The organism is Actinomadura hibisca NBRC 15177, assembly GCF_001552635.1.
GTDB classification, from domain to species: Bacteria; Actinomycetota; Actinomycetes; order Streptosporangiales; family Streptosporangiaceae; genus Spirillospora; species Spirillospora hibisca.
The window spans coordinates 1-53,406 of record NZ_BCRO01000043.1; the positions used below are offsets into that span (position 1 = coordinate 1).

A 53,406-nucleotide genomic window follows, 5' to 3' on the forward strand; every position below is an offset into this window, starting at 1 on the left:
CAGATCTGCACCGACTCAATCAGTGGGGGTCTACACGAAACCACCCACCTCAACCCCGAGCCCCGCACCCGACCACCAACCCCAGCCCCGCGCGGGTTTGTGCACCTGCCCACCAAGCTCAGCCCGCACGAAGTCAGATCCACACCACCCCACCCCGAACGCGCCGCCTATCCCTGGCTCGCCCTAGAACTACGCCTGCCTGGGTCGGCCTGGCTCGCTGCGCGAGCCAGGCCGACCCAGGCAGGCGATGCAGAAGGCAGAGCGAGCGACTTAGAAGCCAAGGCAGGCAGCGCAAGAGCCAAGACCAATCACCCAACCACCCGCCCCACGAACTCAGCCAGATTCACCTCAGTCCGCGCAATCAGCTCCTCCAGCGACAACGACTCATGCATCCGTCCCCCAAGCCCCGCGCGCTTCTTCCCCCGCAGATACAGCGAGCACGCCAGGTCCGCGCAGAAGTAAGCCCCCACCGTGTTCCCGTCCTGACCGTTCCGCCCCGCTCGGCGCGCCGTCATCAACGAGACGCCGCCCCCGGTATGCGTGGTCAGGCACAACGAGCACATGCTCTTCCGGAAGTGCCCCGCGTTCGGCACGGCCAGGCGCAGTGCCACGCCCGTCAGCCCCTCCCCGGACTCCAGCACCATGTACGCCCGCTCCGGTGCCGCCGGATCTCGCCAGCCCAGGAAGTCCAGGTCGTCCCATGGCCGTTCGGCCAGGTCCTTCGGGACGGCCATGCGCTTGGCCTCGCCCTTGGTGCAGTTGACGAAGGACGCACGAATGTCGCTTTCCGTAACCGGTCTCATACCGTGTAAGCTAGTCTTCCTAGAGGTATTAGGCAAATGATTATTCGCTCTAGGCAGGGAGGCCCATGGCCCGCGCCGGACTGACCCCCGACCGTCTGACCAGGGCGGCGGCCGAGCTGGCCGACGAGGTCGGCTTCGACAACATCACCGTCTCGGCGCTCGCCCGCCGGTTCGGCGTCAAGGACGCCAGCCTGTACTCGCACGTCAGGAACGCCCACGACCTCAGGACACGCGTCGCCGTGCTCGCCCTCGCCGAGCTGGCCGACCGGGTCGCCGCCGCCATCGCCGGACGTGCGGGCAAGGACGCCCTGGTCGCCTTCGCCAACGCCTACCGCGACTACGCCAAGCAACACCCCGGCCGGTACGCCGCCTCACGCCTCCGGCTCGATCCGGAGACGGCCGCCGCCAGCGCGGCCGGACGGCACTCCGAGATGACGCGCGCGATCCTGCACGGCTACCAGGTGCCCGAGGCCGACCAGATCGACGCCGTCCGCATGCTGGGCAGCCTCTTCCACGGATTCGTCAGCCTGGAAGCGGCCGACGCCTTCATCCACTCACGCGGGATGCGCGAAGTCGACGACTCCTGGTCCCGGACCCTGGACGCCCTCGACGCCACCCTCCGGAACTGGCCATCCAGCTGACGCCGGTCATGAACACCGCCACCGCAGCCTGACCCCCTTTCACGCGCACGCACCAAACCCCTAGTCCACCCAAGCGGCTCCCCCAAGCCTCACCACCCATGGCGCACCAGACGTTCGATCAGCAGCCATGCCCCGATGCCCACCATCGCCGCCCCCGCCACACGCCCGATCAGACGAGCAGCAGCCGGACGGCCGTGCAAGGTCGTGCGCGTCAGCGTCCCCAAGCACAGGTAGAACGCCCCACACGTCACCATGAACGCCACCCCCAGCACGCCGATCTGCCCCGCGACCGGCCAAGCCCCCCGCGGATCGGTGAACTGCGGCAGCAAGGCAATGAAGATCAGCAATCCTTTGGGATTGAGCCCGCTGACCCCGACGCCCCTCCGGAACATTTTCCCATCCGCTTCACCCGCTTCTTCGACCGAAACCCAAAGGACAGCCGACCGCAGAAAAGTCACCCCGCCATGCCACATCAGATACAGACCGCCCACCACCGTCAGCCCAGTCAGCAGCACCGGAGACCCCGCCACCAGCGCCCCCACCCCCGCCGCCACCACGGCCGTAACCAGCGCATACCCCACCACCAGCCCGCTCACCGCAGGAACCACCGATCGTCCCCGAAGCCCAGCGGAGACAGTGAACGCCCAATCCGCACCCGGCACCACGATCAGCAACACCGCAACCACCCAAAAGGCGAGCACGGAATCAACCGCCATGACATTTCCTCCCGCCGATGAGCACCAGCAAATACCGGCGGAAGAAGAATACGATCGATCTGCCGAAAAGTGCTTTCAAAAACCACTCATCAAACGCCCATCCATGGAATCATTTCCTCCATGGACGCGATCGACCGGAAGATCCTTGCCGTGCTCCAGCAGGAAGGCCGCCTCACGATCACCGAGCTGGCCGCGCGGATCGGCCTCAGCGTCTCGCCCTGCCACCGCCGCCTGCGGGAGCTGGAACGCGGCGGCACCATCCGCGGCTACCGCGCGGTCGTCGACCCCAGCGCTCTCGGCCTGACGTTCCAGGCGCTCGTCTTCGTCACCATGCGCCAGGAGGACCGCGAGACCCTGCTCGGCTTCGAGCGCGAGGTGGCCCGGGTGCCAGAGGTCGTGCAGGCCCAGCGGCTGTTCGGCGACCCCGACTACCTGCTCCGCGTCGTCACCGCCGACCTGACCGCCTACCAGGAGCTGGAGGACGACGTGTTGTCCGCGCTCCCGGGCGTGCAGCGGCTGAACTCCACACTCGTCATGAAGCACGTCGTGAACGAACGCCCCCTGCCCACCTGACGCAAGAACCGTCCACCTAACGCAAGAACCGGCCCCCGCCCACCCAGGGCAGAGGCCGGTTATCAAGCCAGCAAAAGCGTCAGCTCAGCCCACCGAAGAACACCCGCACATCCTCCGCCAGCACCCCCGGCTGCTCCATCGCCAGGAAATTGCCGCCGCGCTCGGTCTCCGTCCAGTGCACCACGTTGTGGTCGCGCTCGGCGAAGCGCCGGATCGCCACGTCCGTCGTCCCCGTCGCGATGACGCCCGTCGGCACCGTGCCGCGCGGCTTGGGCGCGTAGGCCGTCGGGTCGTGCGCCATCTCGTAGTAGAGCTGCGCCGACGAGCCCGCCGTCCCGGTGAACCAGTAGAGGCTCACGTTGGTCAGCAGCTGGTCGCGGTCCACGGCGTCCTCCGGCAGGTCGGCCGCCGCGTCCGTCCACTCCTTGAACTTCTCCACGATCCAGGCGAGCTGCCCGGTCGGCGAGTCGTGCAGGCCGTGCGCGAGGGTGTCCGGGCGGGTGGACTGGATGTGGTTGAAGCCCATCTTGTCGTCGCGGAACTCCTGCAACCGCCCCAGCCGCGCCTGCTCGACGTCGGTCAGCCCGGCGAAGTCGGCGGGGTCGTCGGACGGGAAGGTGATCAGGCCGTTGAGGTGCACGCCGATGACGCGGTCGGCGTCCTGGCGGCCCATCTCGGCGGCGATCCACGCGCCGCCGCCGTTGCCCTGCACGCCGTAGCGGTCGTAGCCGAGCCGCGCCATCAGCTCGGCGAACGCGCCCGCGATCTTCCCGGTGTTCCAGCCCGGCGCGGTCAGCGGGCCGGAGAACGCGACGCCGGGGGTGTCGGTGATGACCAGGTGGAAATCGGCGGTCAGCGGCTCGACCACCTTGGCGAACGCGGCGAACGACGCGGGCCAGTCGTGGATCAGCAGCAGCGGCGTGGCCTGCGGGTTGTCCGACGGCACGTGCGCGAAGTGGACCTGCTGCCCGTCGATCTCGGTGACGAACTGCGGCAGCGCGTTCAGCTCGGCCTCGGCCTTGCGCCAGTCGTAGCCGTCGGCCCAGTAGGCGGCCAGCTCCTTGAGGTAGTCGACGGGGACGCCGCGGGTCCAGCCCTGGCCGGGGATCTGGACGCCCCAGCGGGTCCGGCGCAGCCGGTCGCGGAGGTCGGCCAGCTCGGTGTCGGAGATGTCGATGCGGAACGGGCGGATGGTGGTGTTCTCGGTCATGACTGCTCCACATCTGCGCAAGGCGGGGGTGCCTTCCAACTGACTCCAGTATAGCAGAACGGAATGCTCCATTCCACAAAAACTGAAGATCATCCTCATACACTGGCCGCGTACAGCAGGTCCCGCAACCCCGCCCGTTCCTCCTGGTCACCACGCCACACCAGCCGAAGGCTCAACGCCGGCGCCGCGAACCCGACCCGCCCGAGCGTCCCCACCTCCAGCGCCCCCGCCACGGCGAACTCCGGAAGCAGCGCGACGCCCAACCCCTGCTCCGCCCACGCGCGCATCACCTGCACCCCGCCCGCCTGGACACGTTCCGTCCCCGATCCGATAACCCGGTCGGCAGCCATCCGGAACGAGCAGTTCGGCACGTTCACCAGCAGCCGTTCCCCGTCCAGATCCTCCGCGTCCACCTGCGAACGCCCGAGCAGCCGGTGCCCGGGAGCCGCGACCAGGGCCAGCGGCACCGCCTCCACGTCGAGGAAGTCCAGCGGCGCGGCGGGAAAGCCGAGATCCCCCAGCGCCTCCCCCGTGTCCAGCAGCAGCCCCGCATCCAACCGTCCCGCGATGACGTCCGCGAGCATCTCGTCACGGCTCACGGTCGCGCGCACCTCGGCGCGCAGGTCGGGGCGGCGTTCGGCCAGCCGCGCCAGCACGCGCGGGACGTGGGTCGCGGCGATCGTCTCCAGCGCGCCCAGCCGCAACCTCGGGGCCGCGTCCGTCACCTCGCGGCGGGCCTGGTCGGCCTGGTCCAGCAGCCGCCGCGCCCAGCCGAGCAGCCGGTCGCCCGCCTCGGTCAGGCGCATCCCCCGGGCCGTGCGCTCGAACAGCGCCACGCCCAGCGACCGTTCCAGCGCGCGGATCTGCTCGGAGACGCTGGAGGGCGCCATCTCCAGCGCGTTGGCGGCGTCGGTCACCGTCCGGTGCCGCACCACCGCCTCGAAGGTCCGCAACTGCCGCAATTCCATGCCGGGACCAACCGGCGCGGAGCGTTCGGAATTTCCGAATGCGGGGATCGGGTCGGCCGGTGGCTGCGGTGATGCCGCGTCCCGAGAGTTGACCCATGACCAACCCTCCCTCACGCCGGGCGCCGGCGTTGCTCGGCATCTCGCTCGGCTACTTCATGGTGTTGCTGGACATGACGGTGCTATCAGTCGCCGAACCGGATCTCGCCGCCTCCCTGCACACCTCCCTCTCCGGCCTCCAGTGGGCCACGACCGGCTACACAGTGGTGTTCGGCGCGCTGCTGCTGTCGGCCGGAGCCGTCGCCGACCGTTACGGCGCGCACCGGGTGTTCCGCGTCGGCGTCGCGGTGTTCGGGCTCGGCTCGTTGTTGTCGGCGCTCGCGCCCACGCTGGGCGTCCTGGTCGCGTTGCGGGCGGTGCTGGGCGCGGCGGGGGCGGCGTGCGTGCCGTCGTCGATGGCGATGATCGCGCGGCTGTACCCCGTCCCGGCCGAACGTGCCCGCGCGGTCGCGACGTGGGCGGCCATCAGTGGGGCGGCGGTCGCGGCGGGTCCCGTCGTGGGTGGGGCGCTGGTCGATCTGGCGGGCTGGGAGGCGGTGTTCCTGGTGAACGTGCCGGTGGCGCTGCTGGTGCTGGCGTTGACGGCGGGCCGGACGGTGCGCTGCGAGCGCGGCGAACGACGCATCGACTGGACGACGCAGTTGCTGGCGTGCGCTGTTCTGGCGCTGCTGACCGACACGCTCGTGGCGGCAGGAGCGCGTTCGTGGGTGCACGCCGTCGCGGCGGGGGTGGCGACGGTGCTGGTCGCGGCGGTGTTCGTGGTGCTGGAGCGACGCAGCGCCGCCCCCGTCCTCGACCGGACGCTGCTGGGGAGCGGGGGTGTGCGGGCCAGCCTGGCAGCCGGGGCAGCGGTGAATCTGACGCTGAACGGCTACCTGTTCGTGCTGCCGTTGCTGCTCCAGCAGGAGCGGCATCTCAGCGCGGCAGCCACCGGTCTGGCGTTCTTGCCGCTGACGTTGCCGTTCGTGCTCAACCCGCCGGTGACGGGACGGATCGTGGCGCGGTTCGGGCCGCGTCCGCCGGTGCTGGCGGGGTTGGCGTTGCTGGCGGCGGGCGGTGTGGCGCTCGGCGGGGCGGTGTGGGCGCGGGCCGGTTACGGGTGGCTGGCGGTCGGGTTGTTGCTGACGGGGTTCGGGGTGTCGTTCGTGCTGCCCGCGCTGGTGTCGGCCGTCATCAGCGTCGCGCCGCAGGGAGCGGCGGGGTCGGCGGGCGGGTTGCTGAACGCGGTGCGCCAGACGGGGGCGACGTTGGGGGTCGCGGTCATGGGGGCGTTCGTCGGACTGGGGAGGGTGACGGGGACGGGCTGGGCGCTGGTGTTCTCGGCGGTGGTGTGCGCGGCGGCGGGCTTGTGGTTCGCGGTGGCGTCCGCGCCCGCCGCGTCCTCTACCCCCGTCGTCTCCCCCGGGCCTGCCCTCAGCCGCCCGGCCGGGAGATCATGAGGACGACGACGATCGCCCACAGCAGGTTGTAGAAACCGGCGAGCATCGACAACGTGCGCAACTCCCGCTCGCCGCCGGGCTGGCTGAGGGCGGCGCTCTGGCGCGGGTAGATCTGGAGGGCGAGCAGGATGCCCGCGATCCCCGTCAGGACCATGGAGACGGTGATCCAGACCTCGCCCATCCGGCCCTGGACGGTAGCCAGGACGATCCCGGCGAGCGGCACGATGAGCCCGGCGAGGGCGTAGCCGCGGGTGATGCGGTGCAGCGCGACGGCGACCGAACGGCTGCGCTCACCCGCTTCGCTCGCGGTGGCCACGCCCGTCCCGTTCGCAGCGATCTCGCCCGTCCCGCTCGCGGCGGTGTCACCCGCGCCAGCGCCCGCCCCACTTGCGCCGACCAACGACGGCTCTACCGACTCCGACTCCGCGATCGGCGCGTAGCGCGGGAACAGGCTCGTCGCGACGGCCGACCCTCCGATGAACACGATGCTCGCCAGCACGTGGATCGACAGCAGGACAACTTCCATGGGCACCCCTTCCAACCTTCAGGATGCCTGAAGCCTAACTGAAGCTTCAGTCAACCTGAAGGCAGGGGTGCATCTCCCCCACGAATTCCGTCTCACCCCAGCTCAGGAAGGGAAAACACCCTCGAAAGCAGCGCGGATGGCCCCGCCGACCCGCTGGAGAACGGGATCGGCATCTGGGCCGAACATCCGCTCGTCCACCTCCGCCACCGCCCGCTGCGCCTCCTGGAGCAGCCGGGCCCCCTCCGGCGTCAGCTCGATCGCGGAGGCCGAGCCCGCCCGCGCCGTGTGGTCGTGCACCAAACCCGCCTTGACCAGCGCCTTCACCGTCGAGTGCACGGTCTGGACGGTGATCCCCGACATCCGCGCCAGGTCGCTGAACGACGCGCCCGGCACCCCGGCGATGTGACCGAGCAGGCCGAGCCTGCTGACCGTGAGATCGAGCGGCGCGAGCGCGGCGCTCAGCTCGTTCTCGACCTGGCGGGCCAGCGTCAGCACGACGATCGTGGGGCTCAGCGCGGGCGGGCCGGGGCGGTCGTTCTCGGTGGTCACGCGCCCAGTCTTCCCCACCGCGCCGCCCCCGATCCAGCGGACGCGCGCCAGGCGACGCGTCCGCCCACGGCTCACGATCCGGCAGGAAAGCGGGGAACCTTCTCGCCTTCCGACGCGTCTACGATATATCGTTGTCGTATCGCGAGAGATCATAGAGAGATCTCGGAAGGCGGTCACCGATCATGCACGGTTCCTCCCGACCCGATCCCCGCTGGGCCTTCGCCGCGGCCGCGCTCGGCCTCAAGGCCGCCCACGCCGCCGCCCGCCACCAGGGCTGCGGCCCCCGGACCGACGCCGGGCCGTTCCCCGGCTGGATGTTCGGCGGCCCCGGCGGTCCCGGTCCCGGCGGCCCCGGCCCCGGCCCGTTCCCGCCGCCCGGCCCGTGGGGTCCGCCGTGGGCGCGCGGGCGGCGCGGTCCCTGGGGACGCGGCCCCAAGGCGCGCAAGGGCAACGTCCGCGCCGCGATCCTCGCGCTGCTCGCCGAGGAGCCGCGCAACGGCTACCAGATCATCCAGGAGGTCGAGCGGCGCAGCGGCGGGGCCTGGAAGCCCAGCCCCGGCGCGGTCTACCCGGCGCTCCAGCAGCTCGCCGACGAGGGGCTCGTCCGCGGCGAGGAGGAGGCGGGCCGCAAGACCTTCCACCTCACCGACGAGGGCCGCGCCCATGTCGCCGAGCACGCCGACGAGCTGGCCGACCCGTGGGACGAGATGACGCCCGACTTCGGCGAGGGCGTGCCCGAGCTGTTCAAGCAGGCGGCGCAGACCGGCGCGGCCGTGATGCAGATCGTGCACTCGGGCTCCCCCGACCAGGTCGCCCAGGCCAAGGACGTGCTGGGCCGCGCCCGCCGCGACCTGTACCGCATCCTGGCCGACGACGACATCACCACCGACGACGCCGACATCGACGCCCCCGGGGAGCGACCGTGACCCGTCCCGACGACCTGCGCGTGGGCGACATCGAGCGCGACGCCGTCGCCACCGCCCTGCACGACCACTTCGCCGCGGGCCGCCTGACCCGCGAGGAGCTGGAGGAACGCCTCGACACCGCCCTCGCCGCCAAGACCCGCACGGACCTCCGGGAGATCGTCCGCGACCTCCCCGAGCCGCACGGCCTGCCCGAACCACCGCAGGCCCCGACCGCCCAGCCGCCCCGCCCGACCTGGGGCCACCACCAGGCCTGGGGCGGCCACCCCGCGAGAAGGCGGCACCACCTCACCCACCACGGGCACCACGGACGCCCCCACGGTTTCCCGGTGCTGCTGGCGGTGTTCCTGATCGTGGGGTTCTCGGCGGGGTTCGGGGCGGCGGTGCCGACGGTGCTGGCGCTCGCGATGCTCATCTGGGTCGTGCGGGCGGTGGTGTTCGCCACCACGCAACGGCCGCGCCGCCCGATCCGCTGAGCGCCGGACCCGGCCACCGGTGAGGCGTGGACCGGCGGCCGGTCACGTGAAACCGTCTCACCATGCCTGCCCAGCGGCCGCCCGAACGGTTCCTGCACCCGGTCACCCCGGTGGCCCGGCCCGACGAGACCGCGCTGCGCGCCACCGTCGAGCGGCTCGCCGCGATCGAACGGCCGTCCTGCTCGCCCGGCGAGCGGGCGGCCGCCGAGCTGATCGCCGAACGGCTGGGCGAGCTGGGCGCGATCGTGCGCGTCGAGCGGGAGCCCGCCTCCGGCTCCCGTGCCTGGCCGGTCGGCGCGCTGAGCGGGCTGGCGGCCGTCGCCGGACTGGCCGGGCGGCGGGCGGGCGCGCTGGGCGGCGTGCTTGCGGCGCTCGGGATCGCCGGTGAGGTCTCGCGCCGCCACCGGCTCGCCCGCGCCCTGCTGAGCCGCCGCACCACCTGCAACGTGGTGGCGGGCCTTGGCGACGCGGCCGCGCGCCGCACGCTGGTGGTGATGGCCCACCACGACGCCGCGCCGTCGGGCACGGTGTTCGGCCGACGTTCGGCCCTCGTGCGCGCCCGCGCGGAGAGCCCGCCGCTGTGGTGGCCGGTGCTCGTCGGTCCTGTGCTGGTGGCGGCGGACGCGGCGGCGCGGCTGCCGCCGGTGCGGTGGACGGGCATGGCGCTGAGCGCGCTGGCCGCCGTCGCGCTGGCCGACGTCAGGACGCCGCGCGCGGTGCCGGGGGCCAACGACAACCTGTCGGGCGTCGCGGCGCTGACGGCACTCGCCGCGTCGCTGGCGCGACGGCCACCGTCCGGGCTGCGGGTGATCCTGTTCTCGGCGGGGGCCGAGGAGGCGGCGCAGGAAGGCGTGCGGGGCTTCGCGCGGCGGCACTTCCCCTACCTGCCGCGCGACACGACCTGGTTCCTCAACCTCGACACCGTGGGCTCGGGCAACCTCGTCCTGCTGGACGCCGAGGGCGCGCTGCGGCTGGAGCGCTACGACACCGAGTTCGGCGACCTGATCGAGCGCTGCGCGACGGAACAGGGCCTGGGCGTGCAGCGCGGCCTGCGCTCGCGGGCCGGGACCGACGGCGTGGTGCCGCTGCGCCACGGCTACCGGGCCGCGTGCCTGGTGTCGGTGGACGACCAGCACCTCATCCCGCACCACCACCTGCCCAGCGACGTCCCCGAGCACGTGGACTACCGCTGCGTGGCCGACGCCGCTCAGCTCGCCGAAGCCGTCGCCCGCGCCCTCGCCGTCCGCTGAGCAGGCCGCTGAAGCAGACCGGGGAAACAGGTCGTTGAAGACGGGCCGGATTCAGCGGGGGCGGCGCCAGGTGGGCTTGCGAGCGGCGCCGCCGCGTTCCAGCAGGTAGGTGAGGCGCCAGGCCGCCGACCGCACCAGCTCGTCGTAACGGTCGCGCTTGTTGCGGGGCGCGCCCTCGCGCTGGGTCAGCGCCTGCGCGAACTCCTCGGCGACCTCGCCGATGATCCGGTGCCGCTGCCCGAAGTCGTACAGGTCGGCGTGCACGTCGGCGATCAGGTCCTCGTCCACGCGCGCGGCCAGCGGGCGCACCCGGCGCAGCAGGTCGGCGTCGCGGGCCGCGCCCGCGGCGGCGCGGCGGGTGGTGTCCGGCGAGCCGACCAGCGCCCGGATCCGGGAGAAGGCCAGGCTCCGCTCCGCCTCGCCGGTGGCCGGGTGCTCGGCCAGGTCCAGCAACCGGCGCAACGTCTCCTGGGTCTTCTCATCGAACATGGATCGCAGCGTACGGCCCGGTCAGGTGTCCTCGGCCCGGTGGGCGAGGTTTTCCAGGACGCGGCGGTAGACCGACGTCAGCACCTCGTCGGGGATGCTGCGCGCCAGTCCTCCGGCGTCGGTGCCGTGCAGGTCGGCCGCCTCGATGAGCAGGCGGGCGATGTCGTCGATGGCCTCGTCGGTGTGCTGGGTCATGGAGTCCTCCTTCAGTGAGGGGACGTTGCGGGGCGGGTTTTCGTGATGATCAGCGTAGGGCCGCCGCCCGGCGGGCGAGATCTTCGATGCGCTCCCAGTCGCCCGCGCGCACGGCGTCGGCCGGGGTCAGCCAGGAGCCGCCGACGCAGCCGACGTTCGGCAGGGCCAGGTAGCGGGGCGCGTTGTCGAGGGAGATGCCGCCGGTCGGGCAGAACCGGATCTGCGGCAGCGGCCCGCCCAGCGACTTCAGGTAGGGAATGCCCCCGGCGGCCTCGGCGGGGAAGAACTTCATCGCGGTGATGCCGTGCTCCAGCAGCGCCAGCGCCTCCGTCGCGCTGGACACGCCGGGCAGGAACGGCAGGCCGGTGCCGGTCATCGCCTCGCGCAGCGCGGGCGTGCAGCCGGGGCTGACCAGGAAGCGCGCCCCGGCGGCGGCCGACTTCTCGGCGTCGGCGGGCGTGACGACGGTGCCCGCGCCCACGACGGCGTCGGGCACCTCGGCGGCGATGCGCTCGATGGCGGGCAGCGCGGCCGGGGTGCGCAGGGTGACCTCGATGGCGGGGAGGCCGCCCCTGACCAGGGCCTTCGCGAGGGGCACGGCGGCGTCGGCGTCGTCCAGGACGACGACGGGGACGACGGGCGCGAGATCGAGCAGGTCGGTGGCGTTCATGCTGCTTCCAGGGCGGACGGGCTCTGCGCGAGCCGGGCGGCGGCTCCGGCCAGGGCCGGGCACGGGTGGACGATGAGCGAGGTCGGGATGGACCGCAGGTAGTCGCGGACGGGCGGCTTGTCCTCGAAGCGGGCGCGGAAGTCGCTGTCGCGCAGTATGTCGGCTATCCGGGGCAGGATGCCGCCGCCGAGGTAGACGCCGCCGCGCGCGCCCATGGTCAGCGCGACGTTACCGGCGAACGACCCCAGCAGCGCGCAGAACATCCGCAGCGCCTCGGCGCGCACGGGGTCGGTGCGGTCGGCGGCGATCTCGGCGGCGGTGCACGGCACGGCGGGCACGCCGTGGATCATCGACAGCAGCCGGTGCGTGCGGACCAGGCCGTCGCCCGACAGCAGGTACTCGGCGGTGGCCGCGCCGCGCTCGGCGCGCAGCAGCCGCATGACCTCGACCTCGCGCTCGGTCCCGGCGGGGATGTCCACCTGGCCGCCCTCGCCGGGCAGCGGCAACCATCCGGCCGGGGTCGGCACCAGGCCCGCGACGCCGAGGCCGGTGCCGGGGCCGACGACGGCGAGCGCGCCGCCGGGGCCGCCGGGCGCGGCGTCGCCGACGCGGACCGCGTCGTCGGGGCCGAGGGCGGGCAGGGCCAGCGCGAGGGCCTCGAAGTCGTTGAGGATCTCCAGGTGGGCCAGGCCCAGGCGGTCGCGGACGCGGTCGGCGGTGTCGGCGGGCCAGTCCGCGTTGGTGAGCCGGAACCGGCCCTGCGCGACGGGACCGGCGACGGCCAGGCACGCCGCGACCGGGCGTACGTCCGGCGCATGCTCGGCGAGGTAGCGTTCGGCGGCGTCGGCGAGTCCGGCGTGCTCGCGGGTCGGCAGCGACGCGACGCGCGCGGGCGCGCCGCCGGGCTTCTCGATCAGCGCGAAGCGGGCGTTGGTGCCGCCGACGTCGGCGACCAGCCAGGGGCCGTTCACGCCGGAACCGCCGCGTCCCAGCCGTCGGGCGTGCCGAACACGCCCGCGCCCTGCTCGGCGGGGCCCACCGCGTTGCGGAAGGCGTGGAACAGCTCACGTCCGGTGCCCGACCACGCCGCCGCGTCGGGCGCGCCCCCGCTGGGCTCCCGCGCGGCGAACTCGTCGTCGGGCACCAGCACTTCCAGCAGTCCCTTGTCGGCGTCCAGCCGCACGACGTCGCCGTCGCGCACGCGCGCGAGGGGGCCGCCCGCTGCGGCCTCGGGCGACACGTGGATGGCGGCGGGCACCGCGCCCGACGCGCCCGACATGCGGCCGTCGGTGACCAGCGCGACCCGGTGGCCCCGGTCCTGGAGGACCGACAGCGGCGGGGTGAGCCGGTGCAGCTCGGGCATCCCGTTGGCGCGCGGGCCCTGGTAGCGGACGACCGCGACGACGTCCCGGTCCAGCTCCCCGGCGGCGAACGCCTGCTGGAGCGCCTCCTGCGACTCGAACACGCGCGCCGGGGCCTCGATGAGGCGGTGCTCGGGGCGGACCGCCGACACCTTCACCACCGCGCGGCCCAGGTTGCCGCGCACGGTGTGCAGGCCGCCGTGCTCGTCGAACGGCTCGGCGACCGGCCGCAGCACGGACGGGTCGCCGGACTCGGCCGGGACGGGCGTCCAGCGCAGCTCGTCCTCATGCAGGCCGGGGGTGCGGCGGTAGTCGGCCAGGGTGTCGCCGCCGACGGTGCGGGCGTCGGCGTGCAGCAGCCCGGCGTCCAGCAGCTCGCCGATCAGGAAGGCGGTGCCGCCCGCCGCGTGGAAGTGGTTCACGTCGGCGGTGCCGTTGGGGTAGAGGCGGGTCAGCAGCGGGGTGACCTTGGACAGCTCGTCGAAGTCGTCCCAGGTCAGCTCGATCCCGGCGGCGGCGGCCATGGCGACCAGGTGCAGCGTGTGGTTGGTGGAGCCGCCGGTGGCCAGCAGCGCGACCACGCCGTTGACGAAGGCGCGCTCGTCCAGCAGTTCGCCGACCGGGGTGTAGTGGTCGCCAAGGTCGGTCAGCTCCAGCACGCGCCGCCCGGCGGCGTCGGTCAGGGCGTCGCGCAGCGCGGTGCCCGGCGGCACGAAGCTCGCGCCGGGCAGGTGCAGGCCCATGACCTCCATCAGGAGCTGGTTGGAGTTGGCGGTGCCGTAGAAGGTGCAGGTCCCGGCCGAGTGGTAGGAGGCGGACTCGGCCTCCAGCAGCTCGTCGCGGCCGACCTCCCCGGCGGCGAAGCGCTTGCGGATCGCGGCCTTCTGCGCGTTGGGCAGCCCGGAGGCCATCGGGCCGGCCGGGACCAGGATCGCGGGCAGGTGCCCGAACGCCAGCGCGCCGATCACCAGCCCGGGGACGATCTTGTCGCAGACGCCGAGCAGCAGCGCGCCGTCGAACATGTCGTGCGACAGCGCCACCGCCGTCGCCATCGCGACCACGTCCCGGCTGAACAGCGACAGCTCCATCCCGGCGCGGCCCTGGGTGATGCCGTCGCACATGGCGGGCACGCCCCCGGCGAACTGCGCGGTGCCGCCCGCCGCCGCGATCGCGGCCTTGAGGCGGTCGGGGTAGTCCTTGAGCGGCTGGTGCGCCGAGAGCATGTCGTTGTAGGCCGACACGATCGCGATGTTGGGGGTGACGTCCCCGCGCAACCGCAGCTTGTCGGCCGGGCCGCAGGCGGCGAAGCCGTGCGCGAGGTTGGCGCAGCCGAGGCCGCCGCGTGCCGGTCCGGCGGTCCGCGCGTCCCGGACGCGGCTCAGGTAGGCGTCCCGGCGGGCCGACGAGCGCGCCGAGATCCGCGCGGTCACCTGGGCCAGGACGGGGTGCGGGGAGGTCGTCATAGCGCCGCAAGCTACCGTCACATTCGCAAGCTGGACAACCCTACTTATGAACTTTGCATGACAAAAGTCCACATATTGAGCCAACTGGACGTACGCAACGGCCGCGTGCTTGACTGGCCGGATGAGCAGACGCCCCTCCACCAGCGGCGATGTGCTGCGGCTGATCCGGGAGGGCGTCGCCACCCGCGCCGAGCTGGGCCGCCTGACGGGGCTGTCGCGTCCGGCCGTCGCGGCGCGGGTCGGCGAGCTGATCGGGCACGGCCTGGTCGCCGAGCGCGCCGACGGCCCGTCCACCGGCGGCCGGCCGCCCGCGCGGCTGGAGTTCAACGCCGCCGGGGGCGCGGTGCTGGTGGCGAACCTCGGCCAGTCGCGGGGGCAGCTCGCGGTCTGCGACCTGTCGGGCGCGGTCCTCGTCCAGGCCGACGCCGACCTTCCCACGGGCGATCCGGCGGCGGCCCTGCCCGCCCTTCTCGACCAGTGGACGAACCTGCTGGCCAAGGCGGAGATCTCCCCGGCGACCGTGCGCGGCGCGGGCCTCGCCGTCCCCGACGCCATCGAGCACGCCTCGGCCGCCTGGGACGGGGTGCCGATCCGCCCCCTGGTCGCCGCCCGCTTCGGCGTGCCCGCCTACCTCGACAACGAGGTCAACGCGGCCGCGCTGGGCGAGCACCGCAACCATCCCGACGTGGCCGACCTGCTGTTCGTGAAGGTGTCCACCGGCATCGGCGCGGGCCTGATCGCGGGCGGCCGCATCCAGCGCGGCGCGCTGGGCGCGGCCGGGGAGATCGGCCACATCCCGGTCCGCGACGGCGGCGGCGTCCCGTGCCGCTGCGGCAACCTCGACTGCGTGGAGGCGGTCGCGGGCGGCACGGCGCTGCTGGCCCGCTCCCCCGCCGCCGACCTCGCCGCCCTGGCGGCCCTGGCCCGCGACGGCGACCCGGCGACGGTGGCGCTGGTGCGCTCGGCGGGCCGCCGCATCGGCGAGGTCATCGCGACCGCCGTGAACCTGCTCAACCCGGCCGTGGTGGTGCTGGGCGGCGACCTGACCGGCGCGTACGAGCCGCTGATCGCGGGCGTCCGCGAGGTGGTCTACCAGCGCGCGACGGCGCTGGCGACCAGCCGCCTGCGGATCGAGCCGAGCCGCCTCGGCGACACGGCGGGCCTGCTGGGCTGCGCGGCGATGGCGCTGGACCGCGTCCTGTCCCCCGAGGCGATCGACACCGCGCTTTCAGCTTGAACTATCCGCCTGACCTATCGGTCTGGACCGTGAGGCCCGGCCCGCCCGGCTCGACCGCCGGGACCTTGGCGACGGCGGCGTTCTGCATCAGCGCGTTGGGGACCGAGAAGCGGCCCTCCTCGCTGCGCAATGACACGTAGAGCAGGCCGATCTCCTCGACCGTGCCGTCCATGGACCCGCCGAGCGGCCCGGACCGGATCGTCACCAGGTCGCCGATCGTGAAGGGCCGCGCGTACAGCAGCACGATCCCGGCGAACACGTTGGCGAGCGTCTGCTGCCCGGCGATGCCGAGCACCGCGCCGGTCAGCGCGCCGCCGAGCAGCAGTTGCCCGATCGGCAGCCGCACCAGCGCCAACGTCAGGATGAGCGCGAACAGCCCCATGCTGAGCACGATCGCGAGCCGGACGATCGCCGCCCGCGCGTCACCGAGCGAGGGCAGCAGCACGCGCCGCATCTCGTCACCGAACTTGACCCCCGCCGCCGTGGCCAGCACCAGGAACAACCCCGCCCCGCCCCAACTGAGCAACCGGACCTGCCACGGCCCGTTCGTCGGATCGCCCTGCCGCGCCGCGAACGCCGCCACCAACGCCAGCACGCCCAGCAGCCCCACACGCTTGAGCCGGGGCCGAGGCGGCAGATTGGTCAGGAACTTCGGCGACTCCACTTTCACGGCGTCTCCGCGATCACCCCCGCGCTAACCCAAGCCCGTCTCAAGCCAGGTCAGGTGAGGTCCGGGGTGTGGAGGGAGGTGTCGGGGGCTCCGGTCGCGAAGTGGGTGAAGCGGACGGTCAGGCCCTCGCGTTCCGGGGCGCAGCAGTAGGGGCCTGCCTGGGCCGGGACGCCTTCGGGGAAGGGGGCCACGCGCAGCATCTGCCACGGGTCGTCGTCGGCGCGGGCTCGTATCGTCACCGCGTCGCCGCTGCGGCTGGCGCGGATCGTGATGGTGCGGCCCGCCCACTCGGGGACCGGGGCCGTCGACCAGTCGGACACGTCGCGCGTCACGACGGCTCCGGTCTGGGGCACGCCGTCGGCGAACTCCACGCCCGCCTTGATCCACGTGCGCTCGTCGGCGCGCAGCAGCAGGCCCGCCTGGTCGAACTGGTCGGTGAACGCCGCGACGAACGACACCTCGACGGCGGCCTCGGCGGGCAGGTCGGCCAGCAGCGCGTGGCCGGAGTCACGGTCGTAGCCGTAGGAGGTGGTGCGCCAGAAGTCGCTGCCGCGCTCGGCGGTCACCAGCAGGGCGTCGCCGTCGCGGGCGTGCGAGGGCGGCGGGTTGAGCCAGCGGCCGGACTCCCAGGCGATCTGCTGCATCGGTGCCTCCACGTCCGAGATCGTCGTTCCCCGTATTCGTATCGCGGTTTGTCGGTGGCACGCGATAACTTGCCGTGTTGCGACGACCGTTGGCGACCCCCCGCACGGCACGAGCGGCTCGGCCGTCCCCTGGCGGGGTGGGGCTACCCCCACCCCGGAATGTGGATCTCGCTCTCCGGAGGGGAGGGGCCAGACCTCCTGCTCAGCGGGTCTTCGGCGATCAAGGTGGTTTCCAACGGCCGAGGACGAGCACGGAGGACGGCATGGTGAACGAAGTGGTGCGCATCGGACAGGGGCGAAACTCCGGCGTGCTGCGTGCGCTGTTCACCGAGGCCGCCCTGCTGCTGGCGCTGTTCGCCGCCTACAAGTGGGGGCGCACGCTCGTGGAGAGCGGGGTCGGCGCCGCGATGGCCAACGCCTCGTGGTTGTGGGACGTCGAGCGCGCCCTGCGGATGCCCGACGAGGCCGCCCTCCAGGACTGGGCGCTGGGCTGGGGGCCCGCCGCGTTCCTCGCCAACGTCTACTACGTCGGCGTGCACTTCCCCGGCACGACGCTGCTGCTGGTGTGGGTGTTCCTCCGGCACCGCGCCGCCTACCGGCGCGTGCGCAACGAGCTGGTGCTGCTGACGGCGGCGGGCATGGCGGTGCACATGGCGTTCCCGCTCGCGCCGCCCCGGCTGGCCGGGTTCGGGATGACCGACACCATGCTGACGGTCGGGCCGTCCGCCTACCCCGCCGCCGCCGACGGCATCGCCAACCAGTACGCCGCGATGCCCTCCCTGCACGTCGGGTGGGCGCTGCTGGTGGCGCTCGCGGTGCTGCGCCTGGCGCGCGGCCCGTGGCGCTGGGTGCTGGCGCTGCACGCCCCGCTCACCGTCTTCGTCGTGGTGATCACCGCCAACCACTACTGGCTGGACGGGGTGGTGGCCGCCGGGCTGCTGGCCTTCGCGGTGGGCGTCGCCGCCCTGATCGAGCGGGGACGGGCCGAGGCTCCCGTGGTGGAGATGCCGAGGGCGGCGCAGCCGGTGGCGGCGGCCGAGGACAAGCCCGAGGGCGAGCGGGAGCTGGCAGCCGTCGGGTGAGCGCCGATTGCGCTGCTGGATGGTGCTTAGCGTGATTGATTCGGTCGTGCTGCCGCATTGAAGTTGCGCTTCATGGGAAAGGGCGCACGTATGAACGAGATGCGAGCGCCCATCTCAGGCGCGGACTACGCCCGGGTCGCCATCATCACCGGAGCCGACTCCGGCATCGGCCGGGCCGCCGCCGTAGCCCTCGCCGGGCGCGGCTTCGACGTGGGGATCACCTACCGCGAGGACGAGACGGGCGCGCGCGGGACGGCCGAGGAGGTCGCCGGGCAGGGGCGGCGCGCCGCCGTCCGCAAGCACGACCTCACCGACCCGGTCACCGCCGCCGACGCGGTGGACGAGCTGGCCGACGAGCTCGGCGGCGTCGGCGTCCTGGTCAACAACGCGGGCACCGGCAGCTCGGAACCGCTCATCGACATGGACCACGAGGAGTGGCGGCGCGTGCTGGCCGTCGACCTGGACGGCCCGTTCCAGTGCTCCCAGCGCGCCGCCCGCCGCATGCGCGACCGTGGCGCGGGCGGCCGGATCGTCAACGTGACCAGCGTGCACGAGGAGCATCCCCGGATCGGCGCGGGCCCCTACTGCGCGGCCAAGGGCGGGCTGCGGATGCTCTCGCGCGTCCTCGCCCTGGAGCTGTCGCAGTACGGCATCACGGTCAACACCATCGCGCCCGGCGAGATCGCCACCCCGATGACCGGGCAGGCCGACCAGCCGCCGGAGCCGGACAGCCGTCCCGGCTACCCGCTCGCCCGGCCCGGGGACGCCCGCGAGGTCGCCGCCGCCATCGCCTTCCTCGCCGACCCGGCCGCCTCCTACATCACCGGCGCGTCGTTGTTCGTGGACGGCGGCCTGGGCCTCATGGGGCCGCAGGCCGCCGAGCGCCTCACCTCGGCGGAGTGGCGCGAGGGCTGAGGCTCGACGGGCGGGCGGCCGACGGTGGCCGCCCGCCCCGGACGCTCAGTCGCCCTGGCTGCCCGGCCCCGTGGCCTCGGTGTCGTCGGAGTCGGAGCCGCCGCCCATGCCCCCGGCGCCACCCGGCCCGCTGTCGGGCTGGACGGTGTCGCGGACGGGCGGCTGGCCCTCCCCCTGGTTGGGGCCCGGCTTGACCTCGTCCTCCGGGTCCTTCTTCGGCTGGACCATGGCGCGTCCCCCTTCGCCTGACGCCGACCCCGACGCGGGCCGGTCACCGGGGCCATACCCGGCGCCCTGCAAGGCAGCGTCGGCGCGGCCTCACGGTCGCGCCATCATCGGGCAAACAGGCGCGCGAGATCAGCGGCCGTCCAGGCGGGTGCGCACGACCAGGTCGTGCATCTCCCGCCCGCAGGTGGGACGTTCCGGCAGGGACGAGCGGTCGCGCTCCTCCTCCAGACGCGCGGTCAGCGCGCGGATGTCGGCCGTCACCCGCTCCGGGTCCACCACCCCGGCGGGCGGCTCGCCGTGCTCGGCCACCACCTTCGCCTCGATCAGCTCGGGCACGTAGGGCGGGGCGTACTCGGCCGCCAGCACCGTCAGGTCGGCCTGCACCTCGCCCGTCCGCATCAGGTGGACGCCCGTGATCAGCGTCCGGAAGGTGTAGAGCAGCGGCTTGAGCCGCCCCGTCTTCTCGTAGCTGCGCCACTGGCCGCTGCTGAAGCCGAGGTAGTGGTGCGCGTGGCGGCTGCTCACCACCTGCGGGACCATCGCCCGCAGCTCCTCGTGCAGCGGCGACGTCTCCACCACCAGCGGGGACACCACCTGCTCCAGGACCTCGCCGCTCCGCTTGAGCAGCAGGCGGCAGTACTTGGCCAGGTCGTGCGTCACCACGTCGGCCTCGACGCCGTGGTGGTCCCACATCCGCGACACCGTGTCCCGGCCCGTCTCCAGGCCGATGACGTCGGTCAGCGGCAGCAGGTGCATGCCGCGCAGGTCGACGTCGGAGTCCTTGGAGGGGAAGCCGTACAGGTGCGCGCCGCTGACGGTCACGAACGCGCGCGGGTACGGGTGCCAGGCCGCCACCTCGTCCAGCAGCCCTTCGGGGAGGTTCACGCGTCCACGCTCCTTCGGCGGACCGAGTAGAGGAAGTCTTCGATGCGCTCCCGGTCGGGGTCGGCCGGGAGGGGGCTCCGCGCCAGCGCGCCGTCCAGCTCGGTGGTCAGGGATTCGCGCCAGGCGGTGATCTCGTCCCACGGCATCTCGCCCCGGCGCACGGCCAGCAGGCGGTCGCGCAGGTCGCCCACGTCCACCAGCGGCTCGCCGTGCTCCAGCAGGTGCCGCCCGCTGATCAGCAGGCGCACCATGTGCATGACGTGCTTCCAGCGGGGCTCGCCGTGGTTGCGGAGGTCGCCCTCCAGCTTGCGGAACTGGCCCTGGGCGTAGCGGAGGAACGTGCGGTGCGCGTGCCGCGACAGGAACGCTTCACGCAGGGCCAGCAGCTCCTTGCCGACGGGCGTCACCTGCTCGACCAGCGGCGACCACAGGCACTCCAGCACGTTGGGGTTGGCCCCCATCGCCAGCTCGCAGAAACGTTCCAGCTCCCACGAGAACCGCTCCTCGCCCGGTCCCTCCACGTGCGTCGGCGGCTTGTCGAAGCGCCAGAACAGCGGGGCCGGGGCCGCGTAGACGCCGCGCCGGTCCACGTCGCTGGACTCGGTCGCCAGGCCGAACGCGCGCGAGCCGACCACCACGGACAACACCGTGTGGTCGCGGACGAGGGTGTGGGCGTTCACGCGACCAAGCCTGGCACAACGGATCAACCGGTTTGCAGCGCATTACAAGCCGGACACGAACTTGCTGAAACTTTCTGCAAACTGTTTACGCGCTTGCAACCCGTTGCTAACGTCACCGCCCAACCACCCCACCACCGGACATGCGGGGCGCCCCCGGGCCGTTCCGCGAAGGAGGACCGATGCGGCGCATCCCCTTGATCGGCGCGCTGACCGGCACCGTCGTCGCCCTCTCGCTCACCGCCTGCGGTGGCGGCGACGGCGGCACGGCCAAGAGCGGCGCGCAGGCGGGCGCGCTGGAGGGCCGCGGGCCCATCACGTTCGTCACCGGCAAGGACCGCTCGGGTTACCTGCAGAAGCAGGTGGACGGCTGGAACGCGGGCCACGCCAACGAGCAGGTCCGCGTCATCGAGCTGCCCGACGAGCCCAACGACCAGCGCCAGCAGATGATCCAGAACGCCACCACCAAGTCGGACGCCTACGCGGTGCTGAACCTCGACGTGGTGTGGACGGCCGAGTTCGCCGCCAACCGCTGGCTCGTCCCGCTGCCCAAGGACCAGGTCGGCCTGGACGCGATGCTCCCGGCCACCGTCGCCACCGGCCAGTACCGCGACAAGTTGTACGCGGTGCCCTCCACCTCCGACGCCGGGATGCTCTACTACCGCAAGGACCTGCTGGACAAGGCCGGGGTCGCCGCCCCGCCCAAGACCTACGCCGAGATGTGGGCCGCCTGCGACAAGGTGGGCAAGCTGCCCGAGGGCAAGGGCGTGGACTGCTTCTTCACCGAGGTCAACAAGACCGAGAGCCTCACCATCAGCGCGGTCGAGGCCATCGAGTCGGCCGGCGGCACCATCATCGGCGCCGACGGCAGGCCGACGGTGAACACGCCCGAGGCCAGGAAGGGCGTGGAGTTCCTGGCCGGGGCGCAGAAGGACGGCCGGATGCCCAAGGCCGCCGTCACCCTCGACACCGAGGGCGGCCGCCGCCATTTCCAGTCCGGCAAGCTGCTGTTCCAGCGGCAGTGGCCCTACCAGTACGGGCTCGCCGAGAAGGACGACGGCTCCTCCAAGGTGGCGGGCAAGTTCGCCGTCGCGCCGCTGCCGGGGCCGAACGGTCCGGGCGCGTCCAACCTCGGCGGCCACAACCTCGCCGTCTCCGCCTTCGCCAAGAACAAGGCCAGCGCGCTCGACTTCATCAAGTACCTGACCGGGGCCGAGTCGCAGAAGGCCAACCTGCTGGCCACCTCGCAGGCCCCGACGAACGCCGCGCTGTACGACGACCCGGAGATGGTGAAGAAGTTCCCCTACCTGCCGGTCCTCAAGCAGGCGATCGGGTCGGCCAAGCCCCGCCCCGTCGTCGTGAAGTACGGCGACGTGACCGCCGCGATCCAGGGGTCGATGTACGACGCCGTCCAGGGCAGGACGCCGGTGGACCAGGCCCTCGCCGACCTCCAGGGCAAGCTCGGCCCGCTGACCACCCAGTGACGTCATGACCGCAACTTTCAGCAAGAAGTCGCCCGCCCCGGCCCCGGCCGCGGCGGGCGGCCCCCGCGAGAGCAGGCGCAGGGGCGACGCGGGCGGGCGGCGCATGGCGGCGCTGCTGCTGTCGCCGACGCTGCTGGTGCTCGCCCTGGTCGTCGGCTACCCCGTGCTCGCCGGGCTGCGCGAGTCCCTGTACGTGCGCGGCGAGGGCCTGGACGCCGACGGGTTCGTGGTGGAGGGCGACCGGTTCGCCGGGCTCGGCAACTACACCGCGATCTTCTCGGGCGACCGGGCGTCGGCGTTCTGGAACGCCTTCGGCAACACGACGTTCTTCACCCTCACCACGGTCGTGCTGGAGACCCTGATCGGCGTCGGCATGGCGCTGATCATGCACCAGGCGTTCCGGGGCCGGGCGCTGGTGCGCGCCAGCATCCTGGTGCCGTGGGCGATCCCCACCGCGATCTCCGGGTTGTTGTGGCGGTGGATCTTCCAGGCGGACGGCGCGGCCAACGCGGTGATCCGCCAGCAGGTCCTGTGGACCGCCGACGGCTGGCCCGCCAAGTTCGCCGTCGTCATCGCCGAGGTGTGGAAGACCTCGCCGTTCATCGGGCTGCTGGTGCTGGCCGGGCTCCAGATGATCCCGCGCGAGGTGAACGAGGCGGCCCGGGTGGACGGGGCGAGCGCGCTCCAGCGCTTCTGGTGGATCACGTTGCCGCTGGTCAAGCCCGCCTTGTTGGTGGCGGTGCTGTTCCGCATGATGGACGTGCTGCGCATGTTCGACCTGCCCGCGGTGCTGATCGGCGTCAACCAGCGGTCGGTGGAGACGCTGACGATGATCGCCTGGTTCGAGGCGTCGAACCTGCGCTACGGGTCGGCGGCGGCCTACGCCACGATCCTGTTCGGCTACATCGCGCTGATCGCCTACCTGTTCGTGAAGATCCTGGGCGCCGACATCATCGGCGACGCCCGCGCGGCGACCCGGCAGCGGAAGACCGAGCGGCGGAAGAAGGCCACGCCATGAACCGACGCGTCCTCACCTACGCCGGAGTCGCGGCCGTCGCCGTCTACTGCCTGGCCCCGTTCTACTGGATGGTGGTGTCGGCGTTCCGCCGCCCGCAGGACCAGTTCTCCAACGCCCCGGTGCCCGCGCCGTTCTCCGTCGAGAACTTCACCGCCGTGTTCAGCGGCGACAACGGCTTCGGCCGCGCGCTGCTGAACAGCGTGGTCGTCGCCGGGATCACCACCGCGCTGACGCTGGTGATCGGCGTGTTCACCGCCTACGCGCTGGCCCGGCTCACCTTCCGCTTCAAGAACCTGGTGCTGGGCCTGGTCATCGGCACCACCATGTTCCCGGGGATCTCCCAGCTGGTGCCGCTGCTGAAGCTGTTCACCGGCATCGGCTGGATCAACACCTACCAGGCGATGGTCGTGCCGAGCCTGGGCTTCGCGCTGCCGCTGTCGGTGTGGTTGCTGACCGCGTTCTTCCGGCAGCTGCCGTTCGAGCTGGAGCAGGCCGCGATGGTGGACGGCTGCACGCGCGGCCAGGCGTTCCGCAAGGTCATCGTGCCGCTGGCCGCGCCGGGGGTGTTCACCACCGCGATCCTGACCTTCATCGCCGCCTGGAACGAGTTCCTCATCGCGCTGTCGATGGTGAACCGCAAGGAGATGCAGACCGCCACCGTCGCGATCTCCAAGTTCACCGGCGTCTCCGGTTTCGACCAACCTTTCGGCACCCAGATGGCCGCCGGGGTGATCGTCACCGTTCCGCTCATCATCGTGGTGCTGGTCTTCCAGCGCCGCATCGTCGCCGGCCTCACCGCCGGCGGAGTGAAATGACAAGGATGCCCATGACGCAGCACACCCTCGCGCCCGCCGCCACCCGCTGGTGGCGGGACGCGGTGATCTACCAGGTCTACGTCCGCAGCTTCGCCGACGCGAGCGGCGACGGGGTGGGCGACCTGCCGGGCGTGCGGTCGCGGCTGCCCTACCTCGCCGAGCTGGGCGTGGACGCGTTGTGGATCACCCCGTTCTACGTGTCGCCGATGGCCGACTTCGGCTACGACGTGGCCGACTACCGCGATGTGGACCCGCTGTTCGGGACCCTGGACGACGCGCGCGGCCTGGTCGCCGACGCGCACGCGCACGGCCTGCGCGTCATCGTGGACGTGGTGCCCAACCACACCTCCGACCGGCACCCCTGGTTCCAGGCGGCGCTCGCCGCCGCGCCCGGCTCCCCCGAGCGCGCCCGTTACGTCTTTCGCGACGGGCGCGGCCCGGACGGCGCGCAGCCGCCCAACGATTGGGAGTCGGTCTTCGGCGGCCCCGCCTGGACCCGCGTTCCTGACGGCCAGTGGTACCTGCACCTGTTCGCGCCCGAGCAGCCCGACCTCGACTGGGACAACCCCGAGGTGCACGCCGAGTTCGCCGACATCCTGCGCTTCTGGCTCGACCTCGGCGTGGACGGCTTCCGCATCGACGTCGCGCACGGCATGGTCAAGGCCCCCGGCCTGCCCGACGTCGGCCACGCGAACCAGGTCGAGATGCTCGGCACCGCCGTGCTGCCCTACTTCGACCAGGACGGCGTGCACGAGATCCACCGCGAGTGGCGCGCGCTGCTGGACTCCTACGACGGCGAGCGCGTCGGCGTCGCCGAGGCGTGGGCGCCCACGCCCGAGCGGCTGGCCCGCTACACCCGGCCCGACGAGCTGCACCAGGCGTTCAACTTCCACTACCTGTCGGCCCCCTGGGACGCCTCGGAGATGCGCCAGGTGATCGACGAGTCGCTGCGCACCGCGCAGGCCGTCGCCGCGCCCGCCACCTGGGTGTTGTCCAACCACGACGTCAAGCGGCACGTCACCCGCTACGGCGGCGGCGAGCCCGGCCTGCGGCGCGCCCGCGCGGCGGCGCTGCTGACGCTGGCGCTGCCCGGGTCGGCCTACGTCTACCAGGGCGAGGAGCTGGGCCTGCCCGAGGTGCTGGACCTGCCCGAGGAGTTCCTCCAGGACCCGCAGCGCGGCCGGGGCGCCGACGCCGGGCGCGACGGCTGCCGCGTGCCGCTGCCCTGGGCGGGCGACGAGCCGCCGTTCGGCTTCGGCACCGGGCAGAGCTGGTTGCCGCTGCCCCCGGCGTGGCGCGCCCTCAGCGTCGCCGCGCAGGAGCGCGACCCCGGCTCCACGCTGCACCTGTACCGCGAGGCGCTGCGCGTCCGGCGCGAGCACCCGGCGCTCGGCGACGGCCCGCTGCGCTGGCTCGTCGGCCCGCCCGGCACGCTCATGTTCGCGCGCGAGCAGGGCGGCCGCACGCTGGCGTGCGCGGTCAACATGGGCGAGAAGTCGGTGCGCGTCGCCGCCTACGGCTCCGAGGTGCTGGCGAGCGGACCGGTCCAGCGCGACGGCGACTGCCTGGAACTGCCCTCTGACACCGCGGTGTGGTGGGAGGTACTTTGATGGCCATGACGACGCGCCTGTCCGACATCGCGGCCCACGCCGGGGTCAGCGAGGCCACCGTGAGCCGCGTGCTCAACGGCAAGCAGGGCGTGTCCTCCGGCACCCGGCAGGCGGTGCTGACCGCGCTGGACGTGCTGGGCTACGAGCGCCCGGCCCGGTTGCGGCAGCAGCGCGCCGGGCTGATCGGCCTGATCGTCCCCGAGCTGTCCAACCCGATCTTCCCGGCGTTCGCCGAGGCGGTCGAGAGCGCGCTCGCCCGGCACGGCTACATGGCCGTGTTGTGCTCGCAGGCGCCCGGCGGGGTGGCCGAGGACGACTACATCGAGATGTTGCTGGAGCGCGGCGTCGCGGGCATCATCTTCGTCAACGGCCTGCACGCCAACGCCCGCTCCGACCGCGCCCGCTACGTGCGGCTGCTCGACCAGGGCCTGCCGATCGTGCTGGTCAACGGCTTCCGCGACGACATCGACGCGCCGCATGTCTCCAACGACGACGCCGCCTCGCTGGAGGCGGCCGTCGGGCACCTGGCCGCGATGGGCCACCGCCGCATCGGCCTCGCGATCGGGCAGGAGCAGTACGTCCCGACCCGCCGCAAGACCGAGGGCTTCCGGCGCGGCATGGCCCGGCACGCGGGCGCGGCCGAGGTGGACGACCTGATCGTCAACACGATGTACACCGTCGAGGGCGGCCAGGCCGCCGCGCAGCGCCTGCTCGACCAGGGCTGCACGGCGATCTGCTGCGGCAACGACATGATGGCGCTGGGCGCGATCCGGGCGGCGCGGCAGCGCGGGTTGCGGGTGCCGCAGGAGGTGTCGGTGGTCGGCTTCGACGACTCGCCGCTGACGGCCTACCTCGACCCGCCGCTGACCACGATCCGGCAGTCGGTGCGCGCGATGTCGCTCGCCGCCGTGGACACCCTGCTCCAGGAGATCAGCGGGACGCGCGCGCACCGGGCAGAGCTGCTATACCGCCCTGAACTGGTGGTACGCAGCTCCACCGCCGCCGCCCCGACGGCGGACCAGGCGGCGGCGTCGGTCCCAGCGCAGACCGCGCCCGCCGGTTCCTAGTAGTAGCCGTCGACCGGGACCCGCGCCTCCTCGTAGAGGGCGGGTCCCTCCTGCGGCACGCCAGGGAAGCCGCCTCCGGGATGGAGTTCGTCGTGCTGGTCGGCCGACAGGGCGTAGACGACGCGGCCGAGGCCCGAGCGGGCGATCGCTCCCGCGCACATCTGGCAGGGCTGGCAACTGGTGAACATCGTGGTGGCGGCGGCGGTGTCCGGGTCGAGTTCGCGGGCCGCCCAGCGGGCCAGCTTCAGTTCGGGATGGGCGCTGATGTCCCGGTCGGCGCGCACGGTGTTGTGCGCCTCGACGAGGACGGCGCCGTCGGGGCCCGCCAGCAGCGAGCCGTAGGGGGCGTGGCCGTCGGCCCGCGCCTGGTTCGCCAGGGCGATGGCCCGGCGCAGCAGGCGTTCGTCGTCGGGGGTCATGCGAGTTCCTTTCGGTGGGCGGCCACGGCGGCCAGGGCGTGCCAGGCGGTCTCGGGGCGGAGGGTCTCGTCCGGGTCGCCCACGAACGGGTCGAGCAGGACGTCCTCCGCCCCCAGTCGGCGCAGGTGTTCCAGGTCGGACAGCACCTGGTCGAGCGTTCCCTCGCCCGCGCGGCGTTCGGCGGGCGGCTCGTCGGTGAGGCGCAGGAGGACGCGGGGGGCGAGGGCGGGAACGGGGCGGTCCTCGGCCTCGGCGATCGTCTTGAGCCGGTCCAGCGTCTCCTCGAACCAGGGCATGGTGAAGCGGAGCGGATGCCAGGCGTCGCCGTAGCGCACGGCGCGGCGGAGCGCCGCGTCGCTGTGGCCGCCCACCCAGAGGGGGATCTGCCCGGCCTGGTAGTCGCCGGTGTCGGCCCAGGCCGAACGGAGGGTCCGCAGGAGTTCGCCGGTGAGCGCGCCCCGGCGCTCGAAGGGGGCGCCGAGGGCCGCGAACTCCTGCCGCGCCCAGCCCGCGCCGACGCCGAGGACCAGCCGCCCGCCGCTGAGCCGGTCGAGGTTGGCGGCCATGCGGGCGACCAGCAGCGGATGCCGGTGCCCGGCGATCAGCACCGTCGTGCCCAGCCGCACCCGGCGGGTGAGGCCCGCCAGCCACGCCAGGGCGGTGAACGGCTCGTAGAAGGGCGCGGGGTACTGCGCGGCGACGTCGGGCGTGACCACGACGTGGTCGGAGAGCATCAGCAGGTCGAAGCCCAGCCCTTCCACGGTCTGCGCCCAGGCGCGCAGCCGGTCCGGATCGGTGCCGGCTCCGAAGTTCGGGACGTTGACCCCTAGATTCATGCCGCCGAGGCTATCCAGGCGGCACGGCCTCGTTGAAGAGACCATCCACGGCGTATGCGGCCTTCCACCGGGGTTTCGCCGCTACTTTGACCCGATGACCGAGAATCTCGACGCGACCGACTGGGCGATCCTCACCGAGTTGCAGCGCGACGGCCGCCTCTCCCTCACCGAGCTGGGCAAGCGGGTCAGCCTCAGCGCCTCCGCCGCCACCGAGCGGGTGCGGCGACTGGAGTCGGCGGGCGTCATCACCGGCTACCACGCGCGGGTCGACCTGGCCAAGGCCGGGCTGCCGGTGACGGCGGTCGTCCGGCTGAAGTACCCGGGCAACCGGCACGCTCCGCTCCACGCGCTGCTGCGCGAGCGCGCCGAGATCCTCGAATGCCTGCGGACCACCGGTGAGGACTGCTACCTGCTCAAGATCGCCGCGACCTCGCTCGGCCATCTGGAGACGATGGTGGACGAGCTGCTGGAGCTGGGCAGCACCACCACCAACCTGGTCTACAGCGAGCCGCTCCCCTACCGCGGCCTGCCCGCCGGACCGGTCGGCGGGCGGGTCGGCGGGCAGACCGGCGGCGGCTGACGCCGGGACCGCCCGGTAACGGTTGTGTTGCGAAGGATTGACAGTGGCGCTCGGCACGGTCTTTCCTTCGTGGGAGCGCTCCCACGATCCGCACACGACCTGAGAGAGGTGGGTCCACATGAGGGCCTTCCAGTGGAAGAGCAGCCGTGCCGTCGCCGCGGTGCTGGCCGGGCTGCTGGCCGGTGGCACGTTGGCGGCCTGCGGCGGGGACGACGACGGCGGCGCCGGGTCGGGCGGCCCCGTCGAGCTCACCGTCGACGTGTTCGGCGAGTTCGGCTACGACCAGCTCTACAAGCAGTACGAGGCCGCGCACCCCAACGTGAAGATCAAGCAGCGCAAGGTCTCCACGCTGGACGACTACAAGCCGCGCGTCCAGCAGTGGATCGCGACCGGCAGCGGCGCGGGCGACGTGGTGGCGCTGGAGGAGGGCATCCTGCCCCTCTACATGCAGCAGCCGGGCAAGTTCGTGAACCTGTTCGACCACGGCGGCAAGGAGCTGCAGGGCAACTTCCTGCCGTGGAAGTGGCAGATGGGCGTCACCCCCGACGGCAAGCAGCTGGTCGGGCTCGGCACCGACATCGGCCCGCTGGCCATGTGCTACCGCAAGGACCTGTTCAAGAAGGCCGGGCTGCCGACCGAGCGCGACGAGGTCTCCAAGCTCTGGCCGACCTGGGACGGCTTCCTGGAGACCGGCAAGAAGTTCCAGGGCAAGGTGCCCGGCACCAAGTGGCTGGACGGCCCGGCGGCCGCGCTGCGCACCACCGTGCTCCAGAACGCGGGCTCCGGCCCCGGCTACAGCTACTTCGACAAGGACAACAAGCTCGTCTTCGACAGCAACCCCGCGGTGAAGGCCGCCTTCGACACCGTCCTGAAGTTCGAGCAGAACAAGATGACGGCGGGCACGCAGGTCTTCACGCCGCCGTGGCAGACCGGCCTGAAGCGCGACACCTTCGCCACGCTGCCGTGCCCGTCGTGGATGCTCGGCGGCATCAAGGAGTTCGCCGGCGACTCGGGCAAGGGCAAGTGGGACGTGGCCGCCGTCCCGGGCGGCGCGGGTTACTGGGGCGGCTCGTGGCTGGCGGTGCCCAAGCAGACCAAGCACGCCAAGGAGGCCGCGGAGCTGGCCAAGTTCCTGTCCAACCCGCAGGGCCAGATCGCCGCGTTCAAGGACAAGAACACCTTCCCGTCCTCGCCGCAGGCCGCGCAGGACGCCGCGGTGTCGGGCAGCACCGACCCCTACTTCGACGACGCGCCCACCGGCAAGATCTTCGGCCAGATGGCCGCGCAGGTGAAGCCGGTGCACCTCGGCCCGAAGAACGAGGACGTGCGGCAGGTCGTGGAGAACGTGCTGATCTCGGTCGGCCAGGGCCGGGTCAAGCCCGAGGACGCGTGGGCCCGCGCGGTCGAGGAAGCCAAGAAGGCCGCCCGCTGATCCGCCGGACCGGAGGCGGCGCCGGGGAGCCGATCCCCGCGCTCCCGGCGCCGCCCGCCCGTCCCGAAAGTCCCGAAAGGAGGGCGCGTTGAGCCTCGACCTGCGCCCCGCCCGCCCCGGCCGCTCCACGGCCGCGGCCGACCCCCCGCCCGCGCGCCGCGGCTGGCGGTCCCGGCTGGCCCGGCTGGACGTCCGGGCCGCCCCCTACCTGTTCGTCTCGCCGTTCTTCGTGGTCTTCCTGGCCTTCGGCGCGTTCCCGCTCGGCTACACGCTCTGGGTGTCGCTGCACAAGTGGGAGCTGGCGTCGGGGACCCGCGAGTTCATCGGGCTGGAGAACTTCTCCTACCTGCTCGGCGACGCCGACTTCTGGCACGCCACCGTCAACACCGTGGGCATCTTCGTGCTGTCGACGGTCCCGCAGCTCATGCTGGCGCTGCTGCTGGCGGCGGCGCTGGACCGCAAGATGAAGGGCAGCACCTTCTTCCGGATCGGCGTGGTCGCGCCGATGGTCACCTCGACGGCGGCCGTGGCGATCGTGTTCACCCAGCTGTTCGACCGCGACTTCGGCCTGGCCAACTGGCTGATCGGCCTGTTCGGGATCGACGCGATCGACTGGCAGGCGAGCCGCGGCTGGTCGTGGGCGGCCATCGCCACGATGGTGAACTGGCGCTGGACCGGCTACAACGCGCTGATCTTCCTGGCGGCGATGCAGGCGATCCCCCGCGACCTGTACGAGGCGGCGGCGATCGACGGCGCGTCCCGGCTGCGCCAGTTCTGGCAGATCACGGTGCCGCTGCTGCGGCCGACGATCCTGTTCGCGGTCATCATCTCCACCATCGGCGGGCTCCAGCTGTTCACCGAGCCCGCGCTGTTCGGCATCGGCAGCGCCAACCGCATGGACGGCGGCTCGATGCACCAGTTCCAGACGATCACGATGTACATGTTCGACAACGCCTTCGGCGACGACCGGTACGGCTACGCCGCCGCAGTGTCCTGGGCGCTGTTCGTGCTGATCATCTTGTTCTCGCTGCTGAACTTCGCGTTCGTGCGGCGTGCGGAAGGCGCGCGATGACGACCCTGCCCCTGACCCGGCGGCGGCGCGGCGGCGGCGCCGGCCGGCTGCGCGGCCTGTGGGCGGCCAGCCCGCTGACCTATCTGACGCTGATGGCCGGCCTGGTGTTGTCGGTGTTCCCGATCTACTGGATGGTCGTGGTGGCGACCCGCAGCAACGAGGTGGTCGCCGACGTGCCGCCGCCGGTGCTGCCGGGCGGCAACCTCGGCGCGAACGTGGGCCGGCTGTTCGACAACCCCGACGCCTACTTCGCCAAGGGCCTGCTGAACTCGGCGATCGTGGCGTCCTGCGTGACGGTCTCGACGGTGCTGTTCGCCTCGCTGGCCGGGTTCGCCTTCGCCAAGCTGCGCTTCCGCGGCCGCAACGCGCTGCTGCTGACGATCATCGCGACGATGATGGTGCCGGTGCAGATGGGCATCATCCCGCTCTACATGATCATGGTGAGGCTGGGCTGGCAGAACCATCTGCAGGCGGTGATCGTGCCGTTCCTGGTCACCGGGTTCGGCGTGTTCATGATGCGGCAGTACGCCGACCAGGCCGTGCCGGACGAGCTGATCGAGGCCGCCCGCGTCGACGGCTGCACCACCTTCGGCATCTACTGGCGGGTCGTGCTCCCGGCGCTGCGCCCGGCGGCGGGCGTGCTCGGGCTGCTGACGTTCATGCAGACCTGGAACGAGTTCATGTGGCCGCTGGCGGTACTGAACCCCGACAACCCGACGGTCCAGCTCTCGATCAACAACCTGGCCAACGCGTACTTCAAGGACTACACGCTGATGTTCGCCGGGACGACGGTGGCGATCCTGCCGCTGCTCGTGGTGTTCATCGTCTTCGGCCGCCAGATCATCGGCGGCATCATGGAAGGGGCGATCAAGGCGTGACCGTTTTTCCCGAGGACTTCACCTGGGGCGCGGCGACCGCCGCCTACCAGATCGAGGGCGCGGCGGCCGAGGACGGGCGCGGCCCGTCGGTCTGGGACGACTTCTGCCGCACCCCCGGCAAGGTGCTGAACGGCGACACCGGCGACGTCGCGGTGGACCACTACCACCGCTACCGCGACGACGTGGCGCTGATGGCGGAGCTGGGCCTGAGCGCCTACCGCTTCTCGATCTCCTGGTCGCGCGTCCTGCCCGACGGCGCGGGCGCGCCCAACCCCGCCGGGCTCGACTTCTACCGGCGGCTGGTGGACGAGCTGCTGGAGGCGGGCGTCCAGCCGTGGCCGACGCTCTACCACTGGGACCTGCCGTCGGCGCTGGAGAAGGCGGGCGGCTGGCCCGAGCGCGACACCGCGCACCGGTTCGCCGACTACGCCGCGCTGGTGCACCAGGCGCTCGGCGACCGCGTCCGGCACTGGACGACGGTCAACGAGCCGTGGTGCGCGGCGTTCCTGGGATACGCGTCCGGCGAGCACGCCCCTGGCCGCCGCGACGCCGCCGCCTCCCTGGACGCCGCGCACCACCTGATGGTCGGGCACGGCCTGGCCGTCCAGGCGATGCGGGCGCAGCAGCCCGGCAACCGGTTCGGCGCGGCCGTCAACCTGTACGCGGTCTCGCCCGCGACCGACGACCCGGCCGACCTGGACGCGGCGCGCCGCATCGACGGGTTGCAGAACCGCTTCTTCCTCGACCCGCTGCTGCTCGGCCGCTACCCCGAGGACGTGCTGGCCGACCTGGAGCCGTTCGGCTTCGCGCCGGCCGACGCCGGCACGATCGCGCAGCCGCTCGACCAGCTCGGCGTCAACTACTACACGCGGCACACCGTGTCGGGCGTGCCGGGCGAGGCGACGCAGGCGGTGTCGTCGCCGTTCTCGGCGCACTCGCCGTGGGTGGGCGCCGAGCACGTCCGGTTCGTCCCGGGCGGGCGGCCGGTGACCGGCATGGGCTGGGAGATCGACGCGCCCGGCCTGCGCGAGACGCTGGCGCGGGTGGCCCGCGAGTACCCGGCCGTCCCGCTGTACGTCACCGAGAACGGCGCGGGCTACGACGAGCACCTCAACGGGGACGGAACGGTCCACGACGCGGGCCGCGTCGCCTACCTCGACGCGCACCTGCGAGCCTGCCACGGCGCGATCGCCGACGGCGTCCCGCTGCGCGGCTACTTCACGTGGTCGCTGCTGGATAATTTCGAGTGGGCCTGGGGCTACTCCAAGCGCTTCGGGCTGGTCCACGTGGACTACGCGACCCAGCGCCGGGTTCCCAAGGACAGCGCCCGCTGGTACGCAGAGGTGATCAGGCGCGGGGCGCTGTAGCCGCGCCGTGACCGCACACGACCGAAGGGGGCCGGGGATGGCGGGCAGGAGGCCCACCCTGGAAGAGGTGGCCGCGCAGGCGGGGGTGGGCAGGGGCACCGTCTCGCGCGTCGTCAACGGCTCCCCCAAGGTGAGCGAGCAGGCGCGCGAGGCGGTGCTGAAGGCGATCGACGAGCTGGGCTACGTCCCCAACCGGGCGGCCCGCGCGCTGGTCACCAACCGCACCGACACCGTGGCGCTGGTGGTCGCCGAGTCCGACCAGCGGCTGTTCGACGAGCCGTACTTCGCCGGGATCATCCGGGGCATCAGCGCCACGCTCGGCGACACCGGCCTGCAACTGCTGCTGGCGCTGGCCCGCTCCCCCGCCGAGTACGCCCGGCTGGAGCACTACCTGACGCCGCAGCACGTGGACGGGGTGCTGCTGACCTCGCTGCACGCCGAGGACCCGCTGCCCGGACGGCTGGAGGCGGGCGGCGTGCCGACCGTGCTCGGCGGGCGGCCGCCGGGCCTGTCGCCGGTCAGCTACGTGGACGTCGACAACCGCAGCGGCGCGCGGCTGGCCGTCGAGCACCTGATCGGGCGGGGCCGCCGCCGCATCGCCGCGATCGCCGGGCCGCAGGACATGGGCGTGGGCATCGACCGGCTCACCGGCTACCGCGCCGCGCTGGCCGAGGCAGGGCTGCCGGAGCTGGTCGCCTACGGGGACTTCAGCGAGGCCAGCGGCATCGCGGCGGCCGAAGAACTGCTGGCGCGGTCGCCGGAGCTGGACGCGGTGTTCGCCGCCGACGACCCGATGGCGCTGGGCGCGCTGCGCGTGTTGCGGCGGCACGGGCGGGCGGTGCCGGGGGACGTGGCGGTGGTCGGCTTCGACGACTCGGCGCAGGCCCCGCTGTCGGACCCGCCGCTGACCACGGTGCACCAGTCGGCGGAGGAGATGGGGCGGGAGATGGCGCGGCTGCTGGTGTCGCGCATCGGGGGCGAGACGCCCGCCGACCCGGTGGTGATCCTGCAACCGCATCTGGTGGTGCGCGAGTCGGCGTGATCTGCACCGCTCGGTCCGTGCCGCCGAGCGTCCTGACAGGCCGTCCTGACAGGCAGGTTCCGCAGGGTTGCCAGAGGACGCCGGGTAATTGAGCAACTTCTCTGTCTTGCCGTTCTTCCGGCGTTTCATCACGATGCACGGCATACGCGGCGTTTCATCCTGATACGCCGCGCCCCCCGCCAGAGGAGCAGTGAGGATGCGACCCATCCGCCCCGTCACTGTCATCGGCGCGGCCGCCCTGGCCGCCGCGCTGACCGCAGCCCCCGCCAACGCACAGTCCGCTCCCAGCCAGTCCGCCCCGGCTCCCGCCCCCGACCCCGGCCGCCTGGCCACCGCCCTCGCCGACAGCCTCGGCACCCGCAGCGCCGGTTCCTACCTGGACGGCGGCAAGCTCGTCGTCACGGTCGCCGACGCCGACGCCGCCCAGAAGGTCCGCGCCGCGGGCGCGACCCCCCGGACCGTCGCCCGCAGCGGCGCGGCCCTCGCCAAGGTGACCTCGGCGCTGTCCAGGACCGCCAAGGTCGCGGGCACCGCCTGGGCGACCGACCCCGCGACCAACCAGGTCGTGCTCTCCTACGACGACAGCGTCACCGGCGCCAAGCTCGCCAAGGTGCGCGCGGCGGCCGCCAAGCAGGGCGCGTCCGTCCGCCTGGAGCACGTCGCGGGCACCTTCAGCACGCTGATCGCCGGCGGGCAGGCCATCTACTCCGGCGGCTCCCGCTGCTCGCTCGGCTTCAACGTGCGCAACAGCGCGGGCACGACGTTCTTCCTGACCGCGGGCCACTGCACCAACATCGGCTCGACCTGGACCAACGGCAGCGTCACCCTCGGCACCCGGGCGGGCAGCAGCTTCCCGGGCAACGACTACGGCATCGTCCGCTACACCAACACCACGATCGCCAAGACCGGCGACGTCTACCTCTACCCCGGTTCCCAGGACATCACCTCGGCGGGCAACGCCGTGGTGAACCAGTCGGTGCGCCGCAGCGGCAGCACCACCCAGGTCCGCAGCGGCCGCGTCACGGCGCTGAACCAGACCGTCAACTACCCGCAGGGCACGGTGTCCGGCCTGATCCGCACCACCGTCTGCGCCCAGGGCGGCGACAGCGGCGGCTCGCTGTTCGCCGGCTCGGTCGCCCTCGGCCTGACCTCCGGCGGCAGCGGCAACTGCACCACCGGCGGCACGACGTTCTTCCAGCCGGTCACCGAGCCGCTGAGCGTCTACGGCGTGAGCGTCTACTGATCCACGGTTCCGGCGGCACGTACCGGCTCCCACCGCGTGCCGCAGGAAACGTTCAGGGCAGGTCCGCCTCGGCGGGCCTGCCCTGGCCCGTCGAGGGGGTAGCGTCCGGATCATGAGCTACGAGCCGACCGACATCGAGTTGAAGCACCTGACGCGCTGCGTGGAACTGGCCACCGAGGCCCTGGAGGACGGCGACGAGCCGTTCGGGTCGGTGCTGGTGGCGGCCGACGGCCGGGTGTTGTTCGAGGACCGCAACCGGGTGGCGGGCGGCGACCAGACCCGGCACCCCGAGTTCGAGATCGCGCGCTGGGCGGCCACCAACGTGGCGCCGGACGAGCGGGCCGCCGCGACCGTCTACACCTCCGGCGAGCACTGCCCGATGTGCTCGGCGGCGCACGCGTGGGTGGGGCTGGGCCGGATCGTGTACGTGGCGTCGTCGGAGCAGCTCGGGAGCTGGCTGGCGGAGCTGGGCGTGCCCGCGTCGCCGGTGGCGGCGCTGCCGGTCAACGCCGTCGCGCCGGGCGTTCCGGTGGACGGGCCGGTCGCGGCCCTGGCCGATCGGGTGCACGCCCTGCACCGCCGCCTGCACGGGGCCGCCTGACGTCGGGGTCAGGCCGGTTCGGACGTCCGTTCCACAGCCGGTTCCGCAATCACCTCGGCCATCGGCGGCTTCAGGAAGCCGGTGGCCCAGGCGACCGGAACGGCGACCACGGCGATGACCAGGCCGGTGACCACGGCGGCCGACGCGCCGAACTCGCCGATCGCCACGCCGCCCGCCGCCGAGCCGAACGCGATGCCCACGTTGGCCGCCGAGACGGGCAGCGAGGACGCCAGCGCGCCGCCCGGACCGGCCAGGCTCACCACGCGGTACTGGAGCGACGGCACCATGCCGAAGGCGAACACGCCCCAGAGCAGCAGCACCAGCGCCACCAGGAACGCGATCCCGCCGACGAGCAGGAGCGCCAGCAGGCAGACCGCCGTGCCGATGGTCGCCACGACCAGCGTGCGCGCCGCGTCGGCGTCGGCGAACCGGCCGCCGCCGAGCGAGCCCACCGCCGTCGCCGCGCCGTAGGCCAGCAGGAACACGCTGACCAGCGCCCCGGAGATGCCGGTGACGCTTTCCAGGAACGGCACGATGTAGGTCAGCGCCGCGTACGACGACGCGAACACCAGGAAGTTCAGCAGCAGCAGGGCGAGCACGCGCGGGGCGAAGGCGTGCCGGGCCTGGCGTCCCGCGCCGCCGCCCGCGCCGGGCACCGGCGGGACCAGCGCCAGCGTGGCGACCAGCGCGAACGCGGCCAGCACGACGATCGCGGCGAACGAGCCGCGCCAGCCGAGCGTCTGTCCGGCCAGCGTGCCCAGCGGCACGCCCAGCGCGGCCGACACCGCGACGCCGGAGATGATCACGGCCATCGCCCGGCCCATGCGCTCCGGCGGCACGACCGCGACGCCCGCCACGAACGCGGCGGCGACGAACAGGCCCTGCGACGCCCCGGCGCAGACGCGCGCCGCGAGGAACGGGCCGTAGTCGCTGGTCAGGACCGCGACCAGGTTGCTCACCATGAACAGGACGAGCGCGCCCGCGAGGACGGCCCGCTTGTCCAGCCTGATCGTCAGCGCGGCGAGCAGCGGGCCGCCGAGGGCGAGGCCGAGCGCGTAGGCGGTGACGAGCGTGCCCGCCGTGGGGATGGAGACGTGCAGGTCGGCGGCGATCAGGTTCAGCACGCCGACGACGAGGAGTTCGGCGCTGCCCAGCACGAACATGCCCAGGAAGAGGGCGGCCAGGGCCAGGTTCGCGCGGGTGCGGCTCAGCGTGCTCATATGCGCTTCCCTTGCTGTGGGGTGAGGGCGGGGGCGAGGCCGAACGTCAGGACGAGGCTCGCGTCGTGGAAGGCGGTGATGCGGCTGATGCGGTCCCCGATCAGCGTCAGGACCTCAATGCCGTGCGCGCGGTAGCAGCCGTCGCCCGCGTGCTGGTAGGCGACGGCGGCGGGCTGGCCGTTGGCGCGGGTGGGCACCATGCGCCAGCGGTCCGGACGCAGCACCCGGTCGGTGAAGAAGCCCGCGACGGCCTGGCGGCCGGTGAACCAGGTCGGCGTCGGCGGCATCTCCACTTCGACGTCGGCGCGGAGCAACTTCACGAGCGCGTCGGGGTCGGCGCGGGTGAAGGCGTCCATGTAGCCGTCAAGGACGGTTCGCTGGACCCGTTCGTCGGGTTCGGCGAGGTCGTCCGCGACGGGCCCGGCCTCGGCGAGGCGGGTGCGGGCGCGGCGGAGGGCGCTGTCGACGGCGGCGACGCTGGTGTCCAGGATCTCGGCGACCTCGGCCGTCCGGAACGCGAGCACGTCGCGCAGCGTCAGCACGGCGCGTTGGCGGGTGGGCAGGAGCTGGAGCGCGGCGATGAAAGCGAGCCGCACGCCGTTGCGTCCGGCCACGATGGCCGCCGGGTCGCCGGTGGCGAGCAGCGCGTCGGGCACCGGCTGGAGCCAGGGCACGGTGAGGTCGGCCGCCGCGACGGCCACGCGGTGGTCGTCGGAGGGCGCGCCGAGCCCGGACGGGAGCGGGCGGCGCGAGCGCGTCTCCAGCGCCGTCAGGCACGCCATGGTGGCGATCTTGTAGAGCCAGCGCCGCACCGTCGAGCGGCCCTCGAAGCGGTCGAAGGCGCGCCAGGCGCGCAGGTAGGTGTCCTGCACGAGGTCCTCGGCGTCGTGGACCGAGCCGAGGATGCGGTAGCAGTGCGCGAGCAGCTCCGGCCGGAACGGCTCGGTCAGGACGGCGAACTCCGTCTCGGACGGCATCGCGTCTCCTTCCTCCATAGCGGTCCCTATCAAGACCGGCGGCCCGTGGAGAATCCGTCGCCGTACCTAGTGACGTGGGTCACATCGTCCGGCCAGGAGTGATCGCGAACGCGCCGGGTAACAACCGCGCACCGTGGAGGTGGACGATGGGCGCACGCGAGGGTTGGGGCAGGCTGGGCCGCCGACGGCGGATCCGGCGGGTGGCCCGGGAGGTCTTCGACTGGCGGGAGCTGCGGCCCGGCCAGGGCGAGGCGGTGGAGCAGCTGCTGCGCGGGCGGGACGTGCTGGTGGTGATGCCGACCGGCGGCGGCAAGTCGGCGGTCTACCAGATCCCCGCGCAACTGCTGGACGGCCCGACCATCGTGATCTCGCCGCTGATCGCGCTCCAGCGGGACCAGGCGTTGTCGCTGGCCGAGCGGAACGCGGGCGGCACGGCCGTGGTGAACTCGGCGCAGTCGGCGCGGGACGGGGCCGACTCGCTGGAGCGGATCCGGGCGGGCCATGCCGAGTTCGTCTTCCTGTCGCCGGAGCAGCTCGCCAAGCCGGAGATGGTGGAGCGGCTCGCTGCGGCGCGGCCGTCGCTGATCGCGGTGGACGAGGCGCACTGCGTCTCGTCGTGGGGGCACGACTTCCGGCCGGACTACCTGCGGCTCGGCCAGGTGATCGAGCGGCTGGGGCACCCGCCGGTGCTGGCGCTGACCGCGACCGCCTCGCCGCCGGTGCGCGAGGACATCGTCGCCTCCCTCGGGTTGCGGGACGTGCAGCAGGTGATCCGGGGGTTCGACCGTCCCGAAATCGCGCTGGAGGTGCGCCGCTTCACCGAGGAGAAGGACAAGCGGCGGGCCCTCGTCCAGGACGCGGCCAAGCGCGACGGGCTCGGCCTGGTGTACGTGGCGACCCGCCGCGACGCCGAGGAGTACGCCGCCGAGCTGGTGGAGGCGGGCGTGCGCGCCGAGCCGTACCACGCGGGGATGAAGGCGTCCGAGCGCGAGCGGGTGCACGGGCTGTTCTCGGACGACGGCCTGGACGTGGTGGTGGCCACGTCGGCGTTCGGGATGGGGATCGACAAGCCGAACGTGCGCTACGTCCTGCACAGTGCGCCGCCGGAGTCGCCTGACTCCTACTACCAGGAGATCGGACGCGCCGGGCGGGACGGGGCACCTGCCGAGGCGGTGCTGTTCTACCGCTCGGAGGACCTGGGGTTGCGCCGGTTCTTCGCCGCAGGCAAGCCGGACGAGGAGATGTTGCGCCGGGTGGCCGAGCGGGTGCATGAGGGGCCGATCGAGACGCGGGAGCTGAAGAAGGAGCTGGACGTGGGCCCGTCCAAGCTGACCGGGCTGGTGAATCTGCTGGAGAGCGTCGGGGCCGTCGAGGTGGACGGCGGAGGTGACCTGCGTCCGGCCGGGGTGGAGCCGGACGAGGCCGTCGCCGAGGCGGTGCGGATGGACGAGAGCCGCCGCCGGGTGGACGACTCGCGGATCGACATGATGCGCGGCTACGCGGAGACGACGGGCTGCCGCCGCCGCTACCTGCTGGAGTACTTCGGCGAGCCGTATGCAGGTGCCTGCGGGAACTGCGACACATGCGCGACGGGGACCGCCGAGCCTGCACCGGAAGAGAGCGACGGCCCGTTCCCGATCCACGCCGAGGTGACACACGCGTCGTGGGGGCCGGGGACGGTGATGCGGGTGGAGTCGGACCGGATCACGGTGCTGTTCGAGGACACCGGCTACCGGACGTTGTCGCTGGAGGCGGTGCAACGCGAGGACCTGCTGACCCTGACGAACGCGGCCAAGGCGTCCTGAGGGCCGTCACTCCGTCCGGTTGCGCCGCCGCCTCCAGTAGGCGATGCCGCCAGTCAAGACGGCGAGCACGAGCAGGACGCCGAAATAGGCGGGCGGGGGCAGGAGCGGCCGCAGGAACAGACCGGCGAGGAGGAAGACGAGCGGGATGAACCACGAGGCACGGACGGCCGGGTCCTTTCCGGACTCCCGCCACTGCTCGCGGAAGATCTCCCAGAAGGACCGGCGGCGTCGGGGCATGGAGGAGGACATGCCGCCGCATTACCCGCAAAAACAAAGAGATCACTGAAAAGCCCGAAGGCGGGACCGCGTGCGCGGTCCCGCCTTCGGGTCAGGACGTCAGATCTTCAGCGGGCTCTTAGAGCGCGCGGACGTCGGCGGCCTGCAGACCCTTGGGGCCCTGCTGGGTGGTGTACTCCACCCGCTGGTCCTCGCGGAGGGTGCGGTAGCCCTGCATGTCGATCGCCGAGTGGTGGACGAAGACGTCGGCGGAGCCGTCGTCCGGCGTGATGAAGCCGAAGCCCTTGTCGTCGCTGAAGAACTTCACGGTGCCCTGAGCCATGCTCTGTCTCCTTGAGAGGGAGTTCGAGACCGCGCGGTCGCGCGTTCCCGGCCTTCGACCGTCCACCCTCCCGAGGAAGATCCCCGGCCCGGCGAACGCCCGCCGTCAAACTCTGCGGGCATTTCACCTTCGCAAACTTCAACTTCAGCCACTTGTGACAACGTCGGTCCCGGCCAGGGCATTCCCGGGCACTCCAGGACCTCGGCAGCGCCTGCCGGAAATGACCTTTATTGGCCATGCCTGCCGCCGTACGCGGCGTTCGTTCATATGATCAACGCGCCCGGTCGATGATCATCGGGCCTCACGGGGAGGGCACATGCGGACTCTCGTCCTGATCTTGGGCGCCTGGTTGTCGATGGCGGTACTGCTCGTTCCGGCGGCCGACGCGGCCGAGCCCGGCGACCTGCAGATGGTGGTGGAGGATTCGACCTACATGCACCGCGAGGGCGAACCAGGCCGGTTCGACATCCGGGTGCACAACCTCGCCTCGGTCGAGGCGACGAACGTGAAGGTCGAACTGGAGTTCCCGCGTGGGGTGACCTTCGTGCAGGTCTCCAACCCCCAGTGGGGACCGGTCACCTGTACGGCGACCCGCCAGGAGGTCGAGGAAGAGGGCATCGTCCTCACCGGGGCCCGGTGCGAGATCGAACGCATCGAGCCGAAGTACCACCAAAGGGCCACCCTCGAAGTGGTGGCGGACGCGACCACCCCGACGGAGGGAATGCAGCGGATCTGGGGATCGGCGTGGTCGCACACGGCCGATCCGATGCCGAACAACAACGTGGACTCGGGCATTCTGTTCGTCAGCCCGTCGTCGGCCGACTTAGGCTTCATCAAGGTGACGGTGCCGAACACGGCCAAGACCGGCGAATACGTCACGGTCAAGGCGACCGTGCGCAACGCGGGTCCGGAGGACGTCACGGATGTCACCGTCAACGTCCAGGCGAGCGGCAGCGTCGACCTCGAAGGCACCCCGCAACTGGAAGCGATCGGAGGCATCCAGTCGCTACCGGCGGGGCATTCCGGAACCGTCGCGTTCATTGCGCGCGTCCACAAAGACGCCACCGCCGGTCCCGTCGATTTCCGGTTGCGGCTGGCCAACCGGCTGTACGACCCCGTGAAGAACAACAACACCGCCGAGAGCCGGACGCAGATCACGCTCACCAACGCGGACACGGCGCTGGAACTCACCGGTCCCGCCAGCGCCAGTCCTGGGGACGAAGTCGTCTACCAGGGGACCTGGCGCAACAACGGCCCTGACCGGGCCTACGAGCCGGACGTCGACATCCCCATTGACCCGCGCTTGCAGGACGTCACGGTGACCGACACCTACAGGCAGTGCGATTTCAATCCGTATGGCAAGCCGCCGAAGGTGTACTGCCGACGCTCCTATCTCGACGCGGCCGAAGTCCACACGTTCACCATCCGTGCGCGAGTCGCAGCCGACGCCGCTCCCGGCGTCCTGGACATCACCGGCACCGTCGCCCCCGACGCCCATGACCCGGTGCCTGACAACAACACCACGAGGATGCGCACCACGATCAACTGAGCGGCCCAACACGCGCGAAGACAGGGGCGAAGTCAGGGCGAGAGGCGAGCCCAGACCCACTTCCCGCCGCCCGGGTCGATGGTGTAGCCGCAGGCGGTGGCGAGGGCCTGGACGATGGGGAGGCCACGGCCGCCGTTGTCGTCGAGGGCTTCTTCGGAGAGGTCGAGGTCGTCGAGGGTGAGTTCGACCAGGGGCTTGGGTTGTGGGAGTTGGGGGCTGGCGTCCCAGACGGCGATGACGATGCCGTGGGCGTCCCGGCTGAGCTGGAAGCGGATTTCCTGGCGCGGGGTGGCCCGAGCCGCATTGGCGATCAATTCGGCGACGATCAGAAGCACATCGTCCGCTTTGTGAAAACAGCCCCATTTATGCAACCGCTGCTTCGCCAACGTCCGCGCCAACCCGGCGGCGGCCGGCGATCCGAGCATGGGGATGAGCAGGTCATCTGTCGTTGTGGTCACCCTCGACCGCCCTCAGGGAGATTTCTGGATTTCCCGTCAAGGGTTGCTCACACTGCGTATCGTTGCGCTGTACTCGAAACAACACCAAACAGCGGAGCAGATATGCCGATCGTTCGCGACCCACTCGATCCCAAGATCTCCATGTGGCACTTCTTAGCCTTTTACCTGCGCTATCAGCGCAAGAAGGAAGGACTGTCCCTGACCCAGTGCGGCAAGATCATCGCAGCGGCTCGTTCCACTGTTTCAAACATGGAGGCGGGCAGGCAGCGCCCCCAAGACGATCAGATGGCACTGCTCGATGACAGGTACGGGACCGGGGCGCTGCTTCAACTCCTCCTCTGGTACGCCCGCATGGCCCACGATCCCGACTGGGGACGCCAGCTCGTCAAGTACGAGGAAGCAGCCTCTCTGATCAAGATGTTCCACGGTCAAGTCATCCCACCCGTCTTCCAGACCGACGCTTATACCTGGGCATACGTGCAGGCAGCGATCACCAAGGATCACGAGGGCGCCATGGCCAGGCGCGTCGCACGGCGTCAGGCGCTCCTGGCCCGAGGAATGGAGGTCGATCTCTGGGCGGTGATCGACGAAAGCGTTCTAGCCAGGCCGGTCGGTGACGCGGGCACGATGAAGGAACAACTCGAACATCTGCTGTACATGTCGAGCCTTCCGAACGTGAGCTTGCGCGTCGTCCCCTTCACGTCCGGAGCGCACCTGGGAGTGGACGGCCCCCTGCAGCTCCTCAGCCTCGGAACCCGAGACGTCGCCTATTCAGGTGCCCAGAACGGAGGCCGCTTGATCGAATCACCTTCCGAGGTCAGGGAGCTGTCGGTTATTTTTGATCGCATCGGAGCGAAGGCGGCCTCCGAGGAAGCTTCCGTCGACATCTTCAAGCAGTACCTGGAGCGATACAGATGACCATCCAGTGGCGCAAGAGTTCCTACAGCGGTGGGGCGAACGACGAGCACTGCGTTGAGCTGGGACGCCTTACGCACGGCATCGGTGTCCGCGACTCCAAGAACCCCCGGGGCGGTCATCTCGACCTCACCGCCATCCAGTTCGCCGGACTCCTGACGGAGATCAAGAGCGGCGGCCTGAGGCCGGGCTGGCCTTACTAGCAGCCTCGGCCGAAGGCGGTCACTCTGTGGCAGGGATGGCGGCTTCTGCGTAACCATGGCCTCCAGGTGTCACTTTCGGACACATGGACGGATGGCGTCGGCAAGGACGTGCCCACTCAGTTCGTCGCCGAAGGCGCGGACCTGCCCCAAGGCAACCCCGAGGTCACCACGGTCAAGCTCCGGCCGGTCAAGGTCGCCGCGCTCACCCGCCTATCGCGAGAGCTGGCATCCGACTCCACGCCCGGCGCACGAGTGCCAGGCCGCGATGGGCGAGTACATCCCCGTCAAGCGGTAACCCCCGCCCCGGACACACCCGCACCCCCCGGCCCGACCCGGCCGGAGGGGTGCTGTGGCGTTCGGGGCCGATGCCGCGCGGGGGACGCGCACCGGCCCCAGGACGGCCGCGCCCGGCCGACCACCGACAACGGGGAAGCGGTGGCCGGGACCGGAACACAGCCCCCCCTCGGGCGGGGCGTGGACTCCCCGCCCAACTGGACGCGGCGACCACGGCGACGCACATCCGCGCGCCGGGCCGCCGCCGCATGGTGTGCCGCCCCGCCGCCGCACGGACCGCACCGGGACGCTCAGCGTCCCCGGCGGCGAGGCCCGGCCCTTACCGGTCGATCCGCTGGTCCTCGGAGTCGAGCCAGAGGTATTGGCCCTCGGACGTGACCGTCAGGCCCCACCGGTCGGCGGACGGACGGTCCAGCCCGTCCCACCAGCGGTAGGCGTCCTCCACCTCCCGCCACAGGTCCCGGTCGCCCGACTGGCGGACCGGGAACTTCTCCGCGCCCGGCTCGACCTCCAGGCTGGCCCACGAGCCCGACCAAGGATCGACCAGCCACACCGTGTACGCCCCGCCGTCGTCGTGGGTGACGATCAGCTTGCAGCGCGGCACCTTCAACCCGACCGCCAGCGAGACGTCGTAATCGCCGACCACGTCATAGGGATGCAGACCGGTGCACGACCGGCGCGCCCCGCCGACATCGCGCACGTCGCGGTCGAGTGAGGCGCGTTTGCCGCGCTGATCACGCAGTCGCATGAACGCCACGTTGTCCACGATCCGGCCGCGCATGGTGCCGTCCCGCGCGACCAGGAACGACACCAGTGCGCCGTTGTGGAAGTCGGTGGCCCACGGCACCAGCACCCGACCGCCCGGCCGCGTCTGCTGTGCCCACGTGTGCGGCACCCGGTCGGCGGCGACGGTGGCGATCACGCGGTCGAACGGTGCGCACGCCGGGTAGCCCTCCGCGCCGTCCCCGGCCGCGACCCTGACTTGGTAGTCCGCCTGCCAGAGCACGCGGCGCGCGTGGTCGGCCACCGCCGGATCGACCTCCACCGAGGTCACGTTGTCGGCCCCGAGCCGTTCGGCCAGCAGCGCGGCGTTCCACCCGGTTCCGGTGCCGATCTCCAGCACGGTCATGCCGGGTTCGGCCTCAAGCGCCACCAGCATTCGCGCGACCACGTCCGGGCGGCTGGCCGAACTGGTGATCTCGTGGCCGACCTGTCCCGGCCCGGCCGGGTCACCGTCGTCCACCTGCGTGATGACGAAGTCGTTGGCGTAGCACAGCTCCAGCCACGCGGCCTCGTCGTCGGCTCGGTGCACCGGCACCAGCCGGTCCCCGTCCTCGACCCACACCGTGTCGGGGATGAACCGGTGCCGGGTCACCTTCTCAAACGACCCGCGCCACTCCGGCGTCAGATCACCCGCCTCGGTGAGCTCGGACACCAGCCGGGCCGACAGCTCCGCAGCATCGGCCATCTACTTGCCCTTCTCGTGCTTGCCGCCTCCGGGCGGGTTCTTGGGGTCCGGCGGCGGGATCGGCTTGTCCCACTTGCCGTCCCCGTCCTTCTTCTCATCGTGCTTGCCCACTTGGACATCCCTTCTGCCCGTCCGCGTGGCCGACCGCCACGCGGCGTGTCACTGCCGCAGTGCCCGCGCGGTGATCTCCTCCGGCCCCGCACCCGGCTTCCACACCCGCACCTCGGTCCCGTTGCTGCGGGCGATCCGCCACCACCCGTCGCCCTCGTCGTAGAAGGTGGCGAGAGGCTGCCCGTCGTGGTCGGAGATGAGGAAGATGCCGTCCGGCTCGCGCCACACCACCACCGAGGCCGGAACCCACTTGCCGGTCACCGGTTCACCTCGCGCGGTCGCATCCCCGCCGAGATCAGCCTGTCCCGCAGTTCGATCCCGTTCGCCGCGCGGACGAAGAAATTCTTGCCGCGTACCGCGAACCACCGCCCGGCCGCCGCGTCGGCGGTGAACGCCACACCGGGAAACTCGGCCCGCAGCACCGCCAGGAACTCCGCCGCATCCGGCCCAGCCGGGGCAGGCCAGGGACGCGGTTCGGGCCGCGTCTCGGGCCAGACCACGCCCGCGCGCACCGGCCGTGACGGGACGGCGGTCACGACCGCACCCAGGACACGCCCGCATCCTCCGGTCGGCTCCACGGCGAGGTGATCCGCTTGAGCGCGCCCTTGATCTGCACCAGCGCGTCAGTGGGGTTGTCGGCCTCGCACAACCACACCGTCCCGCCCCAGCAGAACCACCACCGGCCCCCATCGTCGGCGCGCGGCCGGGCCTCGACCTCCAACCCCCGCGACCCCGGCCCCTGCGCCACCCTGAATCGCGTCCCGGACAGCTCGGTCACCGTCAGCTTGTGACCACGCGCCAGCCCAGCCAGAGCCGCCGTGAACGCCGCCCCACGCGGGTCGGTCACCTGCTCGGCATCGGACTCACGGGGCCGATCCAGGGAAGCCACGAAACCCTCCTAAGGTGCCGATGCGCGTTGTGCGTTACCCGGCACCGTAAGTACGGTGCACCAAGGCCCCCAAGGGGTTTGCCACTGTTTGCCACATCGACTCTTGACGAGATCGGAGGGTCGTTTGACGATGCGGTAGCTGCAAACCCCGGCAAACTCTCAGACGGGAGAGCGAGCATGCAGATACGGTTCCTGGGCAAGGAGACCTCCGGCGGCGACAGCCCGACCCTCTACGCCACCGACCGTCAGACCTACCTCATCCAGGGCTACAAGGTCACCGATCCGGAGATCCTCGCCAAGCTCGACATCCCGGAAGGTGAGACGTGCGTGGAGATCTACGCCAGGCTCCTGGCGCACCTGTCCAAGGACGGGCTTCACGGCGTGGTGACGAGCTGGGCACCCCCGATCGTGCATGTGTTGGAGAACGGCAACTACCTCGTTCAAGGGCCGCGAGTCACCGACCCCGCGATCCGCGCCGAGCTGGCCCTGCCGGACAACGAGGACTGCATCGAGGTCCCGAGGGAAGCCCTGCGGGCACTGCTGGAGGAGAACGACCGTGGAGTTGATGACGCCTGACCAACGAGACGAACTGCTCGGCACCTTCAAGCGCGACGCCTTCCACCTGGAACTCAAAGACTCCTACGGGGCCGCGTACGAGGATGCTCCGATAGCCCGCTGGCGCCGTGGCGAACCTGACGACTTCGCTTGGCTTCAGCCCTGGTTGGAGCGAGTCCGACAAGCTACCCGAGCAGGAAAGACCGTCCGCCGAGTACGCGTCATCAGCGAACCACTCACCGAGTACATCCGCTGGGAACACTCCGTCACCCGGCTCAACCGGGAGACCGGAGAAGACATCCGCTGGCTGCCTCGGCACCTCCTGCCCGAGGGACTGGTGTTCCCCGTCGGCGGCAACGACTGGTGGCTGTTCGACGATGAAGTGGTCACAGTCGGCCACTTCCACGATGACGGGCGCATCAAGGGGTCCGAACTGGTCACCGACCCCGACACGGTGGCCGACTGCGCCAAGGTCCGGGACCGGCTGTGGAAGCTCGCCATCCCGCACAACGAATACAAGCCCGCCTAAGCCGTGTCGCACCAGGCACAGCAAGCACGAGAGGCGCTCGGAGCCCGCCTACGTGATCTCCGCAAGGACGCGGGGCTCACCGGGCGGGCTCTGGCCGCCCTGGCGGGGTGGCACCTGTCCAAGGTCAGCCGGATCGAGCACGGCAAGCGCACCGCCAACGAGAACGACATCCGGATCTGGTGCCGCCACTGCAACGCCGGAGACCAGATCCCCGAACTGATCGCGACCGTCCGGAACATCAACGCCATGTGGTTGGAGTGGCGGCGCACGCTCCAGACCGGAACCAAGCTCCGGCAGCAGCACTCCATCAACCTCTACGAGCAGACCAAGGTCTTCCGCGTCTACCATCCGGCCCTCGTCTGGGGCACCCTCCAGACCGCCGAGTACGCCACCGCGATGCTCGAACAGGTCGTGGACTTCTACGAGATCCCCGACGACATCGAGCGGGGCGTAGCGGCCCGGATGGAACGTCAGCAATACCTCTACCAAGGCGATCGCCGCTACAACGTGATCCTCGGCGAGCAAGCGCTCTACACCAACCTCGGTGGCCCCGATGTCCTACGCGGCCAACTCGACCGGCTCATGGCCGTCCTGTCCCTGCCCCGCCTGAGCCTGGGCATCATTCCCACCAGGGCCGTATACCAGCTCTGGCCGGGCAACTCGTTCATCATGTTCGATGAGCGCACCGTCATGGTCGAGACCTACTCGGCTGAGCTCACGATCACGCAGCCCCACGAGATCGCTCTGTACGCCAAGGCGTTCGCCAGGCTCCAGCGGTCGGCCGTCTACGGCCAGCCGGTCAGGGAGCTGATCGCCCGCGCCCTCGAAGCACTCGGGTAGGCACCCGCCATATAGGCACTTGGTGTTGACAAGCGGACGCGCTGGTGCAGATCAAGGGCGCATTGCGGCAAGTGATCCCGTCACGGAATCAGCCGGGGCAGGCATCGTCGTGACTGCCGTGCCGTCACGTCCACCAGACGCTGCGGAGTTCCTGGCGGTGCTACGGGCGGAGTTCCCCGATGTGGCGTTCACGGCGGACGCCACGGCAGGGCGCTGGTTCGCGGTACGCGGCAAGGACTTCTTCGTGCGGGCGGTGTCGGGCATCGACCTGCGAGACAAGTTGATCGCGGCGGGCCTGCGCCCCCGCGAGACGGGTGTTGGTCCCGTGGCGCAGTGAACGACTGCGCCGGGTTGGCTGGAAAGGAGCACGGTGATGGGACGACACGAGGGCGGTTCGGGCGACGAGGGCAAGACCCCCGGCGGCAGCGGCGACAGCCAGAAGGGCTCGGGGCACGGCGGCAAGGGCGACGGCACCCGAGGCAACCCAACGACGGGAAGAAGTAGCGGTGACCGACTGGCGCGAGGTGATGGCGCGAGTTCCGCGCAGTCTGTTCGCACCCCCGGTGATCTGGGCCGACCTCGGCCCGGGTCCCTGGGCGCGGATCGACCGCGACACCGACCCGGACGAGTGGGCGCGGGTGGTGGCGTTGGACCAGCCGCTCATCACCCAGTTCGACGACGGCCACGCCGAGGGCCAAGGACAGGCGACCTCCTCGCTGTCGATGCCGACGGTGGTGGCCGAGTTTCTGGACCAGCTCGCCCCCTTGGACCATCACCGGGTGCTGGAGATCGGCACCGGTTCGGGCTGGACGGCCGCGCTGCTGTCGGCGCGGCTCGGTGTCGGGAACGTGACGACGGTGGAGGTCGATCCCGCGCTGGCGATGGCAGCGTCCGAGCGTCTCAAGAAGGCCGGGTACGGCTGCCGAGTCGTGGTGGGCGACGGGGCCGAGGGCTGGCCTGAAGGAGCACCCTACGACCGCGTTCACGCCACGTGCGCGGTGTCTCAGATCCCGTACGCCTGGATCGAGCAGACCCGGCCCGGCGGGGTGATCGTCGCCCCGTACGCGCCGGGGTTCGGGTGCGGCGGACTGCTGCGGCTGGACGTGCTGGACGACGGGACCGCCGTGGGGCGATTCGCCGGATCGGCGGACTACATGATGCTGCGCTCCCAGCGTCCAGCAGCGGGCCAGGCCCGCGACTGGCGTCAGGCAGCCGATCGGCAGGTGCGGACCCGCCGGACGCGCGTCGATCCGCGCGCCCTGCGCTACGAGCCGGTCAGCGTGGACGTGATCGTCGCCGCCTTGGTGCCGGGTGTGGTCTGGCGCTACTACGAGGACGACGACGGCGCGACGGTGTGGGCGCTGGACCGCGACGACCGCACGGGTCCGTGGGCCTCAGTGGACTACGAGCCCGGACAGGACGAGTTCGAGGTCCAGCAGGCCGGTGACCGGTCGCTGTGGGACGAGATCGAGAACGCCTATCTCCAGTGGCTGCGCTGGGGACGGCCCGACATCACCCGCTTGGGCATGACGGTGACCCCCGACGCGCACATGGTGTGGCTTGACGACGATAGCTCAACGGCTTTCGTCGACTGCACCGCCGCTACGAACGCAATTCGCCTTGTCGGCGTCCACCTAGTCTTCGCCTGGGTCGTTCTGGTCCACCCGGTCGGCGGCGGGCTGCGTCGCCACCCATGCCAGGACCTCGTCTTTGGGACCCTGGAACCGGGTGATCCCGGTCGTTGCGCCGTTGGCGTCGGGTGCGGAGAAGTCATCGATCCAGGTCGCCTCCCACGTCGCGGTGTCGGGGTCGTCGGCGAGGTCGGCGACCCCGTACCAGACAGTGCCGTGGCCGGGCCGGGGCGTCCCGTAGACCTCGTCAGGGACGACGCCCTCCCCGGCGGCAGCCGAGTCGTCGTCCTGGATGTAGCGTCGTGGCAGCCCGTCATCCATGCTGTGCTTCTCCCCGATCTGCCCGGTCGTGGTGACCGTAGCCAGCGGCGTCCAGCGGAGTGGGCCGGTTGATGTCATTGAGTGCGACCAGGAAATGGGCGGCTGGTGCCCCGAGGCGACTTCCTGCGAACCTCGACGTGGTAGACGCCCATCTCGGATGTGGGTTGCAGGATCGCCCCCATCATCTCCCGCTCGTTCGGTACGGGTCAGTGTCACCCTACGGAGTTGAACGGCTCCCGTTCCGGCAGGCAGGCCGTCAGCGACTCGCACCGTGGACGTCATGCGCCGAAGTTTGGGTCAGGGGGCCAGGAATTGTGCGTCTCGGGCGTCGGTGATCGCCATGTGGCCCGGGGCGTGGCCGATCGCGAACTTCGGGCGGGACGCCATCACCGCCGCCTGCGGCGTAACCCCGCATGCCCAGAACACCGGCAGCTCGCCCAAGCGCACCTCGACGGGGTCACCGAAGTCCGGTGCGTCCAGGTCCTCGATCCCCAGTTCGGCCGGGTCGCCCACGTGCACCGGCGCGCCGTGCACGGCCGGGTAGCGCGCGGTGATCCGGACTGCGTCGGCCACTTGTTCGGCCGGGATCGGGCGCATCGACACCACCAGCGGGCCGCCGAGTGACCCCGCGCGACGGCAGTTCCGGGCCGTCCGGTACATCGGCACGTTGCGGCCCTGCTCGATGTGGCGGACGGGGATTCCCGCCTCCAGCAGCGCGGCCTCGAACGTGAAGCTGCATCCGACTAGGAACGACACCAGGTCGTCGCGCCAGTACTCGCGCACGTCGGCCGTCTCGGCGACCGGCGCGCCGTCCTCGTAGACGACATAACCCGGCAGGTCGGTGCGCAGGTCGCCTTTGAACAGCGACGCCGACACCTGGCCGGGCTCCGTAACGTCGAGCACCGGGCACGCCTTGGGGTTGCGCTGCGCGAACAGCAGCACGTCGTAGGCGTCCTCGCGCGGCACCGAGATCAGGTTGGCCTGCGTCCATCCCGCGCACCAGCCCGCCGTGGGCGCGCGCAGCCCGTTCCGGAACAGCGCGCGGGCCTGGTCGGGGGTCAGGGCGGCCGCGTCGAAGTCGGTCATGGTCTTCCCCTTCGGTCGATGTGGAAGCGGAGCCGCTGGCCGGGACGGGTCTGGGCGGCGCGCGGCAGGTCGGCGGCGGCCACCACTGCGATCACCGGGTAGCCGCCGGTCAGCGGATGGTCGGCCAGGAACAGCACCGGGCTGCCCGCCGGGGGCACCTGGAGAGCGCCCGCCACCATGCCCTCGCTGGGGATCTCGCCGGTGCGGGCGCGTTCCAGCGGCGGCCCGGCCAGGCGCATCCCGGCCCGGTCGATCTCGCTGGTCACCTCGTACGGCTCGGTCAGCAGGACGCGCAGCGCGGCGCCGGTGAACCAGTCGTCACGCGGTCCGGGGCGCACGCGCAACGCCACCTCACCGCCGGTCGGCGGCGCGACCGGAAGCACGTCCAGCAGCGGCGGCCGGTCCGGCGGCAGGCCGACCGGCAGCACCGTGCCGGGGGTCAGGGGTGGCGGGCCTAGACCTGCCAGGGTGTCGGTGGAGCGGGAGCCCAGAACGGCTTCCACTGCCACTCCCCCGCGTACCGCCAGGTAGCTGCGCAGGCCCGTGGGCGGGGCGGCCATGCGTAGTTCGGCTCCGTCGGGCAGGTGGAAGACGGTGTTGGGCGCTGTTGCGCGGCCGTTGACCGTTAGGGGTGTGGGTGCGCCGGTCACCGTCGCGAACAGGCCGCCGTAGCAGCGCAGCGTTAGGCCGCCGAGGGTTGCTTCGATGGCTGCGGCGTTCTCGGGGTTGCCTAGTGCTCGGTTGGCCAGTCGTAGTGCGGCTGTGTCGGCGGCTCCCGAGGTGCCGACGCCGAGCGCCGCTTGGCCTGGTCTTCCCAGGTCTTGCACGGTGGCCAGTGGGCCGGGGGCGATCACTTCCAGGCACCGCTTCACGCCGCACCGCCCACGGCGGTGAAGCGGACCAGCATCCCCGGCCGCAGCAGCGCGGGCGGGTCGCGATCCAGGTCCCACATTGGGGTATCGGTGCGGCCGATGAGTTGCCAGCCGCCCGGTGCCTCAACGGGGTAGACGCCGCTGAACTCTCCCGCCAGCCCGACCGCCCCGGCCGGGACTCGCACGCGTGGAGTCGAGCGGCGCGGGACGTGCAGGCGGGGGTCGCCGCCTGCCAGGTACGCGAAGCCCGGTGCGAAGCCGATGAACGCGACTCGCCACAGCGTGCCGGTGTGCGCGGCGATGACCTCGGCGGGGGTCAGGCCGGTGAGACGGGCTGTTTCTGCCAGGTCGTCGCCGTCGTAGTGGACGGGGATTTTCAGTGTCTCGGTTGTGTGGGCTGTTGGTTGTGCTGGTTTGGTCGCGTGGATGGTTGCGGTGATCGCGGCGGTGTCCGCGTCGTCGGCCAGGCGCAGCAGCAGGGTGCGGGCCGCTGGGACCAGGTCCACCACGCCCGGCGGCGGCCTGTCGGTCAGCGCCGAGTACAGCCCGAGCATCGTGTCGAGGTCGGGCAGTTCGACCAGCAGGCCGGTGTCCCCGGCCGGCAGTACCCGCACTCTGTCTCCTTAGGTTCGGACGGCGGTGAACGGTTCGACGGTGATGCCCGCCTCCTCCAAGCGGGTGCGGACGGCCTGCGCCATCGCCACCGCGCCCGGGCTGTCGCCGTGCACGCAGATGGACTCCGCCTCCACCTTCACCACGCTGCCGTCGATCGCCACGATCTCGCCCTCGGCGGCCATCCGCAGGCAGCGGGCGGCGACCTCGGCGGGGTCGTGCAGCACCGCGCCGGGTTCGCGGCGTGGCACCAGCGTGCCTTCCGGGGTGTAGGCGCGGTCGGCGAATACCTCGTGTACCACCGGCAGCCCGGCTTCGGCGGCCAGTCGCAGCCACGTCGAGCCGGGCAGGCCGAGCACTGGCAGGCCGGGGTCGAACTCCAGGGCCGCCGTCACCACCGC

Annotated in this window: 62 protein-coding genes (1 of these 62 only partly in view); 31 read left to right on the plus strand and 31 right to left on the minus strand. The window is 71.8% G+C overall.

From position 1 onward, the window contains the following. Positions 1-308: 308 nt before the first annotated feature. Complete coding sequence (locus tag AH6_RS20955; RefSeq protein WP_067482426.1) at positions 309-803, minus strand: FBP domain-containing protein; 495 nt, start codon at positions 801-803, stop codon at positions 309-311. Between the two features lie 65 nt (positions 804-868). Here AH6_RS20955 and AH6_RS20960 point away from each other — a divergent pair, with 65 nt between their 5' ends. Further along, entirely contained in the window at positions 869-1,444 is a 576-nt protein-coding gene (locus tag AH6_RS20960; RefSeq protein WP_067482428.1) for a TetR/AcrR family transcriptional regulator, read from the plus strand. Positions 1,445-1,533: 89 nt separating this feature from the next. On the opposite strand, the gene AH6_RS20965 is transcribed toward AH6_RS20960, so the two are convergent. Beyond that, complete coding sequence (locus tag AH6_RS20965) at positions 1,534-2,160, minus strand: LysE family translocator (RefSeq protein ID WP_067482430.1); 627 nt, start codon at positions 2,158-2,160, stop codon at positions 1,534-1,536. 120 nt (positions 2,161-2,280) lie between these two features. Between AH6_RS20965 and AH6_RS20970 the strand changes: the two genes are divergently transcribed. After that, positions 2,281-2,733, plus strand: a complete 453-nt coding sequence (locus AH6_RS20970; protein ID WP_067482432.1) for an Lrp/AsnC family transcriptional regulator — start codon at positions 2,281-2,283, stop codon at positions 2,731-2,733. 79 nt (positions 2,734-2,812) lie between these two features. On the opposite strand, the gene AH6_RS20975 is transcribed toward AH6_RS20970, so the two are convergent. Together AH6_RS20975 and AH6_RS20980 are read right to left on the minus strand one after the other, a co-directional pair. Continuing rightward, positions 2,813-3,943 carry an epoxide hydrolase family protein gene (locus AH6_RS20975; protein WP_067482434.1) on the minus strand — a complete coding sequence of 377 codons (1,131 nt, stop codon included), beginning with the start codon at positions 3,941-3,943 and terminating at the stop codon, positions 2,813-2,815. A gap of 95 nt (positions 3,944-4,038) precedes the next feature. Then, positions 4,039-4,911 (minus strand): LysR family transcriptional regulator, encoded by an 873-nt coding sequence (locus AH6_RS20980; protein ID WP_067482436.1) that lies wholly within the window; start codon positions 4,909-4,911, stop codon positions 4,039-4,041. A 95-nt stretch (positions 4,912-5,006) separates the two neighbouring features. On the opposite strand from AH6_RS20980, the gene AH6_RS20985 reads away from it, so the two are divergent. Continuing rightward, positions 5,007-6,407 carry an MFS transporter gene (locus AH6_RS20985; RefSeq protein ID WP_083983287.1) on the plus strand — a complete coding sequence of 467 codons (1,401 nt, stop codon included), beginning with the start codon at positions 5,007-5,009 and terminating at the stop codon, positions 6,405-6,407. Here AH6_RS20985 and AH6_RS20990 read toward each other — a convergent pair. Together AH6_RS20990 and AH6_RS20995 are read right to left on the minus strand one after the other, a co-directional pair. Then, the gene (locus AH6_RS20990; protein WP_067482634.1) at positions 6,382-6,933 is read right to left on the minus strand and encodes a hypothetical protein; all 552 of its coding nucleotides are present in this window, start codon (positions 6,931-6,933) and stop codon (positions 6,382-6,384) included. The two genes, AH6_RS20985 and AH6_RS20990, sit on opposite strands and share 26 nt — an antisense overlap. A 102-nt stretch (positions 6,934-7,035) precedes the next feature. Beyond that, positions 7,036-7,482: a MarR family winged helix-turn-helix transcriptional regulator gene (locus AH6_RS20995; RefSeq protein WP_067482440.1), complete on the minus strand. Its 447-nt coding sequence runs from the start codon at positions 7,480-7,482 to the stop codon at positions 7,036-7,038. 182 nt (positions 7,483-7,664) lie between these two features. Between AH6_RS20995 and AH6_RS21000 the strand changes: the two genes are divergently transcribed. The 3 genes from AH6_RS21000 (at position 7,665) to AH6_RS21010 (ending at position 10,131) form a co-directional block, all read left to right on the plus strand. Next, positions 7,665-8,408, plus strand: coding sequence for a PadR family transcriptional regulator (locus AH6_RS21000; protein WP_067482442.1), 744 nt, complete (start codon positions 7,665-7,667; stop codon positions 8,406-8,408). Beyond that, a complete protein-coding gene (locus AH6_RS21005; protein WP_067482444.1) occupies positions 8,405-8,881 on the plus strand; it encodes a DUF1707 SHOCT-like domain-containing protein in 477 nt (158 codons plus the stop codon). The genes AH6_RS21000 and AH6_RS21005 overlap by 4 nt, the downstream gene beginning before the upstream one ends. A gap of 62 nt (positions 8,882-8,943) precedes the next feature. Next, positions 8,944-10,131 (plus strand): M28 family peptidase, encoded by a 1,188-nt coding sequence (locus tag AH6_RS21010; protein WP_083983288.1) that lies wholly within the window; start codon positions 8,944-8,946, stop codon positions 10,129-10,131. 51 nt (positions 10,132-10,182) lie between these two features. Here AH6_RS21010 and AH6_RS21015 read toward each other — a convergent pair whose 3' ends face one another. Genes AH6_RS21015 through edd form a run of 5 tightly spaced genes read right to left on the minus strand, consistent with a single transcriptional unit; the run spans position 10,183 to position 14,309 of the window. After that, positions 10,183-10,620 (minus strand): hypothetical protein, encoded by a 438-nt coding sequence (locus AH6_RS21015; protein WP_067482446.1) that lies wholly within the window; start codon positions 10,618-10,620, stop codon positions 10,183-10,185. Positions 10,621-10,641: 21 nt separating this feature from the next. Beyond that, the gene (locus AH6_RS43905) at positions 10,642-10,815 is read right to left on the minus strand and encodes a hypothetical protein (protein ID WP_157431611.1); all 174 of its coding nucleotides are present in this window, start codon (positions 10,813-10,815) and stop codon (positions 10,642-10,644) included. A 49-nt stretch (positions 10,816-10,864) separates the two neighbouring features. Further along, positions 10,865-11,485 (minus strand): bifunctional 4-hydroxy-2-oxoglutarate aldolase/2-dehydro-3-deoxy-phosphogluconate aldolase, encoded by a 621-nt coding sequence (gene eda / locus AH6_RS21020; protein ID WP_067482448.1) that lies wholly within the window; start codon positions 11,483-11,485, stop codon positions 10,865-10,867. Beyond that, positions 11,482-12,456: a glucokinase gene (gene glk / locus AH6_RS21025; protein ID WP_067482450.1), complete on the minus strand. Its 975-nt coding sequence runs from the start codon at positions 12,454-12,456 to the stop codon at positions 11,482-11,484. Before glk ends, eda begins: the two co-directional genes overlap by 4 nt. Beyond that, on the minus strand, positions 12,453-14,309 hold the full coding sequence (edd, locus tag AH6_RS21030; protein ID WP_067482452.1) for a phosphogluconate dehydratase: 1,857 nt from the start codon (positions 14,307-14,309) through the stop codon (positions 12,453-12,455). The genes glk and edd overlap by 4 nt, the downstream gene beginning before the upstream one ends. 121 nt (positions 14,310-14,430) lie before the next feature. On the opposite strand from edd, the gene AH6_RS21035 reads away from it, so the two are divergent. Further along, positions 14,431-15,546, plus strand: coding sequence for an ROK family transcriptional regulator (locus tag AH6_RS21035; RefSeq protein ID WP_067482454.1), 1,116 nt, complete (start codon positions 14,431-14,433; stop codon positions 15,544-15,546). A 1-nt stretch (position 15,547) separates the two neighbouring features. Here the strand turns inward: AH6_RS21035 and AH6_RS21040 are convergent, their stop codons facing one another. Together AH6_RS21040 and AH6_RS21045 are read right to left on the minus strand one after the other, a co-directional pair. Continuing rightward, positions 15,548-16,216, minus strand: a complete 669-nt coding sequence (locus tag AH6_RS21040) for a mechanosensitive ion channel family protein (protein WP_083983290.1) — start codon at positions 16,214-16,216, stop codon at positions 15,548-15,550. A 50-nt stretch (positions 16,217-16,266) separates the two neighbouring features. Beyond that, positions 16,267-16,872 (minus strand): DUF1349 domain-containing protein, encoded by a 606-nt coding sequence (locus AH6_RS21045; protein WP_245679396.1) that lies wholly within the window; start codon positions 16,870-16,872, stop codon positions 16,267-16,269. Between the two features lie 251 nt (positions 16,873-17,123). On the opposite strand from AH6_RS21045, the gene AH6_RS21050 reads away from it, so the two are divergent. Then, on the plus strand, positions 17,124-17,942 hold the full coding sequence (locus tag AH6_RS21050) for a phosphatase PAP2 family protein (protein WP_067482461.1): 819 nt from the start codon (positions 17,124-17,126) through the stop codon (positions 17,940-17,942). 90 nt (positions 17,943-18,032) lie between these two features. After that, entirely contained in the window at positions 18,033-18,857 is an 825-nt protein-coding gene (locus AH6_RS21055; protein ID WP_169807886.1) for an SDR family oxidoreductase, read from the plus strand. A gap of 45 nt (positions 18,858-18,902) precedes the next feature. Here AH6_RS21055 and AH6_RS21060 read toward each other — a convergent pair whose 3' ends face one another. From AH6_RS21060 to AH6_RS21070, 3 genes are all read right to left on the minus strand, one after another. Further along, positions 18,903-19,085 (minus strand): hypothetical protein, encoded by a 183-nt coding sequence (locus AH6_RS21060; protein WP_067482463.1) that lies wholly within the window; start codon positions 19,083-19,085, stop codon positions 18,903-18,905. Positions 19,086-19,214: 129 nt separating this feature from the next. Then, positions 19,215-19,970 (minus strand): nucleotidyltransferase domain-containing protein, encoded by a 756-nt coding sequence (locus AH6_RS21065; RefSeq protein ID WP_067482465.1) that lies wholly within the window; start codon positions 19,968-19,970, stop codon positions 19,215-19,217. Then, entirely contained in the window at positions 19,967-20,650 is a 684-nt protein-coding gene (locus AH6_RS21070; protein WP_067482467.1) for a nucleotidyltransferase domain-containing protein, read from the minus strand. The genes AH6_RS21065 and AH6_RS21070 overlap by 4 nt, the downstream gene beginning before the upstream one ends. Before the next feature lie 179 nt (positions 20,651-20,829). Between AH6_RS21070 and AH6_RS21075 the strand changes: the two genes are divergently transcribed. Genes AH6_RS21075 through AH6_RS21095 form a run of 5 tightly spaced genes read left to right on the plus strand, consistent with a single transcriptional unit; the run spans position 20,830 to position 26,641 of the window. After that, entirely contained in the window at positions 20,830-22,131 is a 1,302-nt protein-coding gene (locus AH6_RS21075) for an ABC transporter substrate-binding protein (protein WP_067482469.1), read from the plus strand. A 4-nt stretch (positions 22,132-22,135) separates the two neighbouring features. Next, positions 22,136-23,149 (plus strand): carbohydrate ABC transporter permease, encoded by a 1,014-nt coding sequence (locus tag AH6_RS21080; protein ID WP_218005894.1) that lies wholly within the window; start codon positions 22,136-22,138, stop codon positions 23,147-23,149. Further along, positions 23,146-23,964 (plus strand): carbohydrate ABC transporter permease, encoded by an 819-nt coding sequence (locus AH6_RS21085; protein WP_067482474.1) that lies wholly within the window; start codon positions 23,146-23,148, stop codon positions 23,962-23,964. The genes AH6_RS21080 and AH6_RS21085 overlap by 4 nt, the downstream gene beginning before the upstream one ends. Before the next feature lie 11 nt (positions 23,965-23,975). Further along, positions 23,976-25,574 carry a glycoside hydrolase family 13 protein gene (locus tag AH6_RS21090; protein ID WP_067482476.1) on the plus strand — a complete coding sequence of 533 codons (1,599 nt, stop codon included), beginning with the start codon at positions 23,976-23,978 and terminating at the stop codon, positions 25,572-25,574. Positions 25,575-25,579: 5 nt separating this feature from the next. After that, on the plus strand, positions 25,580-26,641 hold the full coding sequence (locus tag AH6_RS21095) for a LacI family DNA-binding transcriptional regulator (protein ID WP_067482640.1): 1,062 nt from the start codon (positions 25,580-25,582) through the stop codon (positions 26,639-26,641). Here the strand turns inward: AH6_RS21095 and AH6_RS21100 are convergent. Continuing rightward, complete coding sequence (locus tag AH6_RS21100; RefSeq protein ID WP_067482478.1) at positions 26,638-27,060, minus strand: nucleoside deaminase; 423 nt, start codon at positions 27,058-27,060, stop codon at positions 26,638-26,640. The two genes, AH6_RS21095 and AH6_RS21100, sit on opposite strands and share 4 nt — an antisense overlap. Further along, positions 27,057-27,896, minus strand: coding sequence for an LLM class flavin-dependent oxidoreductase (locus AH6_RS21105; RefSeq protein WP_067482480.1), 840 nt, complete (start codon positions 27,894-27,896; stop codon positions 27,057-27,059). The genes AH6_RS21100 and AH6_RS21105 overlap by 4 nt, the downstream gene beginning before the upstream one ends. A 94-nt stretch (positions 27,897-27,990) precedes the next feature. Between AH6_RS21105 and AH6_RS21110 the strand changes: the two genes are divergently transcribed. From AH6_RS21110 to AH6_RS21145, 8 genes are all read left to right on the plus strand, one after another. Next, positions 27,991-28,476, plus strand: a complete 486-nt coding sequence (locus tag AH6_RS21110; RefSeq protein ID WP_067482482.1) for an Lrp/AsnC family transcriptional regulator — start codon at positions 27,991-27,993, stop codon at positions 28,474-28,476. A 118-nt stretch (positions 28,477-28,594) separates the two neighbouring features. Continuing rightward, complete coding sequence (locus tag AH6_RS21115) at positions 28,595-29,908, plus strand: ABC transporter substrate-binding protein (RefSeq protein WP_067482484.1); 1,314 nt, start codon at positions 28,595-28,597, stop codon at positions 29,906-29,908. 88 nt (positions 29,909-29,996) lie between these two features. Beyond that, a complete protein-coding gene (locus AH6_RS21120) occupies positions 29,997-30,980 on the plus strand; it encodes a carbohydrate ABC transporter permease (protein WP_083983292.1) in 984 nt (327 codons plus the stop codon). Next, positions 30,977-31,858, plus strand: a complete 882-nt coding sequence (locus tag AH6_RS21125) for a carbohydrate ABC transporter permease (protein WP_067482486.1) — start codon at positions 30,977-30,979, stop codon at positions 31,856-31,858. The genes AH6_RS21120 and AH6_RS21125 overlap by 4 nt, the downstream gene beginning before the upstream one ends. After that, the gene (locus tag AH6_RS21130) at positions 31,855-33,225 is read left to right on the plus strand and encodes a GH1 family beta-glucosidase (protein ID WP_067482488.1); all 1,371 of its coding nucleotides are present in this window, start codon (positions 31,855-31,857) and stop codon (positions 33,223-33,225) included. The genes AH6_RS21125 and AH6_RS21130 overlap by 4 nt, the downstream gene beginning before the upstream one ends. Positions 33,226-33,262: 37 nt before the next feature. Next, a complete protein-coding gene (locus AH6_RS21135; RefSeq protein WP_067482490.1) occupies positions 33,263-34,267 on the plus strand; it encodes a LacI family DNA-binding transcriptional regulator in 1,005 nt (334 codons plus the stop codon). Between the two features lie 196 nt (positions 34,268-34,463). Continuing rightward, complete coding sequence (locus tag AH6_RS21140; RefSeq protein WP_067482492.1) at positions 34,464-35,510, plus strand: S1 family peptidase; 1,047 nt, start codon at positions 34,464-34,466, stop codon at positions 35,508-35,510. Between the two features lie 112 nt (positions 35,511-35,622). Beyond that, positions 35,623-36,111 (plus strand): nucleoside deaminase, encoded by a 489-nt coding sequence (locus AH6_RS21145; RefSeq protein ID WP_067482494.1) that lies wholly within the window; start codon positions 35,623-35,625, stop codon positions 36,109-36,111. Between the two features lie 8 nt (positions 36,112-36,119). On the opposite strand, the gene AH6_RS21150 is transcribed toward AH6_RS21145, so the two are convergent. Both AH6_RS21150 and AH6_RS21155 read right to left on the minus strand, forming a co-directional pair. Continuing rightward, on the minus strand, positions 36,120-37,331 hold the full coding sequence (locus AH6_RS21150) for an MFS transporter (RefSeq protein ID WP_067482496.1): 1,212 nt from the start codon (positions 37,329-37,331) through the stop codon (positions 36,120-36,122). Further along, positions 37,328-38,326 carry a sigma-70 family RNA polymerase sigma factor gene (locus tag AH6_RS21155; protein ID WP_083983293.1) on the minus strand — a complete coding sequence of 333 codons (999 nt, stop codon included), beginning with the start codon at positions 38,324-38,326 and terminating at the stop codon, positions 37,328-37,330. The genes AH6_RS21150 and AH6_RS21155 overlap by 4 nt, the downstream gene beginning before the upstream one ends. A 128-nt stretch (positions 38,327-38,454) precedes the next feature. On the opposite strand from AH6_RS21155, the gene AH6_RS21160 reads away from it, so the two are divergent. Further along, positions 38,455-40,113, plus strand: coding sequence for a RecQ family ATP-dependent DNA helicase (locus AH6_RS21160; protein ID WP_067482500.1), 1,659 nt, complete (start codon positions 38,455-38,457; stop codon positions 40,111-40,113). Positions 40,114-40,119: 6 nt separating this feature from the next. Here AH6_RS21160 and AH6_RS21165 read toward each other — a convergent pair whose 3' ends face one another. Next, complete coding sequence (locus tag AH6_RS21165; RefSeq protein WP_067482502.1) at positions 40,120-40,362, minus strand: hypothetical protein; 243 nt, start codon at positions 40,360-40,362, stop codon at positions 40,120-40,122. A 106-nt stretch (positions 40,363-40,468) separates the two neighbouring features. Further along, positions 40,469-40,672: a cold-shock protein gene (locus tag AH6_RS21170; RefSeq protein WP_067482504.1), complete on the minus strand. Its 204-nt coding sequence runs from the start codon at positions 40,670-40,672 to the stop codon at positions 40,469-40,471. 316 nt (positions 40,673-40,988) lie between these two features. Here AH6_RS21170 and AH6_RS21175 point away from each other — a divergent pair, with 316 nt between their 5' ends. Next, positions 40,989-42,221: a CARDB domain-containing protein gene (locus tag AH6_RS21175; protein ID WP_067482506.1), complete on the plus strand. Its 1,233-nt coding sequence runs from the start codon at positions 40,989-40,991 to the stop codon at positions 42,219-42,221. 32 nt (positions 42,222-42,253) lie between these two features. Here the strand turns inward: AH6_RS21175 and AH6_RS21180 are convergent, their stop codons facing one another. Continuing rightward, on the minus strand, positions 42,254-42,679 hold the full coding sequence (locus AH6_RS21180) for an ATP-binding protein (RefSeq protein ID WP_083983295.1): 426 nt from the start codon (positions 42,677-42,679) through the stop codon (positions 42,254-42,256). A 102-nt stretch (positions 42,680-42,781) separates the two neighbouring features. On the opposite strand from AH6_RS21180, the gene AH6_RS21185 reads away from it, so the two are divergent. Together AH6_RS21185 and AH6_RS21190 are read left to right on the plus strand one after the other, a co-directional pair. Beyond that, positions 42,782-43,597 carry a helix-turn-helix domain-containing protein gene (locus tag AH6_RS21185; protein WP_067482508.1) on the plus strand — a complete coding sequence of 272 codons (816 nt, stop codon included), beginning with the start codon at positions 42,782-42,784 and terminating at the stop codon, positions 43,595-43,597. Then, positions 43,594-43,797: a DUF397 domain-containing protein gene (locus AH6_RS21190; RefSeq protein WP_067482510.1), complete on the plus strand. Its 204-nt coding sequence runs from the start codon at positions 43,594-43,596 to the stop codon at positions 43,795-43,797. The genes AH6_RS21185 and AH6_RS21190 overlap by 4 nt, the downstream gene beginning before the upstream one ends. Before the next feature lie 613 nt (positions 43,798-44,410). Here the strand turns inward: AH6_RS21190 and AH6_RS21195 are convergent. The 4 genes from AH6_RS21195 to AH6_RS21210 all read right to left on the minus strand — a co-directional run bounded on the left by AH6_RS21195 (position 44,411) and on the right by AH6_RS21210 (position 46,559). After that, positions 44,411-45,559 (minus strand): methyltransferase domain-containing protein, encoded by a 1,149-nt coding sequence (locus AH6_RS21195; RefSeq protein ID WP_067482512.1) that lies wholly within the window; start codon positions 45,557-45,559, stop codon positions 44,411-44,413. Positions 45,560-45,718: 159 nt separating this feature from the next. Then, complete coding sequence (locus AH6_RS21200) at positions 45,719-45,931, minus strand: hypothetical protein (protein ID WP_067482514.1); 213 nt, start codon at positions 45,929-45,931, stop codon at positions 45,719-45,721. Beyond that, the gene (locus AH6_RS21205) at positions 45,928-46,206 is read right to left on the minus strand and encodes a hypothetical protein (protein WP_067482516.1); all 279 of its coding nucleotides are present in this window, start codon (positions 46,204-46,206) and stop codon (positions 45,928-45,930) included. Before AH6_RS21205 ends, AH6_RS21200 begins: the two co-directional genes overlap by 4 nt. Next, positions 46,203-46,559, minus strand: coding sequence for a hypothetical protein (locus AH6_RS21210; protein WP_067482518.1), 357 nt, complete (start codon positions 46,557-46,559; stop codon positions 46,203-46,205). Before AH6_RS21210 ends, AH6_RS21205 begins: the two co-directional genes overlap by 4 nt. A 177-nt stretch (positions 46,560-46,736) precedes the next feature. Between AH6_RS21210 and AH6_RS21215 the strand changes: the two genes are divergently transcribed. The 5 genes from AH6_RS21215 to AH6_RS21235 all read left to right on the plus strand — a co-directional run bounded on the left by AH6_RS21215 (position 46,737) and on the right by AH6_RS21235 (position 50,507). After that, entirely contained in the window at positions 46,737-47,135 is a 399-nt protein-coding gene (locus AH6_RS21215; RefSeq protein ID WP_067482520.1) for a hypothetical protein, read from the plus strand. Further along, on the plus strand, positions 47,125-47,643 hold the full coding sequence (locus AH6_RS21220) for a DUF6879 family protein (RefSeq protein ID WP_245679404.1): 519 nt from the start codon (positions 47,125-47,127) through the stop codon (positions 47,641-47,643). The genes AH6_RS21215 and AH6_RS21220 overlap by 11 nt, the downstream gene beginning before the upstream one ends. Before the next feature lie 3 nt (positions 47,644-47,646). Then, the gene (locus AH6_RS21225) at positions 47,647-48,483 is read left to right on the plus strand and encodes a helix-turn-helix domain-containing protein (protein WP_083983296.1); all 837 of its coding nucleotides are present in this window, start codon (positions 47,647-47,649) and stop codon (positions 48,481-48,483) included. A 181-nt stretch (positions 48,484-48,664) separates the two neighbouring features. Then, the gene (locus tag AH6_RS21230; RefSeq protein WP_157431612.1) at positions 48,665-48,820 is read left to right on the plus strand and encodes a hypothetical protein; all 156 of its coding nucleotides are present in this window, start codon (positions 48,665-48,667) and stop codon (positions 48,818-48,820) included. Positions 48,821-48,989: 169 nt separating this feature from the next. Beyond that, the gene (locus AH6_RS21235) at positions 48,990-50,507 is read left to right on the plus strand and encodes a methyltransferase domain-containing protein (RefSeq protein WP_067482524.1); all 1,518 of its coding nucleotides are present in this window, start codon (positions 48,990-48,992) and stop codon (positions 50,505-50,507) included. Positions 50,508-50,732: 225 nt separating this feature from the next. On the opposite strand, the gene AH6_RS21240 is transcribed toward AH6_RS21235, so the two are convergent. The 4 genes in view from AH6_RS21240 to AH6_RS21255 are tightly spaced (at most 9 nt apart) and all read right to left on the minus strand, a layout consistent with a single transcriptional unit that may run on beyond the window. Then, positions 50,733-51,521 (minus strand): putative hydro-lyase, encoded by a 789-nt coding sequence (locus AH6_RS21240; protein ID WP_083983297.1) that lies wholly within the window; start codon positions 51,519-51,521, stop codon positions 50,733-50,735. Beyond that, complete coding sequence (locus AH6_RS21245; RefSeq protein ID WP_083983298.1) at positions 51,518-52,393, minus strand: 5-oxoprolinase subunit C family protein; 876 nt, start codon at positions 52,391-52,393, stop codon at positions 51,518-51,520. Before AH6_RS21245 ends, AH6_RS21240 begins: the two co-directional genes overlap by 4 nt. After that, positions 52,390-53,007 (minus strand): 5-oxoprolinase subunit B family protein, encoded by a 618-nt coding sequence (locus AH6_RS21250; protein WP_067482526.1) that lies wholly within the window; start codon positions 53,005-53,007, stop codon positions 52,390-52,392. Before AH6_RS21250 ends, AH6_RS21245 begins: the two co-directional genes overlap by 4 nt. Before the next feature lie 9 nt (positions 53,008-53,016). Further along, positions 53,017-53,406, minus strand: partial view of a LamB/YcsF family protein gene (locus AH6_RS21255; protein WP_067482528.1) — the 3' portion only. Its footprint extends 378 nt past the window's final position; the window shows 390 of its 768 coding nt (coding positions 379-768); the start codon falls outside the window, past its right edge — the gene reads right to left on this strand; its stop codon occupies positions 53,017-53,019.

What these genes read in the sequence shown, in the direction of transcription:
- AH6_RS21220 (WP_245679404.1), top strand. Translation starts at nt 47,125, where the DNA reads ATGACGCCTGACCAACGAGACGAACTGCTCGGCACCTTCAAGCGCGAC.
- AH6_RS43905 (WP_157431611.1), bottom strand. Translation starts at nt 10,815, where the DNA reads ATGACCCAGCACACCGACGAGGCCATCGACGACATCGCCCGCCTGCTC.
- AH6_RS21140 (WP_067482492.1), top strand. Translation starts at nt 34,464, where the DNA reads ATGCGACCCATCCGCCCCGTCACTGTCATCGGCGCGGCCGCCCTGGCC.
- AH6_RS21060 (WP_067482463.1), bottom strand. Translation starts at nt 19,085, where the DNA reads ATGGTCCAGCCGAAGAAGGACCCGGAGGACGAGGTCAAGCCGGGCCCC.
- AH6_RS21095 (WP_067482640.1), top strand. Translation starts at nt 25,580, where the DNA reads ATGACGACGCGCCTGTCCGACATCGCGGCCCACGCCGGGGTCAGCGAG.
- AH6_RS21170 (WP_067482504.1), bottom strand. Translation starts at nt 40,672, where the DNA reads ATGGCTCAGGGCACCGTGAAGTTCTTCAGCGACGACAAGGGCTTCGGC.
- AH6_RS21125 (WP_067482486.1), top strand. Translation starts at nt 30,977, where the DNA reads ATGACGACCCTGCCCCTGACCCGGCGGCGGCGCGGCGGCGGCGCCGGC.
- AH6_RS20975 (WP_067482434.1), bottom strand. Translation starts at nt 3,943, where the DNA reads ATGACCGAGAACACCACCATCCGCCCGTTCCGCATCGACATCTCCGAC.
- AH6_RS21010 (WP_083983288.1), top strand. Translation starts at nt 8,944, where the DNA reads ATGCCTGCCCAGCGGCCGCCCGAACGGTTCCTGCACCCGGTCACCCCG.
- edd (WP_067482452.1), bottom strand. Translation starts at nt 14,309, where the DNA reads ATGACGACCTCCCCGCACCCCGTCCTGGCCCAGGTGACCGCGCGGATC.
- AH6_RS21075 (WP_067482469.1), top strand. Translation starts at nt 20,830, where the DNA reads ATGCGGCGCATCCCCTTGATCGGCGCGCTGACCGGCACCGTCGTCGCC.
- AH6_RS21100 (WP_067482478.1), bottom strand. Translation starts at nt 27,060, where the DNA reads ATGACCCCCGACGACGAACGCCTGCTGCGCCGGGCCATCGCCCTGGCG.
- AH6_RS21240 (WP_083983297.1), bottom strand. Translation starts at nt 51,521, where the DNA reads ATGACCGACTTCGACGCGGCCGCCCTGACCCCCGACCAGGCCCGCGCG.
- AH6_RS20970 (WP_067482432.1), top strand. Translation starts at nt 2,281, where the DNA reads ATGGACGCGATCGACCGGAAGATCCTTGCCGTGCTCCAGCAGGAAGGC.
- AH6_RS21165 (WP_067482502.1), bottom strand. Translation starts at nt 40,362, where the DNA reads ATGTCCTCCTCCATGCCCCGACGCCGCCGGTCCTTCTGGGAGATCTTC.
- AH6_RS21155 (WP_083983293.1), bottom strand. Translation starts at nt 38,326, where the DNA reads ATGGAGGAAGGAGACGCGATGCCGTCCGAGACGGAGTTCGCCGTCCTG.
- AH6_RS21175 (WP_067482506.1), top strand. Translation starts at nt 40,989, where the DNA reads ATGCGGACTCTCGTCCTGATCTTGGGCGCCTGGTTGTCGATGGCGGTA.
- eda (WP_067482448.1), bottom strand. Translation starts at nt 11,485, where the DNA reads ATGAACGCCACCGACCTGCTCGATCTCGCGCCCGTCGTCCCCGTCGTC.
- AH6_RS21145 (WP_067482494.1), top strand. Translation starts at nt 35,623, where the DNA reads ATGAGCTACGAGCCGACCGACATCGAGTTGAAGCACCTGACGCGCTGC.
- AH6_RS20990 (WP_067482634.1), bottom strand. Translation starts at nt 6,933, where the DNA reads ATGGAAGTTGTCCTGCTGTCGATCCACGTGCTGGCGAGCATCGTGTTC.
- AH6_RS21135 (WP_067482490.1), top strand. Translation starts at nt 33,263, where the DNA reads ATGGCGGGCAGGAGGCCCACCCTGGAAGAGGTGGCCGCGCAGGCGGGG.
- AH6_RS21000 (WP_067482442.1), top strand. Translation starts at nt 7,665, where the DNA reads ATGCACGGTTCCTCCCGACCCGATCCCCGCTGGGCCTTCGCCGCGGCC.
- AH6_RS20955 (WP_067482426.1), bottom strand. Translation starts at nt 803, where the DNA reads ATGAGACCGGTTACGGAAAGCGACATTCGTGCGTCCTTCGTCAACTGC.
- AH6_RS21055 (WP_169807886.1), top strand. Translation starts at nt 18,033, where the DNA reads ATGAACGAGATGCGAGCGCCCATCTCAGGCGCGGACTACGCCCGGGTC.
- AH6_RS21050 (WP_067482461.1), top strand. Translation starts at nt 17,124, where the DNA reads ATGGTGAACGAAGTGGTGCGCATCGGACAGGGGCGAAACTCCGGCGTG.
- AH6_RS21190 (WP_067482510.1), top strand. Translation starts at nt 43,594, where the DNA reads ATGACCATCCAGTGGCGCAAGAGTTCCTACAGCGGTGGGGCGAACGAC.
- AH6_RS21035 (WP_067482454.1), top strand. Translation starts at nt 14,431, where the DNA reads ATGAGCAGACGCCCCTCCACCAGCGGCGATGTGCTGCGGCTGATCCGG.
- AH6_RS20985 (WP_083983287.1), top strand. Translation starts at nt 5,007, where the DNA reads ATGACCAACCCTCCCTCACGCCGGGCGCCGGCGTTGCTCGGCATCTCG.
- AH6_RS21160 (WP_067482500.1), top strand. Translation starts at nt 38,455, where the DNA reads ATGGGCGCACGCGAGGGTTGGGGCAGGCTGGGCCGCCGACGGCGGATC.
- AH6_RS20960 (WP_067482428.1), top strand. Translation starts at nt 869, where the DNA reads ATGGCCCGCGCCGGACTGACCCCCGACCGTCTGACCAGGGCGGCGGCC.
- AH6_RS21115 (WP_067482484.1), top strand. Translation starts at nt 28,595, where the DNA reads ATGAGGGCCTTCCAGTGGAAGAGCAGCCGTGCCGTCGCCGCGGTGCTG.
- AH6_RS21080 (WP_218005894.1), top strand. Translation starts at nt 22,136, where the DNA reads ATGACCGCAACTTTCAGCAAGAAGTCGCCCGCCCCGGCCCCGGCCGCG.
- AH6_RS21015 (WP_067482446.1), bottom strand. Translation starts at nt 10,620, where the DNA reads ATGTTCGATGAGAAGACCCAGGAGACGTTGCGCCGGTTGCTGGACCTG.
- AH6_RS21185 (WP_067482508.1), top strand. Translation starts at nt 42,782, where the DNA reads ATGCCGATCGTTCGCGACCCACTCGATCCCAAGATCTCCATGTGGCAC.
- AH6_RS21105 (WP_067482480.1), bottom strand. Translation starts at nt 27,896, where the DNA reads ATGAATCTAGGGGTCAACGTCCCGAACTTCGGAGCCGGCACCGATCCG.
- AH6_RS21150 (WP_067482496.1), bottom strand. Translation starts at nt 37,331, where the DNA reads ATGAGCACGCTGAGCCGCACCCGCGCGAACCTGGCCCTGGCCGCCCTC.
- AH6_RS20965 (WP_067482430.1), bottom strand. Translation starts at nt 2,160, where the DNA reads ATGGCGGTTGATTCCGTGCTCGCCTTTTGGGTGGTTGCGGTGTTGCTG.
- AH6_RS21215 (WP_067482520.1), top strand. Translation starts at nt 46,737, where the DNA reads ATGCAGATACGGTTCCTGGGCAAGGAGACCTCCGGCGGCGACAGCCCG.
- AH6_RS21110 (WP_067482482.1), top strand. Translation starts at nt 27,991, where the DNA reads ATGACCGAGAATCTCGACGCGACCGACTGGGCGATCCTCACCGAGTTG.
- AH6_RS21085 (WP_067482474.1), top strand. Translation starts at nt 23,146, where the DNA reads ATGAACCGACGCGTCCTCACCTACGCCGGAGTCGCGGCCGTCGCCGTC.
- AH6_RS21195 (WP_067482512.1), bottom strand. Translation starts at nt 45,559, where the DNA reads ATGGCCGATGCTGCGGAGCTGTCGGCCCGGCTGGTGTCCGAGCTCACC.
- AH6_RS20980 (WP_067482436.1), bottom strand. Translation starts at nt 4,911, where the DNA reads ATGGAATTGCGGCAGTTGCGGACCTTCGAGGCGGTGGTGCGGCACCGG.
- AH6_RS21090 (WP_067482476.1), top strand. Translation starts at nt 23,976, where the DNA reads ATGACGCAGCACACCCTCGCGCCCGCCGCCACCCGCTGGTGGCGGGAC.